56 protein-coding genes and 2 pseudogenes (2 of these 58 running past the window's edge) are annotated in these 56,224 nt (G+C 48.4%); 19 read left to right on the top strand and 39 right to left on the bottom strand.

Annotated features, from left to right (window positions below):
• Positions 1-350 carry the 5' portion of an NAD(P)H-dependent oxidoreductase gene (locus NSQ39_RS04885; RefSeq protein ID WP_341014338.1) on the bottom strand. It extends 238 nt beyond the left edge of the window, so the window shows 350 of its 588 coding nt (coding positions 1-350); its start codon is at positions 348-350; its stop codon lies beyond the left edge, outside the window.
• A 162-nt stretch (positions 351-512) separates the two neighbouring features.
• On the opposite strand from NSQ39_RS04885, the gene NSQ39_RS04880 reads away from it, so the two are divergent.
• Together NSQ39_RS04880 and NSQ39_RS04875 are read left to right on the top strand one after the other, a co-directional pair.
• Positions 513-1,781, top strand: a complete 1,269-nt coding sequence (locus NSQ39_RS04880; RefSeq protein ID WP_341014336.1) for an MFS transporter — start codon at positions 513-515, stop codon at positions 1,779-1,781.
• Positions 1,735-2,349 carry a TetR family transcriptional regulator gene (locus tag NSQ39_RS04875; RefSeq protein WP_341014335.1) on the top strand — a complete coding sequence of 205 codons (615 nt, stop codon included), beginning with the start codon at positions 1,735-1,737 and terminating at the stop codon, positions 2,347-2,349. The genes NSQ39_RS04880 and NSQ39_RS04875 overlap by 47 nt, the downstream gene beginning before the upstream one ends.
• A 25-nt stretch (positions 2,350-2,374) precedes the next feature.
• On the opposite strand, the gene NSQ39_RS04870 is transcribed toward NSQ39_RS04875, so the two are convergent.
• Positions 2,375-3,847, bottom strand: a complete 1,473-nt coding sequence (locus NSQ39_RS04870) for an extracellular solute-binding protein (protein ID WP_175076879.1) — start codon at positions 3,845-3,847, stop codon at positions 2,375-2,377.
• A 55-nt stretch (positions 3,848-3,902) separates the two neighbouring features.
• Between NSQ39_RS04870 and NSQ39_RS04865 the strand changes: the two genes are divergently transcribed.
• Entirely contained in the window at positions 3,903-4,748 is an 846-nt protein-coding gene (locus tag NSQ39_RS04865; RefSeq protein ID WP_175076880.1) for an AraC family transcriptional regulator, read from the top strand.
• On the opposite strand, the gene NSQ39_RS04860 is transcribed toward NSQ39_RS04865, so the two are convergent.
• The 4 genes and pseudogenes from NSQ39_RS04860 to NSQ39_RS04840 all read right to left on the bottom strand — a co-directional run bounded on the left by NSQ39_RS04860 (position 4,745) and on the right by NSQ39_RS04840 (position 9,384).
• On the bottom strand, positions 4,745-6,286 hold the full coding sequence (locus NSQ39_RS04860; protein WP_175076881.1) for a glycoside hydrolase family 43 protein: 1,542 nt from the start codon (positions 6,284-6,286) through the stop codon (positions 4,745-4,747). The genes NSQ39_RS04865 and NSQ39_RS04860 overlap by 4 nt on opposite strands.
• A pseudogene (locus NSQ39_RS04850) lies at positions 6,276-7,896 on the bottom strand (glycoside hydrolase family 43 protein). The gene NSQ39_RS04860 and the pseudogene NSQ39_RS04850 overlap by 11 nt, the downstream one beginning before the upstream one ends.
• A gap of 164 nt (positions 7,897-8,060) precedes the next feature.
• Positions 8,061-8,924 (bottom strand): VOC family protein, encoded by an 864-nt coding sequence (locus tag NSQ39_RS04845; protein ID WP_175076882.1) that lies wholly within the window; start codon positions 8,922-8,924, stop codon positions 8,061-8,063.
• Between the two features lie 31 nt (positions 8,925-8,955).
• Entirely contained in the window at positions 8,956-9,384 is a 429-nt protein-coding gene (locus tag NSQ39_RS04840) for a DoxX family protein (protein WP_175076883.1), read from the bottom strand.
• 233 nt (positions 9,385-9,617) lie between these two features.
• On the opposite strand from NSQ39_RS04840, the gene NSQ39_RS04835 reads away from it, so the two are divergent.
• Both NSQ39_RS04835 and NSQ39_RS04830 read left to right on the top strand, forming a co-directional pair.
• The gene (locus NSQ39_RS04835) at positions 9,618-9,953 is read left to right on the top strand and encodes a winged helix-turn-helix transcriptional regulator (protein ID WP_175076884.1); all 336 of its coding nucleotides are present in this window, start codon (positions 9,618-9,620) and stop codon (positions 9,951-9,953) included.
• A gap of 156 nt (positions 9,954-10,109) precedes the next feature.
• Positions 10,110-10,502: a hypothetical protein gene (locus NSQ39_RS04830; RefSeq protein ID WP_175076885.1), complete on the top strand. Its 393-nt coding sequence runs from the start codon at positions 10,110-10,112 to the stop codon at positions 10,500-10,502.
• 59 nt (positions 10,503-10,561) lie between these two features.
• On the opposite strand, the gene NSQ39_RS04825 is transcribed toward NSQ39_RS04830, so the two are convergent.
• The 3 genes from NSQ39_RS04825 to glvA form a co-directional block, all read right to left on the bottom strand.
• A complete protein-coding gene (locus NSQ39_RS04825) occupies positions 10,562-12,148 on the bottom strand; it encodes an alpha-glucoside-specific PTS transporter subunit IIBC (RefSeq protein ID WP_175076886.1) in 1,587 nt (528 codons plus the stop codon).
• Positions 12,149-12,168: 20 nt separating this feature from the next.
• Positions 12,169-12,951, bottom strand: coding sequence for a MurR/RpiR family transcriptional regulator (locus NSQ39_RS04820; RefSeq protein WP_046130995.1), 783 nt, complete (start codon positions 12,949-12,951; stop codon positions 12,169-12,171).
• A 110-nt stretch (positions 12,952-13,061) separates the two neighbouring features.
• On the bottom strand, positions 13,062-14,408 hold the full coding sequence (glvA, locus tag NSQ39_RS04815) for a maltose-6'-phosphate glucosidase (protein ID WP_046130996.1): 1,347 nt from the start codon (positions 14,406-14,408) through the stop codon (positions 13,062-13,064).
• A gap of 180 nt (positions 14,409-14,588) precedes the next feature.
• On the opposite strand from glvA, the gene NSQ39_RS04810 reads away from it, so the two are divergent.
• A complete protein-coding gene (locus tag NSQ39_RS04810; protein ID WP_046130997.1) occupies positions 14,589-14,915 on the top strand; it encodes a YnfA family protein in 327 nt (108 codons plus the stop codon).
• Here NSQ39_RS04810 and NSQ39_RS04805 read toward each other — a convergent pair whose 3' ends face one another.
• The 5 genes from NSQ39_RS04805 to NSQ39_RS04785 form a co-directional block, all read right to left on the bottom strand.
• Positions 14,916-16,766, bottom strand: a complete 1,851-nt coding sequence (locus tag NSQ39_RS04805) for a sigma-54-dependent Fis family transcriptional regulator (protein ID WP_175076887.1) — start codon at positions 16,764-16,766, stop codon at positions 14,916-14,918.
• A gap of 76 nt (positions 16,767-16,842) precedes the next feature.
• The gene (gene lpdA, locus NSQ39_RS04800) at positions 16,843-18,210 is read right to left on the bottom strand and encodes a dihydrolipoyl dehydrogenase (protein ID WP_216899069.1); all 1,368 of its coding nucleotides are present in this window, start codon (positions 18,208-18,210) and stop codon (positions 16,843-16,845) included.
• A gap of 15 nt (positions 18,211-18,225) precedes the next feature.
• Positions 18,226-19,344 carry a dihydrolipoamide acetyltransferase family protein gene (locus tag NSQ39_RS04795; RefSeq protein ID WP_175076888.1) on the bottom strand — a complete coding sequence of 373 codons (1,119 nt, stop codon included), beginning with the start codon at positions 19,342-19,344 and terminating at the stop codon, positions 18,226-18,228.
• A 23-nt stretch (positions 19,345-19,367) separates the two neighbouring features.
• A complete protein-coding gene (locus NSQ39_RS04790) occupies positions 19,368-20,402 on the bottom strand; it encodes an alpha-ketoacid dehydrogenase subunit beta (protein WP_046131001.1) in 1,035 nt (344 codons plus the stop codon).
• A 24-nt stretch (positions 20,403-20,426) separates the two neighbouring features.
• Entirely contained in the window at positions 20,427-21,401 is a 975-nt protein-coding gene (locus NSQ39_RS04785; protein ID WP_046131002.1) for a thiamine pyrophosphate-dependent dehydrogenase E1 component subunit alpha, read from the bottom strand.
• Positions 21,402-21,606: 205 nt separating this feature from the next.
• Here NSQ39_RS04785 and NSQ39_RS04780 point away from each other — a divergent pair, with 205 nt between their 5' ends.
• A complete protein-coding gene (locus tag NSQ39_RS04780; RefSeq protein ID WP_175076889.1) occupies positions 21,607-22,158 on the top strand; it encodes a DJ-1 family glyoxalase III in 552 nt (183 codons plus the stop codon).
• 38 nt (positions 22,159-22,196) lie between these two features.
• Here NSQ39_RS04780 and NSQ39_RS04775 read toward each other — a convergent pair whose 3' ends face one another.
• From NSQ39_RS04775 to NSQ39_RS04755, 5 genes are all read right to left on the bottom strand, one after another.
• A complete protein-coding gene (locus NSQ39_RS04775) occupies positions 22,197-23,033 on the bottom strand; it encodes a PRD domain-containing protein (protein WP_046131004.1) in 837 nt (278 codons plus the stop codon).
• A gap of 42 nt (positions 23,034-23,075) precedes the next feature.
• A complete protein-coding gene (locus tag NSQ39_RS04770) occupies positions 23,076-24,449 on the bottom strand; it encodes a sucrose-specific PTS transporter subunit IIBC (protein WP_216899066.1) in 1,374 nt (457 codons plus the stop codon).
• A gap of 370 nt (positions 24,450-24,819) precedes the next feature.
• Positions 24,820-26,025, bottom strand: coding sequence for an MFS transporter (locus NSQ39_RS04765; protein ID WP_175076890.1), 1,206 nt, complete (start codon positions 26,023-26,025; stop codon positions 24,820-24,822).
• Between the two features lie 102 nt (positions 26,026-26,127).
• Positions 26,128-26,442: a YckD family protein gene (locus tag NSQ39_RS04760; RefSeq protein ID WP_046131007.1), complete on the bottom strand. Its 315-nt coding sequence runs from the start codon at positions 26,440-26,442 to the stop codon at positions 26,128-26,130.
• Positions 26,443-26,533: 91 nt separating this feature from the next.
• Positions 26,534-27,727, bottom strand: a complete 1,194-nt coding sequence (locus tag NSQ39_RS04755; RefSeq protein WP_175076891.1) for a macrolide family glycosyltransferase — start codon at positions 27,725-27,727, stop codon at positions 26,534-26,536.
• A gap of 107 nt (positions 27,728-27,834) precedes the next feature.
• Here NSQ39_RS04755 and NSQ39_RS04750 point away from each other — a divergent pair, with 107 nt between their 5' ends.
• Positions 27,835-28,413 (top strand): TetR/AcrR family transcriptional regulator, encoded by a 579-nt coding sequence (locus NSQ39_RS04750; protein WP_175076892.1) that lies wholly within the window; start codon positions 27,835-27,837, stop codon positions 28,411-28,413.
• A 38-nt stretch (positions 28,414-28,451) separates the two neighbouring features.
• Here the strand turns inward: NSQ39_RS04750 and NSQ39_RS04745 are convergent, their stop codons facing one another.
• From NSQ39_RS04745 to NSQ39_RS04725, 5 genes are all read right to left on the bottom strand, one after another.
• Positions 28,452-29,168 (bottom strand): YfjL-like protein, encoded by a 717-nt coding sequence (locus tag NSQ39_RS04745; protein ID WP_046131010.1) that lies wholly within the window; start codon positions 29,166-29,168, stop codon positions 28,452-28,454.
• Entirely contained in the window at positions 29,146-29,700 is a 555-nt protein-coding gene (locus tag NSQ39_RS04740) for a hypothetical protein (protein ID WP_046131011.1), read from the bottom strand. The genes NSQ39_RS04745 and NSQ39_RS04740 overlap by 23 nt, the downstream gene beginning before the upstream one ends.
• 236 nt (positions 29,701-29,936) lie before the next feature.
• Complete coding sequence (locus tag NSQ39_RS04735; RefSeq protein ID WP_175076893.1) at positions 29,937-30,398, bottom strand: DUF6884 domain-containing protein; 462 nt, start codon at positions 30,396-30,398, stop codon at positions 29,937-29,939.
• Positions 30,399-30,448: 50 nt separating this feature from the next.
• Complete coding sequence (gene rlmD, locus NSQ39_RS04730; RefSeq protein WP_175076894.1) at positions 30,449-31,837, bottom strand: 23S rRNA (uracil(1939)-C(5))-methyltransferase RlmD; 1,389 nt, start codon at positions 31,835-31,837, stop codon at positions 30,449-30,451.
• 17 nt (positions 31,838-31,854) lie between these two features.
• Complete coding sequence (locus NSQ39_RS04725; RefSeq protein ID WP_175076895.1) at positions 31,855-32,718, bottom strand: DNA-3-methyladenine glycosylase family protein; 864 nt, start codon at positions 32,716-32,718, stop codon at positions 31,855-31,857.
• A 136-nt stretch (positions 32,719-32,854) separates the two neighbouring features.
• On the opposite strand from NSQ39_RS04725, the gene corA reads away from it, so the two are divergent.
• The 3 genes from corA to NSQ39_RS04710 all read left to right on the top strand — a co-directional run bounded on the left by corA (position 32,855) and on the right by NSQ39_RS04710 (position 34,730).
• Complete coding sequence (gene corA, locus NSQ39_RS04720; RefSeq protein ID WP_175076896.1) at positions 32,855-33,814, top strand: magnesium/cobalt transporter CorA; 960 nt, start codon at positions 32,855-32,857, stop codon at positions 33,812-33,814.
• 65 nt (positions 33,815-33,879) lie between these two features.
• On the top strand, positions 33,880-34,491 hold the full coding sequence (locus tag NSQ39_RS04715) for a hypothetical protein (RefSeq protein WP_175076897.1): 612 nt from the start codon (positions 33,880-33,882) through the stop codon (positions 34,489-34,491).
• A gap of 95 nt (positions 34,492-34,586) precedes the next feature.
• Positions 34,587-34,730, top strand: a complete 144-nt coding sequence (locus tag NSQ39_RS04710; RefSeq protein WP_236809826.1) for a hypothetical protein — start codon at positions 34,587-34,589, stop codon at positions 34,728-34,730.
• A 93-nt stretch (positions 34,731-34,823) separates the two neighbouring features.
• Here the strand turns inward: NSQ39_RS04710 and NSQ39_RS04705 are convergent, their stop codons facing one another.
• The 3 genes from NSQ39_RS04705 to NSQ39_RS04695 form a co-directional block, all read right to left on the bottom strand.
• Positions 34,824-35,927: a glycerol dehydrogenase gene (locus NSQ39_RS04705; RefSeq protein WP_175076898.1), complete on the bottom strand. Its 1,104-nt coding sequence runs from the start codon at positions 35,925-35,927 to the stop codon at positions 34,824-34,826.
• Positions 35,928-36,097: 170 nt separating this feature from the next.
• The gene (gene pdaA / locus NSQ39_RS04700; RefSeq protein WP_046131018.1) at positions 36,098-36,889 is read right to left on the bottom strand and encodes a delta-lactam-biosynthetic de-N-acetylase; all 792 of its coding nucleotides are present in this window, start codon (positions 36,887-36,889) and stop codon (positions 36,098-36,100) included.
• A gap of 113 nt (positions 36,890-37,002) precedes the next feature.
• Entirely contained in the window at positions 37,003-37,188 is a 186-nt protein-coding gene (locus NSQ39_RS04695; protein WP_046131019.1) for an SE1561 family protein, read from the bottom strand.
• A gap of 145 nt (positions 37,189-37,333) precedes the next feature.
• On the opposite strand from NSQ39_RS04695, the gene yfkAB reads away from it, so the two are divergent.
• A complete protein-coding gene (gene yfkAB, locus NSQ39_RS04690) occupies positions 37,334-38,455 on the top strand; it encodes a radical SAM/CxCxxxxC motif protein YfkAB (protein WP_046131020.1) in 1,122 nt (373 codons plus the stop codon).
• A gap of 28 nt (positions 38,456-38,483) precedes the next feature.
• Here the strand turns inward: yfkAB and NSQ39_RS04685 are convergent, their stop codons facing one another.
• From NSQ39_RS04685 to NSQ39_RS04675, 3 genes are all read right to left on the bottom strand, one after another.
• A complete protein-coding gene (locus tag NSQ39_RS04685) occupies positions 38,484-39,275 on the bottom strand; it encodes a YfkD famly protein (protein ID WP_046131021.1) in 792 nt (263 codons plus the stop codon).
• Between the two features lie 66 nt (positions 39,276-39,341).
• Positions 39,342-40,394 (bottom strand): calcium/proton exchanger, encoded by a 1,053-nt coding sequence (gene cax, locus NSQ39_RS04680; protein ID WP_175076899.1) that lies wholly within the window; start codon positions 40,392-40,394, stop codon positions 39,342-39,344.
• 108 nt (positions 40,395-40,502) lie between these two features.
• Entirely contained in the window at positions 40,503-40,886 is a 384-nt protein-coding gene (locus NSQ39_RS04675; RefSeq protein WP_175076900.1) for an OsmC family protein, read from the bottom strand.
• A gap of 88 nt (positions 40,887-40,974) precedes the next feature.
• On the opposite strand from NSQ39_RS04675, the gene NSQ39_RS04670 reads away from it, so the two are divergent.
• Entirely contained in the window at positions 40,975-42,156 is a 1,182-nt protein-coding gene (locus NSQ39_RS04670) for an MFS transporter (protein WP_175076901.1), read from the top strand.
• A gap of 196 nt (positions 42,157-42,352) precedes the next feature.
• Here NSQ39_RS04670 and NSQ39_RS04665 read toward each other — a convergent pair whose 3' ends face one another.
• Genes NSQ39_RS04665 through NSQ39_RS04655 form a run of 3 tightly spaced genes read right to left on the bottom strand, consistent with a single transcriptional unit; the run spans position 42,353 to position 44,014 of the window.
• Entirely contained in the window at positions 42,353-43,177 is an 825-nt protein-coding gene (locus NSQ39_RS04665; RefSeq protein WP_046131031.1) for a YihY/virulence factor BrkB family protein, read from the bottom strand.
• Positions 43,178-43,185: 8 nt separating this feature from the next.
• Positions 43,186-43,524, bottom strand: a complete 339-nt coding sequence (locus NSQ39_RS04660; RefSeq protein ID WP_175076902.1) for a hypothetical protein — start codon at positions 43,522-43,524, stop codon at positions 43,186-43,188.
• 19 nt (positions 43,525-43,543) lie between these two features.
• A complete protein-coding gene (locus NSQ39_RS04655; protein ID WP_175076903.1) occupies positions 43,544-44,014 on the bottom strand; it encodes a low molecular weight protein-tyrosine-phosphatase in 471 nt (156 codons plus the stop codon).
• Positions 44,015-44,499: 485 nt separating this feature from the next.
• On the opposite strand from NSQ39_RS04655, the pseudogene NSQ39_RS04650 reads away from it, so the two are divergent.
• Positions 44,500-44,683 (top strand): annotated as a pseudogene (locus NSQ39_RS04650) (DUF1128 domain-containing protein).
• Between the two features lie 45 nt (positions 44,684-44,728).
• Here NSQ39_RS04650 and NSQ39_RS04645 read toward each other — a convergent pair.
• Positions 44,729-45,244, bottom strand: coding sequence for a type 1 glutamine amidotransferase domain-containing protein (locus NSQ39_RS04645; RefSeq protein ID WP_046131029.1), 516 nt, complete (start codon positions 45,242-45,244; stop codon positions 44,729-44,731).
• A 228-nt stretch (positions 45,245-45,472) separates the two neighbouring features.
• On the opposite strand from NSQ39_RS04645, the gene NSQ39_RS04640 reads away from it, so the two are divergent.
• Positions 45,473-49,735: a bifunctional 2',3'-cyclic-nucleotide 2'-phosphodiesterase/3'-nucleotidase gene (locus NSQ39_RS04640; RefSeq protein WP_175076904.1), complete on the top strand. Its 4,263-nt coding sequence runs from the start codon at positions 45,473-45,475 to the stop codon at positions 49,733-49,735.
• Positions 49,736-49,773: 38 nt separating this feature from the next.
• Here the strand turns inward: NSQ39_RS04640 and NSQ39_RS04635 are convergent, their stop codons facing one another.
• Positions 49,774-50,457: an NAD(P)H-dependent oxidoreductase gene (locus NSQ39_RS04635; protein ID WP_046133037.1), complete on the bottom strand. Its 684-nt coding sequence runs from the start codon at positions 50,455-50,457 to the stop codon at positions 49,774-49,776.
• 129 nt (positions 50,458-50,586) lie between these two features.
• On the opposite strand from NSQ39_RS04635, the gene NSQ39_RS04630 reads away from it, so the two are divergent.
• Positions 50,587-50,946: a winged helix-turn-helix transcriptional regulator gene (locus NSQ39_RS04630; protein ID WP_373688017.1), complete on the top strand. Its 360-nt coding sequence runs from the start codon at positions 50,587-50,589 to the stop codon at positions 50,944-50,946.
• Here the strand turns inward: NSQ39_RS04630 and NSQ39_RS04625 are convergent, their stop codons facing one another.
• A complete protein-coding gene (locus NSQ39_RS04625) occupies positions 50,947-51,858 on the bottom strand; it encodes an alpha/beta hydrolase (RefSeq protein WP_175076906.1) in 912 nt (303 codons plus the stop codon). It lies immediately after the preceding gene.
• Positions 51,859-52,008: 150 nt separating this feature from the next.
• On the opposite strand from NSQ39_RS04625, the gene NSQ39_RS04620 reads away from it, so the two are divergent.
• The 3 genes from NSQ39_RS04620 to NSQ39_RS04610 are packed head-to-tail and all read left to right on the top strand — an operon-like array spanning position 52,009 to position 53,346.
• A complete protein-coding gene (locus tag NSQ39_RS04620; protein WP_046133040.1) occupies positions 52,009-52,569 on the top strand; it encodes a TetR/AcrR family transcriptional regulator in 561 nt (186 codons plus the stop codon).
• Between the two features lie 13 nt (positions 52,570-52,582).
• Entirely contained in the window at positions 52,583-52,912 is a 330-nt protein-coding gene (locus NSQ39_RS04615) for a DMT family transporter (RefSeq protein WP_175076907.1), read from the top strand.
• 14 nt (positions 52,913-52,926) lie between these two features.
• Positions 52,927-53,346 (top strand): YvaD family protein, encoded by a 420-nt coding sequence (locus tag NSQ39_RS04610; protein ID WP_175076908.1) that lies wholly within the window; start codon positions 52,927-52,929, stop codon positions 53,344-53,346.
• Here the strand turns inward: NSQ39_RS04610 and NSQ39_RS04605 are convergent.
• The 3 genes from NSQ39_RS04605 to NSQ39_RS04595 form a co-directional block, all read right to left on the bottom strand.
• The gene (locus NSQ39_RS04605; RefSeq protein WP_175076909.1) at positions 53,282-54,607 is read right to left on the bottom strand and encodes a nucleotide sugar dehydrogenase; all 1,326 of its coding nucleotides are present in this window, start codon (positions 54,605-54,607) and stop codon (positions 53,282-53,284) included. The two genes, NSQ39_RS04610 and NSQ39_RS04605, sit on opposite strands and share 65 nt — an antisense overlap.
• A gap of 86 nt (positions 54,608-54,693) precedes the next feature.
• Entirely contained in the window at positions 54,694-55,758 is a 1,065-nt protein-coding gene (locus tag NSQ39_RS04600) for a Gfo/Idh/MocA family protein (RefSeq protein WP_175076910.1), read from the bottom strand.
• Positions 55,755-56,224 carry the final stretch of a DegT/DnrJ/EryC1/StrS family aminotransferase gene (locus tag NSQ39_RS04595; RefSeq protein WP_175076911.1) on the bottom strand. 640 nt of this gene lie beyond the right edge of the window, so 470 of the gene's 1,110 nt are visible here — the last part of the coding sequence; its start codon lies off the right edge, out of view; its stop codon occupies positions 55,755-55,757. The genes NSQ39_RS04600 and NSQ39_RS04595 overlap by 4 nt, the downstream gene beginning before the upstream one ends.

The raw sequence follows: 56,224 nt of genomic DNA, 5'->3' as shown, positions 1-56,224 counted from the left end.
AGTCCTTTCGGCAGCTTTCCTTCATAGGTATAGGCTTCACCGGCGACAAATACCCGATCGATGAATCCCTTTAAAATCGCCGGCATTCCGCCCCACCACAGCGGGTAAATCAAGATGAGATGATCTGCGTTTTTCATGATCTTCCGGTATTCCGCCGTTTCAGGGTCGTCCTTCATGTCAGATCGCCGTTTCTTTTCATTGAATACAAGGACCGGGTCAAAGCGTTCTTTGTACAGATCGATGACCGTATAGGAATGGTTTCCATCCTCAAGCGCTTTTTTCACCTCTTTCAGAATCGCTCCGTTAAAACTGTTTGGGTTGGGATGTGCGTATATGACGGCAACCTCCATCTTTAGCTCCTCCTTTATGTTCTCCTCTATGGAATTATATTGTTTATTTGACAAGTTTTAAAGCAGCCGGGCTCTTATTTCCAAAAAACTAATGTTTCCCCACAAAATGTTTGGTAAAATAAAATAAAAACGACACGTGTGTCGTTTTTATAAGGAGGACATATGAACGCTGTAAACAGATTGGCTCTGAACAGACCTTTCTTCACACTGATCGGGTCTCAAATTCTTTCCAGCTTTGGCGATTGGATTCAGGTGTTGGCGGTTTTAAGTTTGGCCGGCTTTCAATTTCAGGCGTCTCCTTTGGAAATGTCGGCATTGATGATGTGTTTTGCCGTTCCTGCGATCGGCATCACGCCGATCGCGGGTGTGCTTGCTGATCGCTATAACCGGAAAACGATCATGATCACCTCTGAAATCGGACGGTCGTGCACGGCTTTTTTGATGTTATTTGCCGAATCAATCTGGAGCCTTTACGTTTTATTATTTCTTCTAAGCTCATTTTCTTCTTTTTTCGTCCCTGCTAAAAATGGTAAATTAAAAGAAATCGTTCCTGAACCGCACATGCAGAAAGCCGTTTCTGTCAGCGGAATGATCGACAACGGGAGCAAAATCATCGGGCCTGCGATAGCTGGGGGATTGATCGCGGCCTTTAGCATCCATGTCTCCTTTTACGTCAATGCGGCATTGTTTCTCCTGTCAGGCCTTCTCCTTTTCGCTTTGCCGAAAGATCCCTATCTTGAGCGAAGATCGGGCGGGCTGAAATCCCGCGGCCGGCTGTTTGCGGATTTTAAACAAGGGATTGTCTTCATTCAGAAAAACAGATTGCTTTTCACCGGCTTGGCTATATCCTTTTTTGTCATATTGGTGCTGCAAATAGCGGATTCACAAATCGTCGTGCTCATCCGGGAGCTCCCGGGGACCCCTCCCGAACTGCTCGGAACCTGCATGTCGGCAAGCGGGGCAGGAATGCTTTTAACGACCGCCTTCCTCGGCAAAATCGCGATCCGGTCGTTTTTACGCTTTTTTATCGGCGGCTCGATGACGCTCGGGATATCGATCGGAAGCGCGCCGTTTATTGCCGGTCTCGCCGGCGAATGGCTGCACGTGTTATTTTTAATCGTTTTTTTCTTTGCAGGGGCCGGATTTTCCCTCGTATACATTCCCTTTCATATCCTTGCCCAGCAAACCGTTCCGGCTTCATACAGCGGACGCATCTTTGGGACCATACAAAGCACGACCACTTTTGGGTCTGTGGCGGGAATGAGCTGCGGCGGCCTTCTTGCCGAATGGGCCGGCGTCAAAAACGCATTCATCTTCTCCGGAAGCCTGCTGGCGGTCCTGGGGGCGGCGGTTATCATGTTATCCAAAGGAAGGGGGACACCGATTGTCACCGAAAATCACACAGGAACAGAAAGACAGACGGAAGGCTGAGATTTTAAAAGCTGCGGAACGGGTGTTTAAGCGTAAAGGCTTTGAAATGACGACGATGAAAGATGTCGTTGAGGAATCAGGCTTCAGCCGCGGGGGCGTGTATCTTTATTTTTCAAGCACCGAGGACATGTTCAAACACATCATTGAAGAGCATCTTGACGTTTTTTTGAAAGAATTGCAGGAACGCTCACGGTCTGAAGAAAGCGTATGGAGCATCATTCTCTCGTATATCGATGATTTTAAAGAAGGGCTGGATGAGATTGCGGATTCGTTTGCCGCCGTCCAATTTGAATATTTCTTCGCAAGCTGGCGGAACAGTTCACGGAAAGCGTACCTCGTCAAAAGGTATGAAACGTTTGCCGCCCGTTTCACCGAGCTTTTGCAAAAAGGCGCAGACAATGGCGAATTTGAGCCGCTTCAGTCGGTCGAAACGATCACAAAATTTTTCATGAACATGAATGACGCCATCGTCATGCAGACGATTTATTTAGGAAAAGCTGAAGCCGATGCTTCAGGACAGATCGAAGCTTTGAAGCACTATTTAACATCCGTTCTTCAAGTCCGATGATGGAGAGCCCCTTTCCCAGGGGCTTTTATGATTTTTTGGCATCTTCATTTAACTCTTCGATGATCTTTTTTCCGCCTTGGCTTTCCCATTTCTTGACGGCTTCCTCAAAGCCTTTATCGTCAATTTCACCAAGAATAAATCGAAATGTCGCATCATCGATGATCTTTTTTAATTCCGTCCCTCTGTCCATTTGCGTTGCGGAGTACAATGGCTCAGCCGGATTGAGAACAGCAATCTCCCTGTTGTCTTTTTCCAGCTTCTCTTGTTTGGCGCGCAGCGGGTCTTCGGCGCTTTTCAAGGCCTGCTTGTTCACGCCGATCAGCTGCTGCAGCGGCTGAATGTCCGCCTCCCACCGATGATAGTTTTCGTGTTTTCGAACGTAGTGTTGATCTCCCTTTTTTTCATAGTGAACGCCTTCAATGCCGTATAGCATTAAATTGTTAAGATCCTCTTCAGCGATTCGGTCAAAAAACGCAAGGATCTGTTTAACCCCTTTTTCCGTTTTGACGCTTGACTTTGAAATGGCAAAGAGGCCGCCGTGGCCGCCGAGCGCCCATGTTTGCTCCTTGCCGTCCGGGCCTTTGATGCGGTTTGCGATATCAAGCTCAAAGTCAGAATTCAAGCTCAAGCCTTGATCGCGCAAATTCATCGCATCGCTCATCGTTCCGATATATATTCCCGCTTTTCCCTGGATCACCAAGTCCTGCTGCTGTGTTTTGCTTGTCACCGCAAAATCCCGATTCATCAGCCCTTCGTCGTAAATTCTTCTCATCCACTTCATCGCTTCCAAGTATGCGCCGCTTTGAAAATCGGGAAACAAGTTGCCGTCTTGGGTCTGTCCCCATTTATTCGGGGCCCCGAAATACGATGCCGCCGTTTTAAAAGCCCCGAATTCCAAATCATTGCGGTCCGCAAGGCCGATCGTATCGTCCTTGCCATTTTGGTCAGGATCCTGTTCTGTGAACGCTTTGGCAATGCTGTATAGATCCTCCGCCGTCTCCGGCGTGTCCAGCCCGAGATTGTCGAGCCAGTCTTTGCGGATGACGACGCCCTGTCTCGCCAGCGGCCGTTCTCTATAAATCCCGTAAACTTTGCCATCAATCGAGATATTTTTTAAAATGGTTTTATCCAATTTTTTTAAATTCGGATAGTCTTTCAAAAACGGACCGATTTCCCAAAACATTCCCGATCGCAAAGCATTTACGGCTGCGGAGTCGTCAAGGTCCGGCAGCGTGATGATTTTAGGCATGTTCCCGCCGGCAAGCACAGCACTGAGGCGTTCTTCCTTTGTCGAGTCCGGAACCCAAATGAGGTCAAGCTTCGTATTCGTCTTTTCTTCAATCACAGCAAGCGCTTCGCCTTTCGGCGGCTGCGGGGTATGAAGCGGAACCAGCCAGTCGATTGTAAGCGCAGCCCCCTCTACTGTCGCCGCTTTTTCATCATTTGCGCAGCCGGCTGTAAATGCGAACAACAACATTAAACAAAACAATCTGTACATGCTGTCCCTCCCGTTTCTAAAAAGATAACGCTTTCAAAAAGGAGAAATGTCCGCCATGCTTCACCCCAAATATTACATTGATGAGCGTTCTTTTTCGATTCAGTACATGCAAAGAAAAGGTTTTACCGAAATGAATAAACCGCATGGCCATGAAGGCTATGAATTGTATTATTTGCTGAACGGCGAACGAACCTATTTTATTAACCAAAAGGTATATACCGCCGAAAAAGGCAGTATGATCTTCATCAATCCCCATGACGTGCACAGAACGTCAAGTACGGAAGTTCAGGAATTCGAGCGGATTTTGGTCAATTTTTCGCACGATTTCATCAAGCCGCTTCTCGCATGCAGCAAACACCGGCTGCTTCCGTTTCCTGAGCATACAAACTGCATCTCGTTTCCGCTGAGAGAACAAACATCTGTCGAACAGCTTCTTTTGGACATGAAACGGGAGTGCAGGCTCAAGAAAGACGGGTATGAGGATGTCATCAGGGCTTTATTGTTTCAATTGCTGTTCAGCATTTACCGCTCCCTCAAAAGCGGCGGCCAAAAAGATGAGCCGAAGCTTCATCCGATGCACGAAAAAATATCGGAAATCGCATCATACATCAACGGGCGCTTTCATGAAACGATTACGCTGAACGGATTGGCCCAACGGTTTTACATCAGCCCTTCCTATTTAAGCAGGGCGTTTAAAAAAGTCACGGGCTTTCATCTTCATGAATATACCCGGCACATCAGAATCCGGGAGGCGAAAAAATACCTTCGCGATACGGATGAGAAGATGTTGAGCATAGCCGAAAAAACCGGTTTCAAGCATATCAGCCACTTCAACAAGGTATTTAAAGACATCGTCGGCATCCCGCCGCTGCAGTACCGGAAAAAGAGCAGAGATTATTAAAAAGCCGTATAGCGGAACCAGTCAAAGTCAGCGGGTATCCTCCTTTTGCTTCCGCCGTTATTCGCATACATCCCGACCATTGTCCCCGTATGGCCTTTTTCATCGCGGGCGCCTTCATCGCTTAAAAAGGTGGCGTCTTCCGTGCCGCCTGCATGGTGCCAATGCTTTTCTTCATAGCTGTAGTAAAAATTCCTCGTCTGTTTATTGATGACGGCTTTTACATATATCGGCCCTTCCTTGACGTTTTTTTCGCCCAGCGTTTTCTGAACGCCGTTTCGGTTTTCAATCACTTTGACCTTCAAACGGTCCTCGTAAATGAGGCAGCATTTCAAGTAGTTTTTCGTGCTGTAATAACAGGTGAGCCCCGCCTGTTCCCCGTTTTTCGACGGCGCAAAGCAGAGCTTCAGCACAGCGCTGTACTGGTGGTGTTTTTCCCTTCTGACGATCGTATTTTTCGCTTTTATTTCGCGTAGATCAGCATCACCTGTCCAGAGCCTGAGGAAACCCGGCTTTTCCGTTAAAGACCAGCCGGAATGGTCTGGATTCCTGACAAACTGCCACTGTAAATCAAGCGAATCATCAAGAAAATCATCGAAATCCTTTTCCTCCCATTTGACTTCCGGAAGGTTCGGGGCAGCCTGGATCGTGCTCGGACCGCGTAAATTGTTGATGACAAACCAATCGTCTTCTCCCCATTGCACGGGGTCCAAGGCGGTTTCTCTGCCGACGGTTGTGAAGTTACCTTCATTCGGTCGGCCGCACAGGTATACCGCCCACCATTCGCCGTTTTGCGTTTTGACGAGCTTGCCGTGGCCTGCCCGCTGCAAAAGGGCATCGGGATTTGCTTGCGTCAAAATCGGATTATGCGGACACGGCTCATATGGACCGTATAAATGCTTGGAGCGCGCGATCGTGATCGAATGGGAATAGCCTGTTCCTCCTTCTGCCAAAATGGCATAATAGTATCCATTTGTTTTGAGGAGATGGGGCCCTTCCGGCGCCCTTCTGCCCGTCCCTTCCCAAATCAGCGACGGCGCGCCTGTGATTTCTGTACATTCGTCATTTAGCGGAAAAAGCGTGCATGCCGGACTAAGCAGCATATAGTGTTTTCCGTCATCATCGACAAAATGGGAAGGATCGATACCGCTGCCTTCATCGATGAATACCGGCTTTGTATAAGGGCCTTCCGGACGGTCTGACTTGATCATGATCTGCCTGCGGATCAGCTTTTTTCTGTTGATCATAGTCGGCCCGTTCAGCCTGAAAGTCGCGAAAATGTAGAAGGTTCCGTCATGATACGATAAATCGGGCGCCCATATGCCGTGGGAATCTTTAATATCAGAAAGGTCCAAACCTTCGGTAATGCCGTGGCCGATGATGCGCCAATGCACCAAATCTTTAGAATGGGAAATCGCAATCGCCGGAAAATACTGAAAGGTGGAGTTCGCCATATAGTAGTCGTCGCCGACCCTGATAATCGACGGATCAGGATGAAAACCTGTCAGTACAGGATTTGTATACGTCTTGTTATCCTTCATTCCGGCAGGCTCCCTTCTGTTCAACGATAAACCAATCGATATCGCCATAACCCTCAGGCCCGGCTGTTCCGGCATCTGCGCAAAACATTCCCACCTTGGCGCCGATCCAGAATCCCTGGACGGCTTGAAATGCCTCGCCTATCGCCGTGAAATGCCTCGCCTATCGCCGTGAAATGCCTCTCGTCAAAGCTGTAGCTGAATCGGCATACCGCTTTTTCGTCGGCTGTCACCCTGAGATAAACCGTGCTTTCGGAACCCTCGTGCTCTTCCGTTTTGATATCCTCTGCTCCATCTGCAATGCTGCCTTTATAAAAAGCGATGACATGCCCGCTTTTTTCAGATTTGGAAAAAGCGAGATAGGCATACTCTTTTCCCATGACGGCGAGCCCGGCGCGGATTGTTTCTGATAAAGCGAATAACGACAGTTTGGCCGTCGCCGTAAATCTTGGCCCCGGAAATTTCTGCATGATGACGTTCGGCATGCTGCCGAGTTTCCATCGGTCAGGCAATCGGCGGCTGTACAGGCGCAGGTGTTCCGGCCTGGCATGGAGAGAGTACCACTCCCGTTTTGGATTGGCCTGCCATTGCCATTGAAGGGCAAGGCTTTTTGAAGAAAAGTCGTCGCTTGTTTGACAATGGGGCTCAAGTACATCTTCGCTTTCCGTGTTCGGCTTCTCCCACTCCAAAACGGGCTCGCCGATGCCGTCATTGTCGATATCTTCCCCGACCCGCGGCCAGCCGTCTTCCCAGCTGACAGGCTGAAGGTGGACGATCCTGCCGAATGCGGCGCGGTCTTGAAAATGGAGAAACCACGATTCGCCTGAATCAAGATCGACAAGACCGCCCTGATGCGGTCCGTTAATGTCCGTGCTCCCTTGATGAAGGACGATTCGGTCTTCGTACGGACCATAGATGCTCCTGCTGCGGAGAACCGTCTGCCACCCTTCCTTCACCCCGCCGGCCGGGGCGAAAATATAATAAAGTCCGGCCCGCTTATACAGCTTCGGCCCCTCGATTGTCGGATGGTTCAGCGCCCCGTCAAACACGATTTTTCCGTCGTCTATTAAAGCCGTTCCGTCGTTTTTCATTCTGCACAGGTTCATCTTGCTTTTAATGCCGATTCGGCTGTTTGCATAAGCGTGTATCAAATAGGCTTGGCCGTCATCATCCCAAAACGGGCACGGATCGATCCATCCCTTCGTTTTTTTCACATGAACCAAAGGCTCCCAACCGCGGAACGGATCCTTTGTTTTGCTCATAAAAATCCCTTCGTCAGGGGTGGCGAAGTATACCCAAAAAGCGCCGTTATGGTATCGAATGCTCGGCGCCCATGCCCCTTTTCCGTGCGCCGGCTCTTTATAGACTTCAAATGGAAGCTGATCAAACACATGGCCGATAATGTTCCAATTCACCAAATCACGGGAATGCAAAATCGGAATACCAGGAAAACAAGAAAAACTTGAAGCCGCCATAAAAAAATCGCTGCCTTTTCTCACGATGTCAGGATCTGAATAATCCATAAACAGAACAGGATTGCGAAAACGCCCATTCCCGATGTTGGGATTCCAGACAGCCCGCTGCTGCAAACTCCCGGTCAGATGCTTTGCCACCAATCCTCACCCCTTTTATTTTTCCAAATAAAAGCATTTGGTACATTTATGTTAGCACAGCTCCTGACCGCGAATCTTTGTTATTGATGTCTGTTTTGTCTCATTCTTTGCTGTATTTGTCATTGTTTACGGCATAAAAAAAGATGAAACGAATCGTTTCATCTTTACTTAACGGTTAATCTGATATCGACTCCTGAAGCCGGATCTTTCACAAACCATGCGCCCTCTTTTCGGCGGGGCGCATGCCCTGAGCTTTTCAGTTTTTCAAGGGTGTTTTCAAGCTCGGCCTGATTCGGCAGAAGGACCGTATAATAAGCCATGCCGGCGGCTTCAGCCGGAGCAAAAGGAGCACCCTGCCCGGCCCACACATTTAATCCGATATGGTGGTGATAGCCGCCCGCAGAGACAAAAAGCGCTGACATGAACCGATAATCCCCGGATATGCCGAATCCGAGCACAGAATGGTAGAACTCTCTTGCCTCTTTCAAGTCCCTCACGTGAAAATGAACATGGCCGATTTTTGTTTCAGGGGGAAGCCCCTTCCATTCCCGGTCACCGGCTTCTTCCAGAAGCCCCGCTATATCAACGGGCTCCGTTCCCATCACATAATTGCCCTCATCATCGCGCTTCCATCCTTCACGCGGCCGGTCCCTGTAGACTTCAATCCCGTTTTGATCCGGATCTGACAAATACAGCGCCTCGCTGACGAGGTGATCCCCCTGGCCGATTTCAAAGCCTGAGCTAAGCAAGTTTTTCAAAGCCAAGCCCAGCTCTTTGCGGTTTGGCAGCAAAATAGCAAAATGATAAAGACCCGCGGCAGACCTTTCAGGGAGCACCACCGCATTTGGGATCTCTTCGATCAAAAGCAGCGGATGCATTCCGTCGGCGGTGAACTCCGCCGTCTTGTCATTCCGTTTTAACACTTGTAAGCCGATCACGTCCCGGTAAAAGGAGATGGACCTTTCGAGATTGCTGACCTTTAGCTTGACATGGCCCAGTTCTGTATGCGGATGTATCTGCTTAGTCATTATCATTTCCTCCTTTTCCGGCGCTGTTTTCTTAAGACAATTTCTCAGACAAATCTTCTTGCCGTTTGGCGCGAAACAAGCTGTCCAAAGACAGCATGCTGCTTCCGCTCAATGCAAGGGAAACGGACATTGCAAGAAGCGCGACATCAAATTCATAGCCCGCGCCTCCGTCAGTTCCCATGAACCCGGCGGAAAGCTTTACTGTGAAAATAGCTCCAAGCATGACAACGGCAAATAAAACTCCGATAATCCGGGTACCAAGACCAAGGATCACCAAGGCTCCTCCCGCCAGCTCGATGATCGCTACGATATAAGCAAGAAAGCCCGGAATCCCGACACTGCTGAAAAATCCGACAGTGTTTTCAATTCCCCCTTGAAACTTTGACAATCCGTGAAGGAAAAACGTAAAACCTGTAATTAGACGTAATATTAATGCACCAATTTCGTATTTTTTATTCATCATAATCTCCTTTTTGGTTTTATTTTAAGTCCGCAATCTTGAACACCGGCAAACATCCATCCTATCAATCTATTAACATCTCATCAGATATGACAATAATATCCTCCTTTTTTTGTTCGTTACTTACTTTGTGTAAGTTAGTATATATAAATAACATACTTACGTCAAGACATTTCCTGATCTTTGCTCATTTATTCGAAAATCGCTATAATATACCTAGAGAGGTGAGGAACATGAGCCTATCATCTTTATGTCCCAAATTTGAAAAAGGAATGAAAATGATAAGTCAGCGCTGGAACGGATTGATCATTCACCAGCTCCTAAACGGCCCGCAGCGGTTTTGTCATATAGAATCATCCCTTCCCATCAGCGGAAGGCTGTTATCCGAAAGATTAAAAGAACTTGAACATGAAGGTATCATCCATCGCCACGTTTACCCCGAAACCCCCGTACGGATTGAGTACTCCCTGACCGAAAAAGGACAAGCGCTTGAACCCGTGCTAAGAGAAATCGAAGACTGGTCGCAGAAATGGATCGAAATCGAAGACCTTCAGGAAAAAAATCATTAAAAAAGGCATGCCGACAGGGCATTGCCTTTTTTGTTTGCTGCAGTTCAGTTTTTCCTATAGTCAATTATGCGTTTTCAAACGGCAAAACTTCCCTTTCCCCTCCTTTGCAGCACTTCAATCCATGGTATAGTGAAAGGGCGGAAAGGAGGCGAAAACATGAGCGCAGCACTCGAACAAACCATCAGGACCATATTCAGAGAAGAGCTTCACCCTTTTAAAAAGGAACTCATCTTAATTAAAGACGAAATGAGCACTCTCAAAAAAGACCTCACATCGTTTAAAAAAGGATTTACATCTTTTAAAGTGAAAACCCTGGCACATCAAAAACATTTTGATCACTTTAGAACCGAGGTCTTTACTATGCTCGGGGCGCTTAAAGAAGCGCAGGAGAAAACCCAGGCAGAACTGTCCGCTTTTAAGCTTGATACAGGAAAGAAGTTCGATAAATTATTTCAAAGAACCGCGTTTTTCGATCACAACCTGAATGAGATGACAAAGGAAATTGCGGCCAGTAAGCGCGATATAGAAAAACTGAAGTTTAATGCTTAAAACCGGGCATATAAAAAAGCTGCCTTGTCTCAAAATGTTTAAAGGCAGCATGCTCTTTTTTAGCTGTCCAGCAGCTTCTCCACCCTTTCCCTTACCTGAGGAACCGAAAGGCCGATGATGATCTGCAAAGCTTTGCCGTTCCTGACCACACCGTGGGCGCCCAGCGCTTTAAATTCGTTGTCCGGCTGCACTTTTGATTCGTCATAGACGCTGACCCTCAAACGTGTCGCACAATTCGTCACTTCCGCGATGTTATCTTTTCCGCCGAGGGCGCGAATACAAAGAACCGCTTGATCTTCTTCGTGTTCCCTGCCCGCTGAAACCTCTTTTTCTGAATGCTTCTTCGCCTTGAAATCTTGTTTTGTATAAAACTTCGTTTCCTGCTGTTCACCTTTTTCCCGCCCCGGTGTTGCGATGTCCATTCTTAAAATCAGGAATCTGAATACAAAGAAATAAATGACTGAGAAGGAAAGGCCGATCAATATTTGAAACAGATAAGTGCTGCCATGCGAATGAAAGAGCGGTATCCAGTTGAGCGTCAAGATTTCGATTAAACCTCCGCCCATATTCCCGACAACTCCGCAAGCATACATCAATGTCGCCATTGTAGCCGCTAAAAGGCTGTGGACCAAAAACAGCAAAGGCGAGATGAATAAAAAGGTAAACTCAATCGGTTCTGTGATCCCGGCTATCATGGCCGTCAAGGTAATCGGAATCAACAAGCCGGCTACGATTTTTTTCTTTTCCTTTTTGGCTGTCACATAAATGGCAAGCGCGATTCCAAGAATTCCGAAGATCTTGGAGTTTCCGTGAAGCGCAAACCCGCCCTGCGGAAACAGCTCCTTCAGCGGCTGCGCACTGGCTGAAAACTCCCCGAGGTGCTGGGCCCAATAGGTGACAATCCCGCCTTCAACAACGGCCGGTCCGAAAACAAACGGCGTGTATATGAAATGATGAAGCCCCGTCGGAATCAAGACCCTTTCAAGAAATGTGTAGACCCATACGCCAAATGCGCCCGACCCCACGAGAAACGTTTGCAATGATGCAATACCGCCTTGAACCATCGGCCAAATGTACGCTGTTGCCAAAGCGACCGGCAGCATGACGGCAAACGAGATGATCACGACAAATGAAGAACCTTGAAAAATCCCCAGAAAGTCGGGCAGCTTTTTATCAAAGTAGCGGTTGTGGATATACACGACAATAGAAGAAATCAAAATCGCGCCAATGATGTTTGTGTCAAGGGTTTTGATGCCTGCAATTTCTGCAAGTCCGCTGGTTCCCCCGGCTTCCTTGCTCATGTCTACGCCGAAAAAATCGCCCCAAACGGTGAGGATGGCGCTGATAAAGTAGTTAAAGGTCAAATAGGTAGTAAGCGTTTCCAAACATGCGCGCGCCTGAGCTTTTTTCGCGAGTGCGATCGGAATGCCGACCGCGAACAACAGCGGCATCTGCCTAAATACGGTCCAGCCCCCTTCCTCAATGATATACCAGCATTGATACCAAAAGGTGTCAGGCCGGGCGATCGCTCCCATCAGCTGCTCGTTTTTAAATAAAGTGCTCAGTCCCACGACGATTCCCGCAAACGCAAATAACAAGACCGGAACAAACATGGCGCTGCCGAATCGTTGCACTTTTTGCATCAATGTAAACCCCCCCTTGTTTGTTAAACATGATTTTTTTCGGTCCGGTTCTTTTCTTCAGTGTAATCGATATAACTGCGAAACAACGCTTCCCCGACGAGAAAAAAAGGAGCAAACGCCGTCAGTTCTGTATGAGAAGAAATCGTTACAGGCTGGCTCGTCGCATAGAGGTTGTACGGCGTCAATTGAGCGAGTAAATTATTTTTCAGGTTGGTCAGGGAAATAAACGGAATCCCTTTGGCAGAGAGCGTTTGGGCTTGCGGAATCAGAGACGGGGTTTCCCCGGACAGCGAAATGATGATGATAAGATCTTGATCGGTAAAATCAGACATCATCATTTCGAATTCGATTTGATCTTTGATGACCATCAAATACCTGTGCCGGGGTATAAACATGCGCTGCAGCTCACAAGCGCAGGAAGTTTGGGCCGTGCCGGAGCCGTACACAAAAATACGGTCTGCTTCGTCAATCAGTTTGCACATCTTCCGCATATCCGTATTTTTTAAATATTTCATGCTGGCTTCCATATCCCTCATCAGCCCTTCGAAAGAACGGCATTCATCCCGCTCTTCCGCCCGCTTCTCCGCCTCCCATTTCAAAAACACCCGAAATTCGCTGTATCCGCTGAAATCAAGCTTTTGAGAAAGCCTTAAAATAGAAGTGCGTGATACATTGCACTTTTTAGCCAGTTCATTTATGCCTAGCTTGTAGCAGGTATCCTGATGATTCAAAATATATTTCAAAATATGAAAATCATTTTCATTTAGTTTTTTATAATGCTTGTTCATCAATTCTTCCAATTGCATCATGTTCACCCCATTTTTTCTCTATTTTTATTATATAAAATACGAGAAAAAATGGGGGTTATGCCAAGCAATGAATCAACTGCCGGTTGGCATGTAAAACGCGACGTCCTTTATGACGGCTGAAGGTTTTTCTCTGCCAGCGGCGGCCAGTAATCTTTGTTTGCTTCAACCAGGTCGTCTAAAATGAGCTTTGCCGTTCGTGCGTTTGGAACCGTCTTAGACAACGTCAGCGCCTGCCACAGTTTTTGATACGACTTTTCAATCCACGCTTCGACAACCAGCTTTTCAACGGATACCTGCTGCTCCATCAGTCCTTTTTGGAACTGCGGAATCCGGCCGACCGTGATCGGCTCAGGCCCGTTTTTGCCGACGATGCACGGTACCTCAACCATCGCCGTTGGATCAAAGTTTTCGATCGTGCCGTTGTTTTCAACGATTAACAGCATCCGTTCCCCCGTATTATATGCGAGCGCACGGGCAAGGTCGACGATATATGAAGCATGGTCATCAATTTTGATTTGGCTGTCTGCAGACGATTGCGCCCTGACGATTTTTTCGCATTCGCCGAAAATGAATTTTTCCCTGCCCTCCATGACTTCGTTCGCCCGGGTAAAATCGGGATTCGATTTTTTCACCATATCATCCGGGTAGAAATAATATTGCAAATATGTGTTTGGCAGCGTATCCGGATCAAGCTGGTAGACTTCACGGGCCTTTTTGAAGGTATCATTCCAGCTTGCTTCTGCTTGTTCTTGTTCGTTTTTCGGAATGTAGCCGAACTTCCCGACGTGTTCCTTGATCGCCGGCATCAGATCGTTTCCGGCCTTGTCACAGATTGACGTCCACCAGCCAAAATGATTGAGGCCGTAATAACGGACGACCATTTCTTTCCGGGAAGATAATCCAAGGATTTGGGCCATTCTGTCTTCAATGCCGATCGGCATATCGCATATGTTCAGCACTTTTGAAGTCGGGCGCAGCCTTCTCGTCGCCTCGGCGACAATGGCAGCCGGATTGGAATAGTTGAGCATCCACGCATCAGGAGAATAGGTCTCCATATAATCGATCAGCTCGAGAACGCCGCCGATGGATCTCATTCCATAGGCGATTCCTCCCGGTCCGCACGTTTCCTGGCCGACAACTCCGTATTTCAGAGGGATTTTTTCGTCGAGCTCCCTCATCGCATATTTTCCGACCCTGATATGAGCCATCACAAAATCGACCTCAGAAAACGCTTCTTTCGGATCAGTCGTCGCCAAAAATTCAATATGAGGCGCCCTTTCTTTAATCAACACTTCACAGGCGCCTGCGATTTTGTTTTGGCGCTCCTCGTCATTATCGTAAAGCTTCAGGCGGGAGATCGGAAAGTCATCAAGATTGTCCAGCAGCATCAAAACGATTCCCGGGGTAAAAGTGCTTCCTCCTCCGGCTATGACGATCGAATACGATTTGTTCATTTTATTGCCCCCTTATAAGCGTTTACATGTTACTTATATCACGCTTTACATCGGCATCCAACAGGTTTGGGGCAGACAGTTCCTATAATCGTGTTCTGTTTATTTTCACGGAAAGCGGGAAATTTCCCATGGGATTATTGTACAATCAGTGTAAGACATCGTAATTGGAGTGTTTCGTTTATGCTGATTGCACTGCTATTATTTCTGCTCGCGGGTTTGGCTGAAATCGGCGGGGGCTATCTTGTTTGGCTGTGGCTGAGGGAGTCCAAGCCGGCTTGGTACGGAATTTGCGGAAGCCTGATTTTAATCGCCTACGGGATCATCCCAACGTTGCAGAAGTTCCCGTCATTCGGCCGCGTGTATGCCGCCTACGGAGGTGTGTTTATCATTCTTGCCGTTCTGTGGGGCTGGTGGGTCGACAAAAAAACCCCTGACCTCTATGACTGGGTCGGGGCTGTCATCTGTTTAGCGGGTGTATGCATCATGCTTTGGGCGCCGAGAGGATAGCTATAAATTATACTTTTGCAGGCGCTTGTAGAACGTGCTTCTCGGAATGCCTGCCAGCTTTGCGGCCTTTGTCACATTGCCTTTCGTTTTTTGCAAAGCCTCCATCATCATATGTTTTTGGATATGCTCCCTGAATGTAAGCGGGGCGCTTGAACAGCGATCTGCGGCAGGCGGTTCTGAGCTTTGCCAGTCAAGCGCGCTCAGGACCGGTTCATAATCGGCCTCGCAGATCATTCCTCCGGAAGGAAACAACACTCTCAGACGTTCAAAAACATTGAAAAGTTCACGAATGTTTCCAGGCCAATGGTATGCTTCAAGCCGCCGAAAAAAATGATCAGGACATTCGGCATTCCACTGATGCTTCTTTTTGTAATGGGTGAACAAATCGGGAATATCTTCTTTCCGTTCCCTCAGCGGCGGAATGTTGACGGGGTAGACATGAAGGCGGTAGTACAAATCTTTGCGAATCTTCCCTTTTCGTAAAAGCTCGGTTATATCGCGATGGGTTGCAGAAATGATTCTGATGTCCAAAGGAATTTCATGAGTGCCGCCGATCGGGGTGACCTTCCGCTCCTCGATGATCCTTAACAGCGCAACTTGCATCGCATGGGGGATTTCTCCGATTTCATCCAAGAAGATCGTTCCTTTGTCAGCCTGCTCAAATTTCCCTTTTGAGCCGCGGCGTTTCGCCCCGGTAAACGCGCCTTCCGCATAACCGAACAGTTCGCTTTCCATTAAGCTTTCGGGAATGGCGCCGCAATTTACGGCAATAAAAGGGCCGTTTCTTCTGGCGCTCCCCTCATGGATCGCCCTTGCCGCCAATTCTTTTCCAGAACCTGTTTCCCCCCATATGTATACGTTGGCATCCGTATTTGCTGCCATTTTCATTTCGTTGAGCGCCTTTTGAAATACCTCGCTTGTACCTGCGGCTCCTCTATAGCTGAAATAGGATATAAATGTTCCGGTATGTTCTTTTTGCGGGGCTTCTCTCAATGAGATTGAGGTTCCGAGCGGCTCTCCGTTTATGTCTGAGACAATTTTCTGTTCCGAGCGGGTGTAACACCCTCGGCTAAGCAATTCATTGACATTCATGCCGCGCCAGTCTGAAAAACGTTCGCGCACCGGCTTGCTTGCCGAAACGATCGCTTTTTTATCATTGCAGACGATAAACGGTTCATCAGCATCGATGATCTCAAGACAACGGTTGACGAGTTCCACTTCTTTTCGTTTTGAGCGGACATTGATTTCGCGTTCAATGGCATGGGCCGCGGTCGCTGCCATGCCGAGCATAAAAGGGTGCCGCCTGTCAGCGAGACAGGAAATGTCAATGATGCCTAAGGTCGTTCCGTCCTCATGCCGGATCGGGGCGGCTGAACAGCTCCATTGATGGGAGGCGACGGAGTAATGCTCTGTTCCGTTAATCGAGACGGCCTCGCCGATTTCAAGCGCCGTACCGATTGCGTTTGTACCGACTTCCGTTTCTGTCCAGCACACCCCTTCGACAAAATTGATTTTTCTTGCTTCTTCAAGCGTTCTTTTGCTTCCCGCCAAGCTTAGCACATAGCCGTCCGCATCGATGAGAAGAGCCATCATTTCCGATTCTTCCAATTCAAGGCTGATCTTTTTCAAATAAGGCAGGGCGGCCTCAAAAAATTCGGAATGCTTCTGTTTTTGAGCGTTGAACAAATCCTTTTGCAATATCGACCGTCCTTTATCTAAATACGGATTCACATTTGCATTTTTACAGCGGTACCATGATTCCATGACTCTTTTGTTCAGGCGGGACCTGTCAAGCAGCCCCTCCTGAATGAAGCGCTTCCACGTATTTAAATAGCAGGGCGTCGGATTCATTCCATCCTCTCCTAAAGGCTTTTTTCTCATTATAGAGAATTATAAAAGCGCTTTCAACATTGCTTTTTTAGATGCATCAGCAATGGACGGCCTGCCCCGTGGTTTGCAGTAATGCTTCGTGAATCGTTTCTGAAAGAGTCGGATGTGCGGCGATCAAATTCTCCATTGCGTCAGCCGTCATCTCGGCATGCATCATAATGGATGCCTGCCCGATCAGTTCGGTGGCATTCGGCCCGATGATGGATACGCCGACGATCTCGTTATATTCCGGCTCCGTGATGATTTTCACCTTGCCGACAGGTTCGTGTAAGATAAGCGCTTTCCCATTTGCGGAAAACGAAAACTCTCCCACCCGAATATCGCCATATCGTTCCCTTGCTTTCTTTTCATTCAGCCCGACGCCGGCGATTTCAGGTGAAGTATAGATGCAGCGCGGGATGATCTCGCCGCTTGCCTGCACGTCTTTGCCTGAAGCGTGGGAAGCGGCGATTTTCCCTTCGTGAAAGGCAGCGTGTGCAAGCTGTACGCCGCCCGTCACATCCCCGCAGGCATAGATATGCGGAAGGTTCGTTTGCATATGCTGATTAACGTAAATGCCCCTGCTGTCATATTGAATTCCGATATGATCAAGGTTTAAATCCGACACCCTCGGCTTCCGGCCAATCGCGATTAAACAAACGTCCGCACCGATTTCTACTCCATTGTTCAAAAAAGCTTTCTTCTGAATGTGATCAAGCCGTTCAACAGATACGGATGTCATGACGTCGACTCCGGATTGTTCAAGCTTGCTGCGCAAAAATGCGGCGATGTCAGGGTCCTCTTCAGGCAGAATCTGCCCGGCTTTCTCAGCGATGACGACTTTAGCGCCCATTCTGCTGAAAATGCTCGCAAATTCGCAGCCGATGATGCCTCCTCCGATGATGAAAATCGTGTCGGGAATGGACGGAAGCGCCATGGCATCGCTGCTATGGATGATCCACTTCCCGTCAAAAGGGGCGAACGGCAGCTCCGCCGATTCAGAACCCGAGGCGATGATCGCTTGATCAGCTTTGACGACCTCCCTCTGCCCTTCTCCTTCCACAAGGATGTCGCGTTCGGAGAGAAAAGACGCTTTTCCGTTCAGCACCTTGATCCTGTTTTTGTTCATTAAATAGGTGATGCCTCCTAAAAGCTTTTGGACGATCGCCGTTTTTCGCTTCTGAACGCCCTGCCATCGAATGACGGCTCCTTCTTGCGGCAGATCAATGCCGAACTCATTGGCCGCCTTGATTTTTTCATACACATCCGCGCTTTCAAGCAGCGCTTTTGTCGGGATGCAGCCTTCGTTCAGACACGTTCCTCCCAATGGCCCGCGGTCAATCAATATGACTTCCCTGCCGAGGCGGGCGGCCGTAATCGCCGCCACATATCCTCCCGGTCCTCCTCCGATTATGGCGAGTGTCATGTTTTCACCTTCTTTCTATAAAAGAATCGATGCAGGGTTTTCCAAATACGTTTTTACGGTTGTCAGAAACGCCGCGGCCGGCGCCCCGTCGAGCGCCCGATGATCAAACGTCAGGCTCAGCGGAAGGATATCGCTTTTGCACAATTCCCCTTCCTTGTAAACGGGCGCTTCGTACATCCGGCCGATTCCGAGGATCCCCGCCTCAGGCGGATTCAAGATCGGCGTGAAATGCTCGACTCCGTACGCGCCCAGGTTTGTGATCGTAAAAGTTGAACCTTCAATCTCATCGTGAAGAAGCCGGCCTTCGCGTGCTTTTTCAGCGTACCATTTTATTTTTTTTGCCAGTTCAATTAACGGCAGGCGCTCGGCATGGCGGATGACGGGAACCGCCAAACCGCCGTCCAATGCGGCCGCAATTCCTAAATGGACGTGTTCATAAACCGAAAGCCTTTCGTCTTGATATGAGCTGTTCATCTCAGGGTGCTCCAATAGCGAAAGCGTCGCCGCCCTTGCGGCAAAATCGGTCAGCGTCAGCTTTGTATCATATTTTGTTTTGGCCGTTTCATTAAGCTGATGCTGCAGGGCGGTCAGTTTGGTTACATCGGCTTTCATCGTGATGGTAAGCTGTGCGCTGTTTTGCAGGCTTTCTGTCATCCTTGCGGCGATCGTCTTCCTCATCGTGTTTACAGGCTGCTGATCCTTTTTGGCCGGCTGTGTTTTCGGCGCTTCAGGAAGCGCCTTTAAAACATCAGCCTTCGTAATCCTTCCGCCCGGTCCAGTGCCCTGTATCGAATGAATGTCCACGTTTGCGCCTTCAGAGATTTTACGGGCGGCTGGAGAAATTTTCAGGCGTTCTCCCGCCGGTTTCGGTTCCTTTTCTTTTGGGGCCTGTTCGCTTTCATCGCCGATACAGCAGATGACGGTTCCCGGCGGCACACCTTCTCCTTCAGGCACTTTAATTTCTAAAACGGTCCCTTTTGCCGGCGACTCGATGTCCATTTCGATCTTTTCAGAGTTGATGCTAGCGATGCTTTCTCCTTTTTCAACGGCTTCCCCGGCTTTTTTATTCCAGGCGGACACGATCCCTTCTTTCATTGACATTCCAAGCTTTGGCATGACAACTTCGACGGCCATGTTTTCTCTCTCCTTTCTTAATGTCACACGCCTTGAGACGATGTCTCTCCAACAAGCTCCAAAACGGTGTTCATTACCTTGTCAGGCGTCGGCAGATAGATGTCTTCAAGCGGCGGCGAAAACGGGACAGGTGTGTGCGGCGCCGTCACCTTTTTGATCGGGGCGTCCAGCAAATCAAATCCCTTATCTGCGACCAGGGAGGCGATATCCGCGGCGATGCCGCACCTCGGATTCGCTTCATCAACGATCACGAGCCGGTTTGTTTTTTCTACTGAAGCCAGAATCGCCTCTTCATCAAGCGGCGACAAGCTGCGCGGATCAAGGACTTCCGCCTCGATTCCCCGGGCCGCAAGCTGTTCTGCTGCTTCTAAAGCCGTGTTGACCTGTTTGCCGACGGCGAAGATCGTCACGTCAGAACCTTCCCGCTTCACGTCTGCCTTGCCGATCGGAAGCGTGTAATAACCTTCAGGGACATCACCGGTCATGTTGTATAATGTTTTGTCTTCAAAGAAGATGACGGGATCTTGATCTTCAATCGCCGCAAGCAGCAAGCCTTTGGCATCATAAGGAGCAGAAGGTACGACCACCTTCAGCCCCGGAATGCTTGTAAAAAGGGCATACAGGCTTTGCGAATGCTGGGCAGCCGCTCTGAAGCCAGCCCCGTGCGTTGTTCTGATCGTTATCGGCACCTCCGCTTTTCCGCCGAACATATAGCGGAACTTCGCACCTTGGTTCAGCACCTGGTCCAAACAGGTGCCGATAAAATCATTGAACATCAATTCGGCGATCGGCCTGAGACCCGTTGAAGCGGCAGCCATTGCAGCGCCGATATACCCAGCTTCACTGATCGGCGTATCGAGAACCCGTTCCCTTCCGAATTCCTGAACGAGCCCCTTTGTCACGCCAAGCACGCCGCCCCACGCTTCATCATCCTGCAGGTGGTCGACGTTCGCTCCGCCGGCGACGTCTTCCCCCATTAAAATAACATCGGCGTCTTTTCTCATCGCCAGTTTGATCGCTTCATTGAGCGCGCCTGACACGCTTAATACTCTCGCCATTTTTCAATTCCCCCTTTGAATCGATTAATAGGAAACATACACGTCTGTCAGCAGTTCGGCCTGATCAGGATACGGGCTTTTTTCGCTGAACTCGACCGCTTCCTCTACCGCTTTTGCGACAGATGTTTCAATCCGGTCAAGCTCCTCTTCAGTCAGCTTCTGACTTGCCAGCAATTCGCGTCTGAAAATGGAGATCGCATCTTTTTCTTCTTGATGCTCCAGTTTTTCTTCGCTCGTCTTGTAGCGCTGGGCATCCCCTTCAAAATGACCGTAATTGCGATATGTGATGCATTCGATTAACGTCGGGCCTTCGCCGTTCTTCGCCCGTTTTACCGCCTCTTCGGCCGCTTGATAGACGGCCATCACGTCTTTTCCATCCACTTGTACGCCTGGAATTCCGTAGCCCGCGGCACGGTCGGCGATCGCTTTGCAGCTCGACGCGTAGGAAAACGGCGTCGCTTCGCCGTAGCCGTTATTTTCGGCAACGAAGATAACGGGCAGCTTCCAGATGGCAGCGAGATTGATCCCTTCGTGGAAAGTGCCTTGATTGTTTGCGCCGTCACCAAAGAAGCAAACGCTTACATTTTTCTCGCCTTTATATTTGGCTGTAAGAGCAGCCCCGCAGGCCAACGGAAAACCGCCGCCGACAATCCCGTTTGCGCCGAGCATTCCTTTGTCAAAGTCTGCGATGTGCATCGATCCTCCCTTGCCCTTGCAAAGCCCTGTCGCTTTTCCGTAGATCTCAGCCATCATTCCTTTGATGTCGCACCCTTTTGCGATGCAATGCCCGTGACCGCGGTGCGTGCTCGTGATGCTGTCTTTGTCGTTTAAATGGGCGCAGACGCCGACCGCCACCGCTTCTTCCCCAGCATAAAGGTGGACAAATCCCGGCAATATTCCCTGGGCGAACAGCTCATGCACCTTGTCTTCAAATTTGCGGATTTCGAGCATTTTTTTGTACATCCATTCCGCTTTTTCCTTTGTCAATGCCGCTTCCATTATGCAAAACCTCCCTATCTTTTATCGCTCACTTTTTATTAAGCAAAAATCGTGCCAACATAAAAAAAGCCGCTCCGCCGCAGATGGCTCTCAAAGAGACGGGCGAAAAAAGAAACAAAATGAGACCCGCGTCTCGTTTTGTCTACGAATGATTTGCCAGAAAAACTTTTTGGCCGTTAGAATGGAGAGTAAGGAGGTCGATTCCATGACAAAAGCATATGTCTTTTTAATTGACGGATTTGAAGAAATCGAAGCGATTGCAACGATTGATATTTTACGGAGGGCGGAAGTGGAAACCGTCACCGTCTCCCTCGATCCAGAACGAAGCGTCCAAGGCGGACACGGCATCGTCGTTGAAGCCGACAAAATGTTTGACGACGCCGACTTTCGTGCAGCGGACATGCTGATTCTGCCGGGTGGAAACGTGGGAAGCAAAAAAATGCTTGAGCATGATGCCCTGCATGAGACTTTAAAAGAAGCCGCAGCATCCGGAACATACGTTGCCGCCATTTGCGCCGCGACGATGACGCTTGGAAAAACGGGGCTTGTCAGCGGCAAAAAAGCAACCTGCTACCCCGGCGTTGAGAAGGAGCTTACAGGAGCGGACATCGTCACAGATGAAAACGTCGTGATAGACGGGAATATCATTACCTCCCGCGGGCCTGCGACAACGATCCCGTTTGCCTTAAAGCTGGCTGAATTGTTAAAGGGCAAAGAGAAAGCCGATGCAGTCGCTAAAGGCATGCTCGTCCAATAAAAAACACCGGCTCAGACTGCCGGTGTTTTCTCATAAGGTTAAACCGACCGCTGGTAAAACCTTTGAATATGCATTGAAATATAGCATAATTCCTTTTCCGGAAATTCAAACCCGTACTCTTTTTTGACGAATTCCCCGATTTCGCGCGCGCACAAAAAGGCTTGTCTGAACCTCTTTTTAATCAGGTCCATCATGTCAGCATCAAGTTCATAAAAGGTCTCACCCGCTTCGACGTGCTGAATCGCAAAGCGGAGATGCGTGACAAGCCTTTCATATGAAATCGTTTCGTCTTTGATCGTGATGTTCAATCTGTTTTCGATGATTCTGATGATATCCCTGATCATTGTCGTAAGGTCGAGCGTTTTGGTCATATCCCCGGCGTTTGTTTTGGCGGTATGTATATGTAAAGCGATGTTTGCGACTTCATCCTCGGGAATGTCGATGTGAAGCTTCTCTTTAATGAGCGCTTTCGCCCAGCGTCCGATTTGGAATTCTTTCGTATATAGGACTTTGACTTCATGAAGAAGCGGATTTTTGATGACCATTCCTTTGCTGAGGCGTTCAATCGCAAACGACAGGTGGTCTGAGAAAGCAACATGGATCCGTTCGTGGATTTTAATCCCCAGCTCCTTTTCCGCATGAGAGATGATGTCCTCTGCAATCTGAATGTGATCCTCCGGAAGCGTTTTTAATATATTCTTAAACTGGCGGTACTCTGTTGAATCTTTCTTGACAAAGATTTTTTCGATTTTAGACCTGTCCACGACATCATTTTTCTTTTTCTGAAAGGCGATTCCGGACCCCAGCACGATTTTTTCTTCATCACGGTCTTTCACTACCAGCGCGTTGTTATTTAAGATTTTCTTGATTTTCATAGCTGCCTTCCTTTCATCCCTGTTTTGGTAATGAAAACGGAATTATTCTTTTTCCTCTTTCAAGCCAAGACACAGCGTCGCAACGAACGCAGAAACCGCGGCAATCGCAAAACCGATCAAGTAATGAACAAGATTGGCGGTTCCGAGCGGCAAAATGATCGAAATCATCGGAATGCCGGTCAGCCCGTATGAATTGGCGGCGACGTGGACGAAGGTCACATATGCACCGCCAAGCGCGCCGCCGATCGCTGCACCGATAAACGGCCTGAGATATTTTAAATTGACGCCGAACATCACGGGTTCGACGATTCCGAGAAAGGCGGTAAGTGAGGCGGGTATCGCAATCTTTTTGATATCGGCGTTTTTCGTTTTAATAAATGCGGCAAGCCCGGCTCCCCCTTGAGCGACGTTGGCCATCGACCAGATCGGAAGCAAAAAGTTGACGCCGTATTCGGGATCTGCAAGCAGCGAGGCTTCGATCACATAAAAGCTGTGATGCAGGCCGCTCAGGACGATCAATGAGTAAAGTCCGCCAAATAACAGGCCGGCAACCGGTCCCGCATATTGATAAACAAAGCCCAGGCTTTCACTCATCAAACGGCCGATGAATAAAGAAACAGGCCCCATGATAAACAGTGCGGCAAACCCTGTAATCATCACCGTTACAAATGGAATGACAAGCAAATCCAAAGAGCGGGGAACGATTTTTTTCAGCAGCTTTTCAATGCAGCTCATGATATAAACGGACAACAGAATCGGGATGACCGTCTCCTGATATCCGATCAATGGCACTTCAAGCCCGAAAACATCAACGGATGGCAGTGCTTTGCTGCCGAGCAATGAAGGATCGAGCAAATCCGGGTGGGTGAGAATACCGCCGATGACCGCCCCCAGATACGGATTCGCACCAAACTGCTTCGCCGCGCTGAATCCAAGCAGCACGGGGAGAATGATAAATGCGGAACTCGAAAAAATATCGAGCATTTTCATAGCCGGGACGTCCGCTGCGCTTAGTCCAAATTCCTTGAGGACCCCGATCAGCCCCTTGATCAGCCCGCTTGCGACCATTGCCGGAATGATCGGGACGAATATATCAGACAACGTTTTTGCAAATCTCGTAAAACGATTCATTCGAGATTGAGGTTTTATTTCCTTCTCTATAGGAGCCGGTTCACATAATTGAAGCATTTCTTTGTAGATTTTATTAACGGTGCCCGCTCCGAAAATGATTTGAAATAAGCCGTACCTAAAAAAAGTCCCCTGCACGTGCTCCAGCTTTTCGATAGAGGCAATATCTATTTTTGTATCATCTTTGACATTGAAACGCAGCCTTGTCGTACAGTGGCTGATATCGATGACGTTTTCGCTGCCGCCGATCCTGGACAACAGTTCTTTTGCGATTTCTTTATGCTCCATAACCGGTGTCTCCTCCTTCAATTTTTTTATCCTATCAAATGAGCAGCCAGCGATCAAAATGAAAAATGTGACATTCGGGAAAAACGCGCCGGCCAAAGAACGAAAAAAGACCTAAAACATGCGAAGGACGTCTGCCGATAGGCGCAAGAAAGCGCACTGAAAGGAGTGGGTCCTTCGTCATATTTTAGGTCTTGCCTGCTTTACCAGTAACAAACCCGCCGATATTTTGTTCTTATTACGATTCTATTCTGTTCAGGCTTTTGCATCAATAGTACTATTTTCACAAAAAGAGAAGGTGCGGCTCACCTTCTCTCAACGTCTTTAAGCGATGTTTATCCTTTTCCGATCCCTCTTTACGCCCTTCGCACAACTAAGCAAGCTCTTGCTGCTTCGTTTCCGTTCCCAAAAAGAGAACCGCGCCGACGGCTGCCAAAACCGCCAGGCAGAAGATCAGGAAAATGACGGAAAGCGATGTGCCTTGGCTGACGAGACTGCCCACAAGGAGCGGCCCCAAAATCCCGCCGATTCTGCCGAACGCAGCGGCCATTCCGGCGCCGGTCCCCCTGATCTGCGTCGGGTACTGCTCAGGCGTATACGCGTAAAGCGCTCCCCATGCGCCAAGGTTGAAGAATGATAAAAACATTCCTGCCGCCAACAGGAGGGCGAGCGACTCGGCCGTTCCGAAAAAGTAGGCGCTGGCGGCTGTTCCGAGTAGGTAAAGAATGAGGACCATTTTCCGGCCGGCTTTCTCGATCAGCCAGGCGGCCGAGAAATAGCCGGGCAGCTGGGCCAAAGTCATGACCAATACATATTCAAAGCTTTGAATCATGCTGAATCCTTTCATGACCATCACGCTCGGCAGCCATAAAAACATCCCGTAATAGGAAAAAACGACGCAAAACCAGACGATCCACAGCATCGCCGTCGGACGGACGAAGCGGGCGGACCAGACGCTTTTTATATTGTCAACGATGGACGGCTTCCGCTCTTTAGCAATCGTGCCGTATTTTGGCGAGTCGGGAAGCGCCAGGCGCAGATACAGCGCATAAAACGCCGGAAGCGCGGTAATGAGCAAGGCGATCTGCCAGCCGTAATGCGGAATAATAAAATACGAAATCAGTGCTGCGGCCAGCCAGCCGAATGCCCAAAAGCTTTCCAGCAGGACGACGACCCTTCCCCGCCACTCGGGGGCAACGGTCTCCGATACGAGCGTTGATGCGACCGGAAGCTCTCCTCCCAGCCCCATGCCGACAACAAAGCGCAAAACCAAAAATGCCGCAAGTGTCGTTGTAAAAGCAGATAAGCCGCTGCCCACCGAGAAAAACAGCAGGGTAATGATAAATACGTTTTTACGGCCGATGCGATCGGCCAATAGCCCGAATAAAAAAGCCCCGACAGCCATGCCGATTGAGTTGATGCTGCCGATCCAGCTCATCTCTTCAGGCGTCAATTTCCATTCCTTGTGTAAAGCAGCGATAATAAACGACAATATTCCGACGTCCATGGCATCAAAAAGCCAGCCGAGACCAGCAACGCCGAGCAGCTTCCGCTCGGAAGCCGGACGGTTGTTCTTCATACTCACTCACCTCTTAGCTGATTTTACATGAGTATTAGTTTACACCTGTCTTTACACTTTTGTCACGAAGAAATTGACGCTGTCATTCCGAGGCATGCGTTTTTATGGCATATGATGTTTATAGAACTTCTTTTCCTTGTCATGATGCCACTTCGGCATAAACCCGTTCTTTTTCTCTTTTTCATAGCGTTGCTCAATATGGGATTTGATCTCTTTCCCTCTCTCTTGATCGATAATTCCGTACTCGACATACTTGTTGATCAGCTGTTTTTTCTTCTCCATAATATCCCTTTGCATCGAAGCCAGTTCATTTTTTTGCTGCTCTGTAAGATCGCGCGTTTCCCCATGCGCCTCAGAAAGCGGGGCGAAGAAGGACAACGGCGCGATTACCAATAAAGACAGCCATAATTTGCGCATTGCACAACACCCTTTCTCAAAATTTATTCATTCTATTTTTTTCTTTTTCAGGCGAATTATGCATCGCAATTAGCAAAAAAAAGCAAACCGGTTAGCGGTTTGCTTTTTGGGCGGCATATTGATCAATAACTTTAAGCGCTTCGTTTATCTCCATGCTGCTCTGGAAGCTCTCTTCGATTTTTTGAATGTTTTCTTTATATAGGCTGTTGTTCAATACTTGATCTGCAGCGTGCCGCAATGTGTTCGCATCAAGCTTGTCTTTGAAAATCGTATAGCCTGCATTCAATTCAGCAAGCCGCGCGGCGATCATCGGCTGATCCTTATCATGGGGCACGACGACCATCGGAACCTGAAAATGGATGCTTTCATTTACGCTGTTCATTCCTCCATGGGTAATGAATACATCCGTTTCTTTCAACACTTCAAGCTGCGGAACATAAGGGGCTATGATGAAGTTTTCGGGAACATCCTTCAAATGCGAGAAGTCGGCTCTTTCTCCCGCCGCTATCACCACGATGCCTTCAAAACAAGAAAACGCATCAATGCACAAGTTGAAAAATTCCGCCGTTTTGTCCAAAACCGTGCCCATTGAAATATAAATGACCCTCTTCTCCTTTAGCTTCTCAAGCGGAAAGTCGTGCTTTTTGTCCAGCCGTTTCGGAAAGCTCGGGCCGATAAACAAATAGTCATCCCCGTACCGGCCGCTCTCAGGCTGGAAATAACGGCTAGTATACACGACGGTCAACTCAGCCCGGTTGCTCATAAATTGAGAGACATGGCGCGGGGACACTCCGTATGTTTCTTTGATCTCGGCAAGCAGGTCTTCACATTCTTTGTCCATTTTGAGCGGCACGCCCGAATCCGGGTGCAGCGGCAGAATATCCAGATGCTCCTCTCCGAATAGGAATGAAGCAGATGACGCGACTCCCGGGATATTTAAATAATCCCTGACCAGTTCCCCCGCACAGAATGTATCATAATAAACGAAATCAAACTGAATGCTTTTGGCCAGTTCCTTCACGACCTCCAATATATACAGCGATGTCCGCAGGTGAATCTTCAAAAACGAAAGAAGACCGGAAGGAGACCCCGGATCGATGCTCGCGGTTCTAAGCAAATCTTCATGCAGATGGACAGTCGCACCTACACCTTCCAACCTGTCTTTAAATATTTCCGTTGTAATGTAATGAACATTGTCTCCCCTGTCAACAAAGGCCTTTGTGATGCCTAAAGTTGGATTGACGTGACCTTCTGCCGGAAAGTTTACGATTAATACGTTTGCCATCTGTAAAACTCCTTTTCGTCCATTTTTAAACAGCTTGACATGCAAATGCCGCCTGTTTAGACTGATGTTAGTTACTACTAACTATCATAAAATGGAGGGATTCATGCATGCAAGAGACGAACGACCGGATTATTTCTGCTGCCTTGGACTTAATGCAAAATGACGGATTTACATCAGTGACGATCAAGGATATCGCCCTTTCTGCAGGCGTAAGCGAAATGACGGTTTACCGGCATTTCAAAACAAAAAAAGGACTTTTGGAAGCCGCCGTTCAAAAATTTTCATATATCCCCGCCTTTAAAACGATCTTTGAAAACAGCATTACATGGGATTTGGAAAAAGATTTAACGCTGATTGCCGAATCCTATCTGCAGCTCATGGAAAACAACAAACCGCTGTATCTTATCGCCGTCCAAGAGGGAGAAAGGCTTTCTGATCTGTTTGGTTTTATTTTGGAGCACACGGAAGAACTCCTTCGTTATGTGATAGATTATATTGTCGCAATGCAAAAGAAAGACCTGGTCAAAGCAGGTGATGCAGGTTCGCAGGCTTTCGTGTTTCTGACAACTTTATACGGATTTTTCTCCTCAAATGCGCTTGCTGCAGGCCGATTTCAAAAAATTGTAAAAGACGCATTTGTGAAACAGACGGTCGTCTCTTTTTGCAGCGGAATGAAAAAAGAATAAATCCCTATCTCCAATCGCAGGAAATAGGGGTGAATGGTTTATTGATTGAGTGTTTCAACATCGCTGAGCTTGATATCAGCGCCTTTTTCAAACGATACGGCATATTTGACATAACCGCTTTCCATATCTTTTGTGTCCTCTCCAGCAAAATCATTTGCGTTGATATTGACATATTCATAATCATATCCTTGATCTTTCAAAACATGCTGAACCGTTTTCGCGGCGCGATAAATGTCTTCCTGATTGCTGTCTGCCGCATCCAGTACAAGTTCGATTTGCATCGGTCCATCGAGCTTGATGTCTTTGCTCCATTTTGCGTTATCTGCGAGTTTGTCCTTTAAAACCTCCAGATAAACGTCGGCGTCCACGAGATGCCTCACTTTTCGCTCTAAAACTGCTTTCAGTTCTTTTGAAGCTTCGCCGCCCAGCCGCTTCATCAACTGCTCATCAAGATTCGCATCGTGAATGCCGTCAATGTTGACCTCCGGTTTGAAAAACCCCGTAAGCGTGAACTGATACGTTCTTGTTTGATCGCCAACTTCCGTGACATCAAACACATATTCCGCAAACTTAAAGTTGTATACGCCCTCTTCAATTTCCAGCTCCTTGTCAGGATAGCGCTCTGCCAAATAACGCTCCAGCGCTTTTTTCGACAACATCCCGCTTACCGGGTTGCCGTTAAATGAATTGTATGCGGCAAGTACGAAAGCTACGGTAATGAAAAGGAGCACACTATATACGATTTTCTTTTTCATGACATGACCCGCTTTCTGCCAGTTTGATGCACAGCCAGCCGATAAAGCTTCCGACAATGGCGAATAAACAGTGAATCACGGCGAGCCAGACCGCCCCGCAAATCGAGCTGATCACATATTCCCCAAGCGTCGTTCCCCCGATGGCCTCCCCGCCGGCGAGTTCTGCAAGCGAATCGGCAACTCCCCAAATGAAAATCGGAACAAATGAGAGCAGGAAAACAATTCTAACATTCCGGTAGAACAGATAGATGAAGAGGCCAAGGACCGCATACCATAATATGAAGCCAAAGCTTCCATTTAAAAGCGACGTTTTGATCGCGAGAAAAAAAGAAATGGCCGTAAACAAGATCTGATAAAGAGAAAGCCTGTGATCGATGATTTTCTTTGGAAGCGGGGTTTCTGTCGCCAGCTTTTTGTATTCCGGGTTGTTTTTGACCTGCTCCTCAAACCACTTCGCGGTCTCTTCGCTCAGCAGTCCTTCCCGGTACAGAGGAAGCAAATCGCGAATAATATAGCGCGTCTTATCCTCCATGGTATCCCTCCATTTCGTTTTTCCTGTGAAAAAGATGCTCCTGGACCGGCTCTATGCTGCTTGGAGCGAAAAGCCTTTTTCAACACATGTTTGGCAATGAAAAAAAGCGATCGTTTTGACCGCCGGCTGAATCCCCAAACCTGTGGGCACCTGACATTTTTCTTCCCAAGTATTTAGTGGCCGCAAATGGTTCATTTGTTACACTTTTCATAAAAAAAGAGACAAAATGAAAAAACTCATTTTGTCCCAAGTTCTAATCTTTCATCCGCGGCCTCTTTCAGCGCCTGAAGCATGTAGCCGATTCCCCGGTACCCGGCCAGCGGATAGGTGATTTGCTGCTCTTTTCCAAACACGCTCAGAAGGACGGGACGGTATTTTTTTCCGCCGAGCATCACGATTTCATCGTATTGCGTGAGGTGTTTCTGTTCGGCTTGCGCCTTCAGCTCATCAAGCGGCATGATCTCCGGGTGGCGAATGCCGAAGGTGACATCGTAGTTTTCCGGCACGATATCGTCCGGCCGCAGAAAACCGTGCTTGGCGGAGAGGATCGTCCAATCGGCAAAAAAGGTTTGCGCATATGTACGGCACGCCTGATGGAACGGGCTGAGATACACGTCCCGCGCGGCAGACGGCCCCTTAGACGGGTCGACATCCCAGATCTTTTTCTTGCCGCAGGGGATGATGCAGAGTCTTTTCATCGTTTGTACCTCCTTGTGATTCCGCTAAAAAACGCCTTGTGGAAGGCGTTTTATTTCAGCTTGAGCGATACGACACTCTCCACATGGGCGGTCTGCGGAAACATATCGACAGGCTGAATATATTCGACGCGGTAATCTTTCGCTACATACTGCAGGTCTTTGGCGAGCGTTGACGGGTTGCATGAGACGTAGACGAACCGCTTCGGCTTGACCTGTTTGATCGTGTCCAAAAACGTCCGGTCGCAGCCGGTTCTCGGCGGGTCGACGATGACGACGTCAGGGCGGAAGCCTTCTTTCGTCCATTTTGGCAGCCAGTGTTCGGCCGTGCCTGTGACATATCGGGCGTTTTCGATGCCGTGCTTTTTCATGTTTTTGTTGGCATCTTCGATCGATTCTTTTATGACGTCCATGCCGCGGATATCTCCGGCGCCGTCTGCGAGCCACATTCCGATCGTGCCGACCCCGCAGTAGGCGTCGACGACCTTTTCTGTGCCGGTCAGCTTGGCGGCTTTTTTCACTTCGTCGTAGAGCTTGACGGTCTGGATCGGGTTGAGCTGAAAAAAGGCGCGGGCGCTCAGCTCAAATGAGACGTCTCCGAGAAATTCCTGAATGACCATATTGCCGGCAAGCAGCCTTGTATCTTCGCCGAAGATCACCGATGTTTTCGCTTTGTTGACGTTTTGGATGACCGATGTCACCTCAGGCAGGCGTTTTTTGATTTCTTCAGCTATCAGCTCCTTGCGCGGGAGTTCGTCTTTTGCTGTGACGAGCACGACCTGCACCTCTCCCGTTTCAAAGCCCACTCTTGTGACGATCGTCCGGACATCGCCGGTCCGCTTCCGTTCATCATAGACAGAGATGCCGAAGTCCTCGAGAATCTGCTTGACGGTCTGCGTCGTTTTGTTTGTCCCCGGATGCTGGACGATGCATTCAGTAATCGGAACGAGGCGATGCGAATCAAGCCCGTACAGGCCGGCAACCATTTTTCCGTTTTTCGTGCCGAGCTGGAATTGGCTTTTATTCCGGTAATGCCACGGATTGTCCATCCCGATCGTCGGCCTGATCTCCATCTTGCCGATGTCAAAGCGGGTGTGGCGTTCAAGCGACTGAATGACGATGTCCCGCTTTTCTTTCAGCTGCTGATCGTATGCCAGGTGCTGAAGCTGACAGCCCCCGCACTGTTCATAGATGATGCAGGGCGGTTTGACACGGTGCTCCGAGCGTTTGCGCACCTTTTTGACACGGCCTTTGGAAAATTTCGGATGAACCTTTGTCGCCTCGACGACGACTTCCTCGCCGGGCAGGGCGCCCGGAACGAAGACGACTTTTTTCTTAAAATAGCCCACGCCTTCGCCGTTGATGCCGAGGCGTTTGATCGTCAGCGGAAATTGCTGTCCGACTTTTATTTCTGCTGATGATCTTTTGCTTTCACGTTTCACTCATGTTCTCTCCATTTCTATTCAATGCTCCTCCATAAATACAGGGAAGCATAGCTTAAATAAGGCTGCCATTCCCTGCTCATTTCAAGCATTTCGTCTTTTGTCGGTTTATCTGTTAAGCCAAAATGGCGCTTGATCGCTTTTTGCAGGCCGATATCAGCCATCGGAAACAGGTTTGGGCGCCCGAGCCCGAAGAGCAGGACGTTTTGCACGGTCCACGGGCCGATCCCTCTGATTTTCACCAGCTTTTCCATGATGTCTTCATCTGTCAGCGATGACAGCTCATCAAGGTTTAACTCCCCTTCAGCGATCATTCTTGATGTATCGATCACATATTCGGACTTCCTCATGCTGAACTGGAGGTCGCGGAGATCGCCGTAATCGAGCTTTGCAATCGTTTCGGGAAGCGGATAAAACCAGACGCCGTCTTTCAGTTCGCCGAATGTATGAACGAACCGCTCCGTCAGCGTAAAAGCGAACGACAGGTTCAGCTGCTGGTGGATGATGCATTTCATCAGGCAATGATACAGCTGAAAATCGAGGACTAGCGGCGTTCCCGCATGATCTTCAAACAGCTTGGACAAGCTCGTTTTTGAAAAATGATCCAAAACGGGCTGAAGGCTTTCTTTCCACCCGAAAATCCGCTTCACTTCTTCCATCATGAACTCCTGATCGTCTGTTCCGCTGACGATAAATTGAGGAGCGTCAGCCGTCCCTGCCCCTTTGACCGTAACGACGGACGGCTTTTTCTTCAGATTGCGAAGCGGGAGCCTGACTTCCCGTTGTTCAAGGCTGACCGCATTGAGCGGATCAAGAGACAGTCTCTCAAGAACGCGGTCGAATTGATAAGGGGGTGATACGCTTACGATTTCCTTCCACATGGCTTCCCATCCCTTTTCTTCTTTGTCCACAGTATACCATGTTTGCTTTTCACTTATAAAACGGCGGAAATTTAATTTTTTAACTGAATGATACCAGGTGCCGGGAGCATGCTATGATGAAGGTGGAGGGTTGCCAATGTTTACACATACCGCGATTACAAAAGATGGACGGCTTTTATCCGGCATTTCTACGGAAAGGCTGGCAGATCAAGAGATAGAATGGTATTGGACCGATTTCGATCAGCCTACTGAAGAGGAAGCTTCTTTGCTGAAAGACCATTTTGACTTTCACCCATTGTCGATTGAGGACTGCTTTCATTATTTGCAGCGCCCGAAGCTTGATCAATATGAAGAATATCTTTTTTTCGTTATTCATGCTTTAAATCAAAAAACTTTAGCTTCTGAAGAAGTCGACCTATTCGTCGGAAAAAATTACGTTGTTTCATTCCACTTTCATCAATCAACGGGTATTGAAAAGGTGAGAAAGCGGTTTTCAGAAGACAAATCCCTTTGGAAGAAAGGTCCGAACCATATTGCCTATATGATTATGGATCAGCTTGTCGATGAGTATTTTCCAATCTTGTATCAAATCGAAGACCGGCTCAATGAAATTGCCGAAAGCGACAACCGGAAAACGTTTGGAACGCTGATGAACGAAGTGTTTGACATCAGAAGCGATCTTTTGAAGCTCAGGAGAACAATCATTCCGATGCGCGATTTGCTCTATCGGATCTTAAATATAGAGCATTTAAAAGATCACCGCGAACGAAAAGCCTATTACAATGACATCTACGACCATCTTCTCAAGCTGACTGAAATCGTCGAAAACAACCGCGACATGACCGCTGATTTAAGAGACAGCTACCAGACGCTGAACTCCAACCGGATGAACGCGATCATGATGACGCTGACGATTGTATCGACGATTTTCATTCCGCTGACGTTTATCGTCGGCGTATACGGCATGAATTTTGACAACATGCCCGAACTTCATTGGCGCTACGGGTATTTTTTCATACTCGGCGTCATGGCCGCCGTCGTCGCCGGCATGATCATCTGGTTTCGCCACAAAGGATGGTTTGACATTTTCAAGTAAAAAAGGAAACCTTTTGAGCTCCGCTTCGACTACTATATGAGACGATATAAATAAGGAGGGGCAACATGAAGCTTCACAAAGGATCGGTCGGAATCGGCCTGATTGTGTTCGGTTTGCTGTTTGGCGCCAACACCCACCAGGAGTTTCCGGCAGGCGAAGCGATCATCCGCATGTTTGGCGGACCCGCCCGGAGCCATGGCGGCCTTTATTACGCCGCTGTTGCCGGTATTTTTCTCATTATTGCCGGATTCGTGCTTGCTTCGCTCCATTACAGAAAAACGCCGTGGATCCGCTTTAAGCTGTTCCTGTTTATAATGGGATTGACCGCGCTTTACCCGCTTGTCACCGAGCAATTGATGGTTTTTTTGAAATGGAACGCAACGGGCTCTGATGCGGTCGAGTACATAAGCAGAGAAAGTTCATGCAGCTATGACGGAAATGAAGAAGGCGGCGAGATGAACTGTACGGTCAAAGTGAACAATTATGGAACAAACACCGAACGGGTCTCGCTTTCGCCTGTCGATGTCTATGAATTTCAATTCAAGCCGGAAACGCTGGAAGCGCCGCCACATTCGCAAAAAACGTACGACATCACGTTCACGGCCCCCGGGAATGAAGATGTGGGAATATCTGGTGATCTTGAAGCACCGGAGTTTGAAATTAAGGTGAAAAAATAAAAAGCCGGGCGGGTATCCAACTTTTAATACAGCCCGAACTTATTCAAACCAATCGGGGAAACCGCTTCATTCACATCGCCTTTAACAAAAGTAGTATGGGATATTCAAAAGACGTTGCAGACCGCTTCACCGACTGGAGCGAATATACGAAAAAAGAAATGGAAGAGTACATAAAAACAGCCTATCCGGATAAAAAAGAACGCGAACAATACCTAAAAGACATCGGAGAAAAAGAATAAGCAGGCGCCCTGCCTGCTTTTTTAGATTCTCATAATCCCCATTTCGTCGCACATAAAAAACTGCTCCCCTCCCCGGGAAGCAGCTTGTCCGCCTTAATCGTGATAAGACTCTGCGATCGCGTTGGCGGCGATGATGGCGTTGTAGACGTCGTCAGGTGTGACAGGGAACGGCATGTTGCCCATTGTGTCGCCTTCCGCACAAGCGCTTTGAGCGACTTGGCGCCATTCTTCTTCGACGAATTCCTCGACTCCAAGGTCTTTTAATGTCAGCGGGAGGCCGACGCCTTTGATGAAGTTGATGACCGTTTCCAATTCTTCTGTCGGCACGTTTTCAAGGACGAGCTGAGCGAGAAGGCCGAAGGTGACTTTTTCGCCGTGCTGAGCATGATGAAGGGCCGGTACGGCCGTCATTCCGTTGTGGATGGCGTGGGCTGCGGCAAGACCGCCTGATTCCGCGCCGACTCCGCTCAAATAAATCGTCGCTTCAATGGTATCTTCCACGGCGCGCGTCGAAATTCCGTTTTTGACAGCCTGCATCGCTTTTACGCCGTTTTCCAATAGCGTATCATAGCAAAGGCGGGCAAGGCCGAGGCCCGTTGTTGAAGGCTTCATCAGCACAAGGTTATCCCCGTTGGCGCGATAGCATGCGCGCGCTTCAAAGTATGTCGCCAGCGCGTCACCGATTCCGGCGGCGAAAAAGCGCGGCGGCGCTGCAGATAAAATATCTGAGTCAGCGAGAACGACGTCAGGGTTTGTCGGCAAAAATAAATAGCGGTCAAATGCTCCGCTATGTTTATAGATGACGGCCAGCGCCGTACAAGGAGCATCTGTTGAAGCGATGGTTGGGAAAATCACGACCGGCAGATTTTCATAATATGCTGTCGCTTTTGCCGTATCAAGCGTTTTTCCGCCCCCGATCCCAACGATGATGTTCGCGCCCGCTTCGCGTGCAAGCTCCCTGTTTCGATCGATTTCTTCCTGTGTACACTCATAATTAAATTTTTCAAAAACGGCTTGATTGCCTGCTTTTTTAATAGATTCTCCGGCTTCTTTTTGGGCCCGTTCCAAAATAAATGCGTCGCAAATGATGTAAGCCTTGTCGCCAAAATCTTTAATATAATCGTTCAAATTCTCAAGCAATCGTTTTCCCGTGATAAATTTTTTAGGTGATGTGACTGACTTCACTGAATTTGACATGGTAATTCCCCCTTCGAATATAATAATAAACCTATTTCGTTTTTAAATCTAGTAATATATGTATATAAAATGGTTTTTTATTCTATGGGATTGCCTGGAGGAATTGAAAGAGCCGGAAGCATTATTTTTAAGCCTAAAGAAAAATCCTCCGGATTTCCGGAGGATTTTCATTATAGGGGCTTTAGCATCATATATTTTTCAAACATCAGGTCGTCGAGGCTTTTGAATGTATACCCTTCTCTTTTCAAATCGGTAATCGCCTTGTCAAGTGCCTCGGCATTGTCTTTTGACACTGTGTGCAGCAGGTAGACGGCGCCTGGATGCGCCTGTTTCAGCATGTTGTCATAGGCGTATTTCCAGCCTCTTTGGGCGTCGATTTTCCAGTCGACAAAGGCGACTGACCAGAAAACGGTCTGATAGCCGAGCTTTTTCGCTTCGGCCAGCACCCGTTCGCTGAATACGCCCCGCGGCGGGCGCAAATAGAGATTGTTCTTTTTGCCTGTGATTTTAAACACTTCCTCATCGACGGATTCCAATTCCTCTTGAATGACGCGGCTCGTTTTCGTCGTGAGGTCTGGATGGTGGAATGAGTGGTTGCCGATGATGTGGCCTTCATCTGCCATCCTTTTGATGAGCTCGGGCTTGTCTTTGACAAAATGGCCTGTCACAAAGAAAGCCGCCTTGACGTTTTGTTTTTTCAAGACATCGAGCACCTTCGGGGTATATCCATTCTCATAGCCGTTATCAAACGTTAAGTAGATCGTCTTTTCCTTTGTATTGCCCAAATAAAAGGCGTCGTACTTTTTTAACATTTCGTTGAACTCTTTTCCCGCGTCTACCGGCTGATGGTTTTTGCTTTTGGCGAATCCCCAATGAAACGGCTTGTTGGATATCGCTTGCGCATTGCCCGAAAAAGCCAGCATCATCAGAAATCCGCAGCATATGGCACAGATTCGTTTCATGATCTTCGCTCCCAGCTTCATTTTTCCTTATTGTGCAAAAGAGCTCTGTTTTTCATACCAAGCAACACTTGGAAAACACGAAAAAAACCGCGGCTTTGGGGTGGCTCGCGGTTTTACTTCCAGTCTTTTTTAAATCGTTCATACTTGGCTTCAAGGTCGTCAAGCATGCCGATCAGCCTGTCAATATCTTCAATGTCCGTCGATTCAGGGTCTAAAGAATCGATGACAGACATAAACATATCCAATCTGTTTTTCAAATAATTCACTTGCTGTGCTTTATCAGTTACTGCGTTGCCCATGCTTCTCCTCCTTTTTGTTCCTTTATGGTAGCCTATTCCACGCTTTTTTTCAATGATCCTTCACTTGCAGAGCTCAGGGATGAGGTCTAAAATGAATAGTTGGGCTATATTAGTATGTCCTATCGATAAAGGAGTTAGATATGCCATGACACAAAAAATGACGGTCCGTCCGATCACGCCGGAATATGATCCGTGGGAAGCGTATATGGACGTTGACCAATACGGCGATATGCAGCTGACGAATGTTGAATTTACGACAACAACACTTTGCAATATGCGCTGCGAGCACTGTGCCGTCGGGTATACCCTTCAGCCGAAGGATCCGAACGCGCTTCCGCTCAGCCTGCTGTTAAAACGGCTTGATGAAATTCCGCGGCTCCGCTCTTTAAGCATTACCGGCGGAGAGCCGATGCTTTCGTTAAAATCGGTAAAGGAATATGTCGTTCCTTTATTAAAATATGCGCACGAGCGCGGCGTCAGGACGCAGATTAATTCAAACCTGACGCTCGATATCGGCCGCTATGAGCTGATCATCCCTTATTTGGACGTTCTTCACATCTCGCACAACTGGGGAACGGTCGAGGACTTTGCCGAAATCGGCTTTGCGATGATGGATAAGAAGCCGACATTTGCGCAGCGCGCCCGCTATTTCGAGAAAATGATCGAAAACAGCAGGACGCTTGTCAATGAAGGGGTGATGGTATCAGCTGAGACAATGCTGAACAAGCGGACGCTTCCTCATATCGAACATATTCACCGCCAGATCGTTGAGGAAATGAAATGCCAGCGCCATGAAGTGCATCCGATGTATCCGAGCGATTTTGCAAGCGCGCTCGAATCATTGAGCTTGAAGGAGATGAGGGAAGCGATTCATCGCCTTCTCGACATCCGCGATGAGAATACGTGGATGCTGTTCGGCACCCTGCCTTTTTATGCGTGCAGCTCCGATCCCGAAGACCACGCTCTCCTCGAGCGCCTTCGCGCAGCCAAAAATGTCACGGTCAGAAATGATCCTGACGGGCGTTCCCGTCTGAACGTGAATATTTTCGACGGCAATATTATTGTGACGGATTTCGGCGATACTCCGCCGCTCGGCAATATTCAAACAGACAGCCTGACAGATGCCTACAGCAGATGGAGAAAAACAGACCTTGCCCGGGAGCTGAGCTGCCATTGTCCAAACGTGAGGTGCCTCGGCCCGAATGTATTGGTGAAAAACAGCTATTACGAGAATGTCGATTTTTCTTCCCGAAAAGCAAGAATCTAAAAAAGCAAGCCTTTTTCGGCTTGCTTTTTTATTTTGGCTGATTGCTCAGCTGAAAGCTGAAAGTCAGGTGATCCTGTACAGGAATCCAAGCTCCGATTCCTTGTGAGGTAATATTTTTGACGACAAGCTTTCTTTTATTGCCTCTTAGGACGAGGTAGACTTCTCCGTAAGTGACTTTCCCCTTTTCATTTACGGCCGGGGCGTATGCATTCAGGTAGCCGAGCTTTTTCGGCGAAATCTTATACACCTGATCCCGCTTTGTGCCGGCTCCTACGACAGTTTCAAATGCAAGCGGCAGCTTCGTTTTTTCCATGGCTTTGAGCATCATCATATTTTTTACATCGTCTGATTTCGGCACTTTTGCGGTTAAGCCGCCCTTGATTTTACTCGTCTGCTCCTGCGAATAAGTCAGCTCGGCAGGCGCTTTTCCGCCCCTGTTGTCAAAGCGGTTTGTGTTGATTTTGCGGTATTCCCAGTTTGCGACGGTTTCGTTGGACGTGTATCCCAGCGCCCATCTTCCCAAATAAATCGTCGCTCTGTATCCAATGGCGGTCGGTGTTCCCGAAATGCTTGTTTCATTCAGCATTTTAATCAAATGCGGGTTTTCGATCGCCGTATCTGATGTTTTCAGAAGTTCTTGGGCCAATTCGCTCGGCTGCAGCCGCGGCTGGTCCTGCGAGGCGTTCGGATACGTGTTTTCTTTGGAAATGTTAGTGACAGAGCTTGGAATCTTGATCGGTTTAGCTGCATCTGCTTCCTGTACAGCGAAAAAACTAAAGGATAAAAACGCGGTCAGCGTAAAACACAAAAGCTTTTTCATACTATCACTCTTTCTGTTCCTTTTTCTTTAGTGTTTTCCGTAACAGACGCCTTTATCCATCTTTTTTTAAAGAAGAAAGAAACCGATTCCCATAATGATATACGCCGCCAATAATGTCGCTCCTTCGAACCAGTTCGTATCCCCGTCGTTGGAAATCACGATCATCAAAAGAACGCTGGAGGCCATCGCGACAAGCTCAGGCAAAGTAAAGACGAGCGGCATCCCGGTTGGGAAAAACAGAGAACAGATCACAAGCACCGGCGCGACGAACATCGCGATCTGCAGGGTTGAACCGATGGCGATTTCAACCGCGATATCCATCTTGTTTTTAAAAGCCATCAAGACAGCTGACGCATGTTCTGCAGCGTTTCCAACGATCGCGACAATGATGACGCCGATAAAAAGCTCTGACCAGCCGAATTGTCTGGCAACCGAATGAAAAGTATGAACGAGGTTTTCCGAAATGTAAGCCACGGCAAGCGTCGCCAAAAACAAAATCAGCGTAGCTCGCATTCCCGACCATTCCGGCTCTTCTTTTTCTTCCTCGGCTTCGAGATTTGACTGATAGACCCCTCGATGGCTGACAAGCTTAAAATAAAGCGCGGCCAAGTACAGCAAAATCATGATGATGCTGATCCCGACGCTCATCGTCAGTTTCTTGGGCTCGATCATGTTGATCGTGAACACTTCCGGAATGACGAACGCCACGATGACCGCAAACATGAGCAGGCCTGAATTATGCCTGGCATCATAAACATTAAACTCCTGCCTCTTGTATTTAAGGCCGCCGATGAAAAACGACAGGCCCGCTACAAGCAGAAGATTGCCGAGTACAGAACCTGTCAGGGAAGCGAGCACGATTCCGATCAGCCCTTCTCTCAATGCGAAAATGGAAATGATCAGCTCCACAGCATTGCCGAATGTGGCATTTAATAGACCGCCGACCCTCGGGCCGGCGATAATCGCGAGGCTCTCTGTCGCTCTCCCCATATAGCTGGCAAGCGCGATAATCGTAAGGCAGTAAATGATGAACATCAGCGTAGACGGCCAATGCAAAACGCTTCCGGCAATCGACAGCGGAACGCCTGCAGCCATCATTATAAAGAAAATACGGCCCATGGAAGATTCCTCATTTCATACGTATCGTTGTAGGTTATTTTTGCACGAACCCGTCCGATTATATACGGACATACTGTTCTATTCCGCATCGGCGAATGATTGAAACGCCTACAAGAGAATTTCAAACGATTCGGTAATGTCTATGCTGCCCTGAAGAGACTTGACCATCGCGCAGTTTTTCATCGCCCCCTTCAGCGATTTTTCGATGATGTCGGGTCTTAGGCGTTCTCCTTTCAAAATAAAATGCAGATGAATGCTTTTCAGACGGTTCGCTTCTTCCGGTACGCGTTCTTCTTTGGCCTTGATGGTCATACCTTTTAGTTGCAGCCGCTTTTTTTCAAGGATTTTGCGAAAGACCTCCCCGCTGCAAGCCGCGATTGAAGCGACCATGAGCTGATATGGCCTGAACCCTGCTTCCTCTTGGCCGGAGACCGTAAGACGGCCATATTCGAAATCGGCATAAAAACCGTTTTCATTCGATTTCATTTCCATCGTTTTCACCTCTTGCTGAAAATCGTCTTGCCTAAAAACTTCCTCTAGTTGTACGATCAAAGAAGGACCACGATAAGGAGAATTGGCGATGTCACGATTTCACTTTTTCATACTCGTTTTAATTGTCAGTATATCAGGATTTTCCCAAGGGATGCTGCTCCCGGTCATTTCGGTTATTTTTGAACAGGAAGGACATTCCGCGGCTTTGAACGGACTTCACGCCACAGGCCTCTACATCGGCGTGTTGATCGCTTCCCCGTTCATGGAAGCGCCGCTGAGAAGGCTCGGCTTTAAGCCGCTGATCGTGATCGGCGGGATGATGGTGGTCGCAAGCCTGTTCAGTTTTTTGTTGATTCAGTCGTATATCGTCTGGTTCTTTTTGCGGCTGTTGATCGGGATCGGCGATCATATGCTCCATTTCTCAACACAGACATGGGTGACGACCCTGTCGTCTGAAAAAAAGCGAGGGCGGAATATTTCGTTATACGGGCTTTCTTTCGGGCTCGGATTTGCCGCTGGACCTTTTTTAACGCCGCTTGTTGAGGTTGCACCTTCCTTGCCGTTTATCATCTCGGGTGCGTTCAGTCTAATGGCCTGGCTGTTTATTTTCTTCCTGAAAAATGACTTCCCTGAAAAAAGCGCGGGAGACACCAGGGCCGATAACAGCCTGAAGCGCTTTTTCCAGGCGTTTTTGCTTGGATGGGTCGCCTTTTTGCCTACGTTTGGCTACGGGTTTTTAGAGACCGCGCTCAACGGGAACTTCCCGGTGTATGCGCTCAGATCGGGGATCTCTGTTGAAGGCGTATCGATCATTTTGCCTGCTTTTGCCATCGGCAGCATCGTGTTTCAATACCCGCTCGGCATCATGAGCGACAAATTCGGGAGAAAAAAGGTGCTGCTTGTGATTTTGGCCGTCGGTGCGGGGTGTTTTTTTACAGCAGGGTTCTCCGATTCTTCGCCGTTTTTAGCGGGATGTTTTTTTGCGGCGGGAATGGCCGTCGGTTCGACTTTTTCTCTCGGCATCAGCTTTATGGCCGATTTGCTCCCAAAGCACCTTCTTCCGGCCGGAAACTTGATGTGCGGGATTACCTTCAGCTTCGGAAGCATTTTCGGACCCGTCGCCGGGGGCTGGTATATGCAAACATTTGAGAACGGGAATCTGTTTTATTTCATTACGCTTGTGATGGCTTTGATCTGGTTTGGCGTGCTTTTTGGAAGATCTAAAGGTATGAAAGGCATCCGGCATCCGTCAGAGGCAAAACCGCTTTAAAAAGCCGCCTGCATGAATGCAGACGGCCTTTTTGAATGCCGGGGAACCTTTAATGATATCCGTTTTGTCCGTTGGCGCTTCCGCTCGTTTTATGTTTTGAGCTTTGCTTTGAGTTTTGCTTGTTATGGCTTCCGCCTTTTTTCGTATGCTTTGTCAAGATGATCCCTCCGCTTTGAACTTTTTAAAAGGTTCCTTTTTAGGTTGCTCGTTTTGCCGGATTTTTTTCAGGAATGATTTTACGTTTATGCAAAAGGGCATTGATTTCGCCTCCTAAAATAATCATCATTCCGCTTAAATAAAACCAGACCATCAAAGCGATGATTCCGCCGAGGCTTCCGTAGGTGGCGCTGTAGTTTGCGAATTCGCTGACATAATAAGAAAATGCGACACTGACGATGATCCAGCCTGCGGTTGCCGCAATCGCGCCGGGAAGCACGAATGTAAATGACAGCCGTTTGTTCGGCGCAAAAAGGTACAAAGCCGTAAATACGATCAAAAGGACGAGCGGGCTGATTCCCCAGCGAATCGCTGACCAAGCCGCTAGAAACATGTGCGGCGTACCGTCGAGACCTGCGATAAAATGGCCGATGACTCTGCCGAATACCGGAAGCAGCAGGGCGATTAGGATCGTAAATACAAGCGCCGCAGTCAGGAAAAGCGAGGTCAGGCGAACCATAATAAAAGAGCGGGTTTCCTTTACTTCATAGGCATGGTTAAACGCCCTGACAATCGCGTTTACTCCGTTTGAAGCCGACCATACCGCCGCGATGATACCGAAGGAAAGGAGCCCCCTGTTTCCCGTTTTGAGGGTTTCTTCGATAATCGAAAGCGTATTCTCAGGGGCGTACTGCGCGATCAGGCCGATGACATCCGCGGTCTTGACGGGTACATACCTGATCAGCGTGAGCAAAAAGATCATGAACGGAAACAAGGACAAAAGGAAAAAATACGCAAGTTCTGCTGATTTGCTCGGCCCTTCATGCAGCAGAAAGCGCCATACCAGCTCTTTTACAAAGCTCACCACTTTTCTCACTCCAGACGATTGTCAGATTTTTTGGAGAAATGCTCCCTCGTTTCCTCGATTAATTCGATCACCTTAGGGGTGGTTTCCTTCAATTCCCTGATCTGTTGATTTAAAAAACTCAGGTCGTCTGTAACAGATGCCGACAGTTTTTTCGTTTCTTCAATCTTCTCTTTGATGCAGTCGGTTAACAGATTCGGATTGTTCCGGTAAAGTTTGACTTTGCTTTTGCAGGCCGACAATTTCGCACCGCAGGCTTCCCTTGTCGGTTTGTGCAAGAGTGACATGACCGCCCCGACCGAGGCGCCGAGGAGGATGTTTCTAAGAACGACGCGTTCACCTTTCATCAAAGATCTCTCCCTTTTTTTATAAATTGTGTTCTTTTTTGATTTCGTTGAGCAGTTGACGGCAGCCTTCCGCTACAAGCCCGTACACCTCATCAAAATTCCCCGTGTAGTAAGGATCTGGGACATCTTTCGTTTTGCTGTCATCGACAAAGTCAAGAAGCCGCCTGATCACGGGCTTTTCGGCGAAGCCCGCCATCCTTCTGATATTCCCTTCGTTTTCAGCATCCATCGCAATGATGTAATCAAACACTTCCAAGTCATTTGCCGTGAGCTGTCTCGCGTACAGCCCCTCACAGCTGATCCGCTTTTCCGCCAGCAACGCGCGCGTTCCTTCATGCGGCGGCTTGCCGACATGCCAGTTTCCGGTGCCGGCCGAATCGGCTTCTATATGTCGGCAAAGCCCGCTTTTGTTGAGCATGTCGTTGAATACCGCTTCCGCCATCGGCGACCGGCAAATGTTGCCGAGGCAGACGAATAACACCTTTATCATTTCTTTCCCCTCTTTTCTAAAAGAAAAACGTATTTGATTTTATACTAAAGTTTTTTCTTATTTTTTCAACTTTGGTCAGAATATCTGCCTCTGATCGAGGAGAAGTTTCGGCAGCCCGAAGATAAAATGTTTGGTTTTTATCGGAGCGGTTTTGGTCATAAAAGGGGAATATGTAACGGCGAGGCTCCTTCCGAATTCAAGCCTATCGGCAGCTATACTTTTGTGAATCTCCCGGCCATTGCCGGCTGGCACCGGCCACAGCCTTATTTTATGTCTTTTCCGGCCTTATCATTCTCGTCCAGGCCGTAGAAGACGGAGCGGCCGGGACCGATTGCGAATCTGATCAATCTCCCTGGCTTGCCGAAATCGCTTTACCTGACAATGGTCCTTTTCTTCTCAGGCATTTCTGTTACAATAAAGACTACGAAATCCGAGGGAAAGGAAGTGCCCGATTGTCTGATCAAAAAACAGCCGTGCTGAACAAAATGGTCGAAGAGATCTCGCAAAAATTAAACATGCTGAACATCAGCGTCATCAAAGCGGAGGACTTCAGCGATGAAAAGCTTGATGATCTTGAATATTTGCACAAAATGGTAATGAAAAAGAAATCCTTCAGCCCAAGCTGAAATGCAGGCGATCGCCGAAGAGCTCGCTGCACTGCGCAAATAGGCTCTCAGCAAAAAAAAGACCGGAATCACATCCGGTCTTTTTTGCTTAGCCGAGCAATTTCAATGCTTCACGCGTAAATGCCGGAATGTCGTCCGGCGTCCGGCTCGTGACAAGCTGGTCTTGGCACACGACAACTTCTTTGTCCTGAAATTTGGCTCCGGCGTTTTCCAAATCAACGCGAATCGATGTGTAGCCTGTCGCGCTTCTGCCGTCAAGCGCCTTGGCCGTGATCAAAAGCTGCGGTCCGTGGCAGATCGCAAATACCGGCTTTTTCTCATCCATAAAGGCTTTTGCAAATGATACAAACCGTCCATCCGCTCTTAAAATATCAGGAGAAAATCCGCCCGGAATCAATAAGGCGTCAAAATCGGCGGGACTGACTTCGTCTATCGATGCGTCTGTCTCAACTTCTGCCTGTCCCTGCTTTCCTTTCACCGTTTTGCCTTTTTCTTTTTCGATGACCGTCAGCTCATGTCCGGCATCTTTGAACGATTTGGCAGGTTCGGCATACTCGGAATCCTCAAAGTAGTCTGTCAGCAGGACTGCAATTTTTTTGCCCATTTACGTTCACTCCCAACATCTTTTGTCTACATAAATCCTTTTACCCCTGCCACACTAAATAAAACATCCGGCGGCCGGATCCTCCGAAATACCCAAAAGGATTGTCAGACAGACGAAGACTTTAGAATCAATTTCAGACTGTTTACAATATTCGAAACGAAATATCTACAAAACTTTACAAAAAGTTCTTACAATAGAGGGTGTTACTTTAATCTGAAAGGTGGAGAAATGGTGGGAATACAGAATAGACGGTTTTCAGTTCTCCGTATTCTGCTTACCTCAGCGATGATACTTAGCTTACTCTTTCCAAACACCCAGACCCATGCGGAAGAACATCCCCTTGTCAATCTCAGCATATTGGGCACGACGGATATTCACGCACATATGATGAATTATGATTACTATGCCGACAAAGAGACGGCGGAATTCGGGCTGTCCCGGACGGCGCAGCTCATCGAAAAATACCGCAGCCGAAATCCTAACACGCTTCTCGTCGACAACGGCGACCTGATTCAAGGAAACCCTCTTGGAGAATATGTCTTCAAACATGAACGCGAACCGATCATCTCCGGCTCGAAAACACACCCGATCATTGATGTCATGAACAAGCTGAAATATGACGCAGGTACGCTCGGAAACCACGAATTCAACTACGGGCTTGAATTTTTGGACGGAACCCTCAAAGGTGCACAATTTCCCATCGTCAACGCCAATATCAAAACGATGGACGGGCAAAACAAATACAAGCCGTTTCACATAGAAGAGCGGACATTCACCGATGAAAGCGGGCAAAAGCAGCAGCTGAAAGTAGGCTACACAGGATTTGTCCCGCCTCAGATTTTAACATGGGATAAAAAGCACCTGGACGGCAAAATCAAGGTGCAGGACATTGCCGAATCAGCAAAAGAAACGATTCCGAAAATGAAAGCGGAAGGCGCCGACGTGATCATCGCGATCGCTCACACCGGCATCGAAACTGAAGAACAGCCGGCAGGAGCGGAAAATGCCGTGCTTGACCTTGCTTTGAAAGCTGACGGAATCGACGCGATCATCTCAGGCCACCAGCACGGCCTGTTCCCCGGCCCCGATTATGCCGGAAATGCGAAAATTGATATTCAAAAAGGCACAATTAACGGGATTCCTGTCGTAATGCCGAAAAACTGGGGGAGCCATTTAGGCATTATCGATATGCAGCTTGAAAAAATCGGCGGAAAATGGATGGTCAAGGATGCAAGCGCGAAAACGGAAGCCGTTTCCGGAAACGTAGCCTCGCAAAACGAAACGGTGGTGTCAGCCATTCAGGATACCCATGAGAAAACGCTGGACTACGTCCGCAAACCCGTCGGCAAAACGGAAACGGATATTAACAGCTTTTTCTCCCAAGTAAAGGACGATCCGTCCATCCAGATCGTCACTGACGCGCAAAAGTGGTATGCCGAGGACGTCATGAAAGATACGGAATACAAGGACCTGCCGATCTTGTCGGCCGGCGCTCCGTTTAAAGCGGGAGGCCGCAACGGCGCTGATTACTATACGAACATAAAAGCCGGCGATCTCGCCATTAAAAACATCGGCGACCTGTACTTGTACGACAATACGCTGTATATCGTCAAACTGACCGGAAAAGAGGTCAAAGACTGGATCGAGATGTCCGCGGGGCAGTTCAACCAAATCGATCCATCTAAAACGGGGGAACAGTCGCTCCTTAATCCGGACTTCAGATCATACAATTTCGATGTGATTGACGGTGTGACGTATCAGATCGATGTCACACAGCCGGCGAAATACAGCACTACAGGCGGGCTGAAACATCCGGAGGCCAGCCGCGTCAAAAACCTCGCCTATAACGGAAAGCCCGTCAAGGACGATCAGGAATTTCTCGTTGTCACCAACAACTACCGCGCTTCCGGCGGAGGCGGATTCCCTCACTTGACACAGGACAAAGTCGTGTACGCCGCTGCTGACGAAAACCGGCAGGTGCTGATGAATTACATTATAGAAAAAGGAACGATCAATCCGGCCGCGGACAACAACTGGTCGATAGCGCCGATTAAAGGAGCAAACGTGACGTTTGAATCTTCCCTTCTTGCGAAGCCTTTTGCCGAGAAAGCAAAAGACATCGGTTTCGTCAGAGAATCCGAAAACAGCGGATACGGCGTATACAAGCTGAATTTTGACGGAGATGGATCAGAGCCGCCGAAAGATGATCAAAACTGGACGTTAACGGTGATGCATACGAATGATACGCACGCACACCTCGACAATGCGGCAAGGCGCGCAGCAAAGGTAAAAGAAGTCCGCTCGCAAACACAAAACAATATTCTGCTTGATGCCGGCGATGTGTTTTCCGGAGATCTTTATTTTACAAAATGGAACGGCCTCGCCGATCTGAAGCTGATGAACATGATGGGCTATGACGCGATGACGTTCGGCAACCATGAATTTGACAAAGGACCGGGCGTGCTGGCCGATTTTCTCGGCGGAAACGGCGCCGCAGTTGATCCGGGGAACAAACATAAATTCGAGGCGCCTGCATTTCCGATCGTCAGTTCTAATGTCGATGTCTCAAAAGAGCCGAAGCTGAACCGATTCGCGCAAAAACCGGCGGTCTTAAAGGCCGGCGAACCTAAAGAAACGGGAATCTATCCGTACATTCTCCTTGATGTGAACGGCGAAAAGGTAGCCGTTTTCGGACTGACGACTGAGGATACGTCATATACGTCAAGTCCCGGGGCAAACATCGCCTTCAATGACGCGTATCAAACCGCAGAAAAAACCGTCAAGGACATCAAGGAGAAAGAAAAGGTCAACAAAATCATCGCCCTCACCCATATCGGCTATAGCCGCGACTTGGAGCTGGCGAAAAAAGTGCAGGGAATCGATTTGATCATCGGCGGACACACGCATACGCTCGTCGACCGGTTGGAAGTCGTTCCGAATCAGGAGCCGACAATCGTCGCCCAGGCAAAAGACTACGGACAGTTTTTAGGGAGAGTCGATGTCGCCTTTGATGAGGACGGAATCGTTCAAACGGGCAAATCGGGCTCCAGGTTGATCGCAATCGATGAAAATACGGCCGAGGATAAAGATGCCAAAGGTATACTTGACGGTTTTAAAAATGAAATTGAAGACTTAAAAACCGAAGTCGTCGGCATTGCCGATGTTCCCCTGGACGGAACCCGCGAGCATGTCAGGTCAAAGGAAACCAACCTCGGGAACTTCATTGCAGACGGTATGCTTAGAAAGGCCAAACAAGCCGGCGGCGCTGACATTGCGATTACAAACGGCGGCGGAATCAGAAGCGGAATCGACAAAGGCCCCGTCACTCTCGGCGAGGTTCTTACCGTGATGCCGTTCGGAAATACGCTTTATGCCGCCGATTTGACCGGAGCACAGATCAAAGAAGCGCTTGAGCACGGCGTCAGCCAGGTGGAAGAAGGCGGCGGCGCGTTTCCTCATGTGGCCGGTTTAACGTATACTTTTACATTGAATAAACCGAAAGGGGAACGAATTTTAGACGTGAACCTTGCCGATGAAAAAGGCAAGTCCAGGCCGCTTAACCTAAAGAAAACATACCGTGTCGCCACAAACAACTTTATGGGCGGAGGCGGTGACGGTTACTCTGTCTTTAAACAGGCGAAAAATGGAGTGGATCTCGGATTTACCGACTATGAGACCTTTACGGAACAGCTTAAATTATCCGCTTCGGTCTCACCGAGCATCGAAGACAGAATCACGGAGGTTTTCCTGCCGGATAAGCAGGCAACCGGCATATGGACGCTGAAGGAAAAGCCGTTTCAAACATACGCGCAAAACGCCAACAAGGCGATCGTCTATTTCCCTGATACAGAGCGGGAAGACATTAAGCTGAACATGTCAAAAGCGCAAACCAATCTCATCAAAGAAAGAACAAACGATCCAAACATTACGCTGAAAAACAATAAAATCGCCATGGCGCTTCCGGCCGCAAATCTGAAAAAGGAAGAGACGGAGATCGGCATCAAAATCGGGAAGGACATCAAACAGGCGGTTACGAAAGTGTACGATTTCAGCATCCGCCAAAAAGGAAAAGCCGTCAGCTCATTCAAAAAGCCGGTCGGACTGTTTTTCCAAGTCGATAAGCCTGACAAACAAGCAGGCGTCTATCACGTCGACCGGAAGCATAACCGCTTCACAAAAGTGAAAAACGGCTACACGAAAGACCAAACAGTCGCCGGATATGTGAATCATTTCAGCGAATATACCGTCTTAAACGCACGCAATGCCGGGACGCCTTCAGCTCCGCCCGCAAGCGGAGACGCTCCCGCCGGCGGGAGCTCCGGAAACGGCACAGACGGTGTAAACGGCGGACAAGACCCGGCTGATCAGGCAAACGGATCATTGCCTGATACGGCCTCTACTATCTACAATTGGCTCATGTTCGGCCTTTTGCTGCTCGCATCCGGAAGCGGTCTCTACCTTTACCACCGGAAAAAAATCAATCAAATGTAAATATAAAAAAGCCGATTCTGCGGAGAATCGGCTTTTTTTTAGTTGACCCATTTCACGACTTGATCAAGCTCCTGCCTTGTTTTCGGACGAGGCTCTTTAACGCGGTATCCGAACGCGGCCATTACCGAAATGTCAAACCGCCCTTCCTCAAGCAGGCCTTCTTTTTCAAGGATGTCATGAACCTTGTCATAATTGAAGCCTTCAATCGGGCAGGAATCGATGCCGATCAAAGCGGCTGCCGTCATCATATTGGCAAGCGCGATGTACGTTTGTTTGGAGACCCAGTCAAACATCGCCCTGTCGCTTTCGAACAAGTGAAAATCGCCGTCCTGGAAGCTCTTGATCACGCCGTCTTCTTTTACCATGTTTTCGATGATGTCATCCGGCATTTTCTTCACATGCTTTAATTGATGTGCGATATAGTCGGAGTCATATCTCATTTCCTTAGCCGTGCGGCCGAGCAGCAGCACGAAATGGCTGGCGGTCGGGAGCTGTCCCTGTGCCCCCCATGAGACTTGACGGAGCTTTTCGCGCAGCTCTTTGTTTTGAACGACGACAAATTTCCACGGCTCCAGTCCTACTGAGCTTGGCGACAGTCGGCCGGCCTCCAGAATAAGCTGAAAATCTTCATCTGAAATCTTTTTGTCCGGGTCGAATTCTTTTGTGGCATGTCTGAATCGAAATGCTTCAAGAATCTCCTGTTTCTTTGATTGATCTGCCATGATTTGCTTCTCTCCTTTACTAAAAAGTGTATTCCTTTCTCAATTACATTCTAATTATTATAATAAAAGTTAAAAAGTACGCACATTTTTGTTGGATAGTATCATTTTTTATACTAAGGAGAGATGAAGATGGCAGACTGTAAAGGACCGGCCGGATATTCATGCCCGGTTGAAGCGACGATTGACATTATCGGCGGCAAATGGAAAAGCGTGATCCTGTTTCATTTAATAGACGGGAAAAAGCGGTTTAACGAGCTGCGCCGCTTAATCCCGAAAGTGACGCAAAGAATGCTGACCCTGCAGCTTCGCGAGCTGGAGCGCGACGGCATCGTTCACCGCGAAATTTATAAGCAGGTTCCTCCAAAAGTCGAATACCGTTTAACCGAATTCGGCCAGACGTTAATTCCGATCATCAACCAAATGATGAGCTGGGGAGTGTCGCATGCCGATAAAATAGAAGAAGCCCGCAAATCGGCGGCTGCCGAGTAACTAGTTGACCGTTTCAACCTGCAGTAAAAAGTCTTGAACCTTCCGGATATACTCTTCGGGGTTTTGGCGAAATCCTCCGACGTGTCCCGCTCCTTCGATCAAATACAGCTTCTTGATTCCCGTTTTCCGCTCGTACAGGCTTTCGGCCATTTGCGGCGGGACGAGCTGATCATTTTTGCCGTGGATAATGAACAGCGGCGTATCCGTCTCTTCAAGATCACGGACCGGGGAAATGTCGGCAAGGCTCCAGCCGTGACGCCGTTTAATCAGCCTGCTCGTCAGCGGAATGAGAAACGGTACAACCAGCTTGACGGCACCTTTCAGCTGGTAGCGGCAAAGCTCTGTTAAATCGCTGAAACACGAATCCGCGATGCAAAATCGAATCCTCTCATCCTGTTTCATCAATTCAACGGCGGCCGCCGCTCCGAGCGATTCGCCGAGCATACCGACAAAGACGCTTTTGCCGAGCTTGTTTTCAAGCTCATCTGCCCACATCGCCAAATCGTTCTTTTCATAATATCCGTAGGAAACATGCGAACCGCCGCTTAATCCGTGGCATCTGCTGTCGCAAAGCAGCACATGATAGCCGAGCGACTGGAACAGCTCAACATATTTATAGCCCCCAAACAGCGACCATTTAATGCCATGGGCGATGATCACGGCTTTCCGGCTGTCCGGAGCCGGGAAATACATCGCATGAAGCCGGCAGCCGTCCTCAGCAGTCAAAAAAAGCTCCTCTTTGTCGTGCGACCGATACACATCGTCAATAATCTCCCCATTCCTGACCCCGCTGAAAAATGTTTCTTCATAGCTGCTCCTGTTTGGCATCACAAACAAATAGCTGACAATGAGACTGACGGCAAAAATGCTGATCCCCAGCCCCAAGACGATCAACGATACTCCGATCCACACGGCCCTCACCCTTTAAGCACTGTTTTACCACATTGTATTCTGAATTGACCTGGGCGTGAGTGAGAAGAATTTTACATTTGTCCAATTCCGGATTACAATACCTTTGGTACTAAAATGTTTTTATCGGTACCAGAAAGGGGACAAACAGGAATGAAAGAACGAATGCTGAAAGAAACAATTCATCTCATTAGGCAAAAAGGATTTACCTTTACGATGAACGATTTAGCAAAACAGCTGGCCGTCAGCAAACGCACGATTTATGAATGCTTCGCATCAAAAGACGACCTTGTAGCCGAAGTCATCGATCATGTCGTCTCACAGATTAAAGAAAAAGAGCAAGCCATCGCAGCTAATGAACAGCTTGGCACGATAGAAAAAATTGAACAAATTTTGATTGCCGTTCCAGCCGATTTTGAATTCATGGATATTCGCCTATTGGCGGAATTGAAAAAATATCACTATGACCAATGGCTGAAGCTCGATTCGTTCTTAAAAGACGATTGGGCCGTTGTAGAAGATCTGTTCAACCAGGGAATGGCGCAAGGAATCATCAAAGAGATCGATTTGCCGTTATTCATTCACATGTATACAGGGAGCCTGAATCAGATTTATGATCCCGCTTCTTCTTTGAAAAACCGCTTTACGATGGGAGAGATGCTGAAGTCCGCCGTCGATATTTTGATACACGGGATCAGCACAAAACAAGATTAGAGGAGGAATCGATGTGCACTGGCTTTATTTATGTTTAGCGGTATTGTTTGAAACGGCGGGAACGGTCAGCATGAAGCTGTCGAACGGCTTTTCAAAGGTTGTTCCGAGCGTTCTACTGCTTGCGTTTTACGGTGCGAGCCTGGCGTTTTTGACGCTCACCCTGAAAACGATGGACGTTTCCGTTGCTTATGCCGTTTGGTCCGGGGTCGGAATCGTCTTGATTTCGCTGATCGGTTTTCTTTTTTTGGGTGAAAGCGTCAGTATCGTGAAAGCCGTTTCTATCATTCTGATTATCACCGGAGTCGTCGCATTGAATATAACAGAGCACCGGTCAATCAATTGAACCAGGAGGAAACCGTGAAATATTTGAAACCGTTTTTGCTTGTTACAGATATCGGCTTTATTTTATATTGGTTCGTTACGTTTTTTCACCTCATTCCGGAAAGCGCGGCATTTAAGAATTATGACGATCCGGTCGTCATCGCTTGGAACTGGTCGTTTTTGCCGCTGGATCTTTTAATTTCGATCAGCGGACTCTCCAGCTTATATTTGCATAAAAAAAAGCGGCCGTTATGGAAAAGCGCCGCCCTGGTATCCCTTGTTCTAACGTTCTGTTCCGGCCTGCAAGCGATCGCCTTTTGGCTGTTCAGCGGGGATTTCGATCCGTTCTGGTGGTCGTTCAACCTGTTTCTCATGATATATCCGTTATATTTCATCCGCTTTCTGCTGACTGATGATACGGCTGTGAAAGACCGTTTCCGAGCTGAACGACTTTAGCGTTTCCTGAGCTGTCTGTTAAAATTCCCCTCGTATCAAAGATGACTTTTGCGTGTTGTAAGAGGAGTTCTTTCGGCAGTTCGGCGTGGTCCGTCAAAATGACGATACAGTCGTACTCCTTCAGCGTTTCGGAATTAATTGGTTGACTGAAAAACGCCTTTCCGCCGATTCGAAGCTCTGGAAAATGCGGATCGTGATAGGAAACCTCCGCCCCCATCCCGACGAGCTTCTCGATGATGTCGAGCGATTTTGATTCGCGCACGTCCGCGACATTTCGTTTATAGGTGACGCCGTAGATGAGAATGTTCGCTTCTGTTGTGTTTTCTTTTTGCGCCAATTGCAGCGAGCGTTCGGCAATATAGCGGACGATCCTTTCGTTCATCTCTTCCGAAAGCCGAATGAAGTCGCTTGAGATGCCTTTTTTTCCGATGATAAATTGCAAATATAAAGGGTCGACCGGAATGCAGTGGCCGCCGATTCCCGGACCCGGATAAAACGCAGCAAATCCGTACGGCTTCGTGCTCGCCGCCCTTATGACTTCCCATACGTCAACACCTAGCTTGTCGCAGATCATCGCAAATTCGTTAATAAATGAAATATTGATGAACCGGTACGTGTTTTCGAGCAGCTTTGTCAGCTCGGCCGTTTCAGGAGATGTGACCGGAACGACTTCCTGATAGATGCTGCTGTATAACTGATAGACTTGATCCCGGCAGGCGTCCGACGCTCCCCCGACAACTTTCGGAACGACTTCGATCGGAAACTTGTTGCCGGGATCGACGCGTTCCGGGGAATAGGCAAGATAAAAATCTTTCCCGCACGCCAGGCCGCTTTTTTCCAAAATCGGTTTGACGAGATCTTTCGTCGTGCCCGGGTATGTCGAGCTTTCCAAGACAACAAGCTGGCCTTTTTGCAGGTGCTCCCTGATCGATTCCGCCGCTTTTGTCACGTAGTCCAGGTTCGGAGCCGATTCATCGTCCAAAGGCGTCGGCACGCATATAATCACCGCCTCGGCTTTTTTGATCAGCCCGTAGTCAGCGGCAGGCCGAAAAAAGCCGCTCGTAATGGCGCTCTTGATCGTTTCTCCTTTTATATCAGAAATATAGCTGTTCCCGGCTTTCAAAGATTTGATTTTCGTTTCGTCCAAATCGATGCCAATGACAGAAAACCCTTTTGATATCAGCAGCATAGACAAGGGCAGACCGACAAACCCCAGGCCTATGACAGCTATCGTCCGGTGTTGCTGTTCTTGATTATTCATGTATTTAATCGCCCCTTCATACATTCCTTTAATAAAATATGTTTTATCTCTTTTTTTGAAAGGGACGGTTTACCGATTTGCGACACCTATTTCTTTCTCATGTCAGCCGTTTGAAATGATGGAAGGGGGAGATGCACCACTTCCTTTGTCAGTGCGGATTGATAGATTCCGAATATCGTGTCCAGCGCTTTTTTTCCTTCGCTGCCGTCAATCAAGAGCGGTTCGTCCGCTCGGATGGAACGGATGAAGTTGTCGTACATCGCCTCCTGTTCACCCCGGAGATCAATCAGCTTTTCCGCTTCTTCCCTGTCCGTCTCTTTCCCTGCAATATACCAGCGGCTGATCCGGTTTAATGACGGGCCTTCCAACGAAATCGAACCCTTTTCCCCGAAAATGGACAGCGAGCTTCCCAGATTGTTCGGCTGTGTGATGATGTTGGCTTCTATGACGCCTTTTGCCTGATTGGCAAACGTCAGGATGCCGAGTGCTACGTCTTCCGTTTCTTTCCCTGGCGAAGCAGTCAGGATATCGCCGTATGCGCTTGTCACGTCTCCTAAAAACCATTGCAGAAGGTCGACCAGATGGATCCCCTGATTGATGAGCATCCCCCCGTCTTTTTCCCAATTCCCGCGCCATGAAGCCGCTGCGTAGTAGGCCGGAGACCGGTTGAGCCGAAGCGCCGCAGTACCTAAGTACAGCTCCCCTAATTTTCCCTCTTCGATCGTTTCTTTAATTTTTTTCATGATCGGCCGATGACGCATTTGATGGCAGACCATGAGCTTACGTTTTTTCTCTTTCGCCAGCCGGATGAGCTCATCGGCCTTCTCGAGCGACAGTGTCATCGGTTTTTCGAGAATGACATGTTTTTCGGCTAGCAGGGACCGTTTCGCCATTTCTGCATGAAGACCCGAAACAGCCGCAACGATTACCGCATCGATCGACGGATCTGCCAGCATGTCGGGATATTCCCGATAGCGGGCGACCTCAGGCTTTAAGCTTCTCAATGACTGGTAGTAGTCAGCTGCTTCGTCCATACGCTCTTCGGTTACATCGCTGACCGCTGCAAGCTCTGCTTCAGGGCGCCTGCTTAAGGTGAACAGGTGTTTTTTTGATATATAGCCGCAGCCGATCAGTCCAAATCGAACCGTCACGTCTTCCCTCCTCCTTTTGCAAGCAGCACGGAGATGACCTGATCCTGTTCATCGCTTGTAAGGAAAGGGTCCATCGGAATCGCAAAAAGCGTGTCAGACAATGATTCGGCCACCGGGAAATCTCCTTTTTTGTATTGCAATGAAGAGTAGACGTCCTGAAGATGAAGACAGCACGGATAGTATATGCCTGAGTGGATTTGCCGGTTTTCAAGCGCCTGCATGATCTCTTCACGGTTTTCTGCTCCGATGCAGAAGAGGTGGTAGATGTGGGAGCGGTCTTCTTTTTCTGTCGGCAGCGTCACGTGTGATGCCTCTTTCAATGCCTCACGGTACTTGCCGGCGACCTTTCTTCTTTGTTCATTCCAGCCGTCGATTTTTTCAAGCAGAATGAGCAAGGCGGCCGCGTGCAGTTCATCAAGCCGGCTGTTAAAACCGATTTTGTCGTGAAAGTATTTTTTGCTTGTAC

Source organism: Bacillus sp. FSL W8-0848 (genome assembly GCF_038007805.1).
Classification (GTDB): Bacteria; Bacillota; Bacilli; order Bacillales; family Bacillaceae; genus Bacillus; species Bacillus glycinifermentans.
The sequence above is the reverse complement of the archived record's forward strand: the minus strand, read 5'-3'. Positions and strand labels throughout refer to the sequence as shown.

Excerpts from the sequence above, each read along its gene's own strand:
- NSQ39_RS04750 (WP_175076892.1), top strand. The coding sequence starts at position 27,835 with ATGCAAGAGACGAACGACCGGATTATTTCTGCTGCCTTGGACTTAATG.
- NSQ39_RS04685 (WP_046131021.1), bottom strand. The coding sequence starts at position 39,275 with ATGAAAAAGCTTTTGTGTTTTACGCTGACCGCGTTTTTATCCTTTAGT.
- NSQ39_RS04740 (WP_046131011.1), bottom strand. The coding sequence starts at position 29,700 with ATGGAGGATAAGACGCGCTATATTATTCGCGATTTGCTTCCTCTGTAC.
- corA (WP_175076896.1), top strand. The coding sequence starts at position 32,855 with ATGTTTACACATACCGCGATTACAAAAGATGGACGGCTTTTATCCGGC.
- NSQ39_RS04845 (WP_175076882.1), bottom strand. The coding sequence starts at position 8,924 with ATGACTAAGCAGATACATCCGCATACAGAACTGGGCCATGTCAAGCTA.
- NSQ39_RS04710 (WP_236809826.1), top strand. The coding sequence starts at position 34,587 with ATGGGATATTCAAAAGACGTTGCAGACCGCTTCACCGACTGGAGCGAA.
- pdaA (WP_046131018.1), bottom strand. The coding sequence starts at position 36,889 with ATGAAACGAATCTGTGCCATATGCTGCGGATTTCTGATGATGCTGGCT.
- NSQ39_RS04635 (WP_046133037.1), bottom strand. The coding sequence starts at position 50,457 with ATGGCAGATCAATCAAAGAAACAGGAGATTCTTGAAGCATTTCGATTC.
- NSQ39_RS04645 (WP_046131029.1), bottom strand. The coding sequence starts at position 45,244 with ATGGGCAAAAAAATTGCAGTCCTGCTGACAGACTACTTTGAGGATTCC.
- NSQ39_RS04795 (WP_175076888.1), bottom strand. The coding sequence starts at position 19,344 with ATGGCCGTCGAAGTTGTCATGCCAAAGCTTGGAATGTCAATGAAAGAA.
- NSQ39_RS04675 (WP_175076900.1), bottom strand. The coding sequence starts at position 40,886 with ATGGAAATGAAATCGAATGAAAACGGTTTTTATGCCGATTTCGAATAT.
- NSQ39_RS04835 (WP_175076884.1), top strand. The coding sequence starts at position 9,618 with ATGAGCCTATCATCTTTATGTCCCAAATTTGAAAAAGGAATGAAAATG.
- NSQ39_RS04735 (WP_175076893.1), bottom strand. The coding sequence starts at position 30,398 with ATGAAAAGACTCTGCATCATCCCCTGCGGCAAGAAAAAGATCTGGGAT.
- NSQ39_RS04770 (WP_216899066.1), bottom strand. The coding sequence starts at position 24,449 with ATGGAGCATAAAGAAATCGCAAAAGAACTGTTGTCCAGGATCGGCGGC.
- NSQ39_RS04830 (WP_175076885.1), top strand. The coding sequence starts at position 10,110 with ATGAGCGCAGCACTCGAACAAACCATCAGGACCATATTCAGAGAAGAG.
- NSQ39_RS04765 (WP_175076890.1), bottom strand. The coding sequence starts at position 26,025 with ATGAAGAACAACCGTCCGGCTTCCGAGCGGAAGCTGCTCGGCGTTGCT.
- NSQ39_RS04820 (WP_046130995.1), bottom strand. The coding sequence starts at position 12,951 with ATGCAATTGGAAGAATTGATGAACAAGCATTATAAAAAACTAAATGAA.
- NSQ39_RS04785 (WP_046131002.1), bottom strand. The coding sequence starts at position 21,401 with ATGGAAGCGGCATTGACAAAGGAAAAAGCGGAATGGATGTACAAAAAA.
- NSQ39_RS04880 (WP_341014336.1), top strand. The coding sequence starts at position 513 with ATGAACGCTGTAAACAGATTGGCTCTGAACAGACCTTTCTTCACACTG.
- NSQ39_RS04620 (WP_046133040.1), top strand. The coding sequence starts at position 52,009 with ATGAAAGAACGAATGCTGAAAGAAACAATTCATCTCATTAGGCAAAAA.
- NSQ39_RS04670 (WP_175076901.1), top strand. The coding sequence starts at position 40,975 with ATGTCACGATTTCACTTTTTCATACTCGTTTTAATTGTCAGTATATCA.
- NSQ39_RS04860 (WP_175076881.1), bottom strand. The coding sequence starts at position 6,286 with ATGAAGGATAACAAGACGTATACAAATCCTGTACTGACAGGTTTTCAT.
- NSQ39_RS04695 (WP_046131019.1), bottom strand. The coding sequence starts at position 37,188 with ATGGGCAACGCAGTAACTGATAAAGCACAGCAAGTGAATTATTTGAAA.
- NSQ39_RS04705 (WP_175076898.1), bottom strand. The coding sequence starts at position 35,927 with ATGTCAAATTCAGTGAAGTCAGTCACATCACCTAAAAAATTTATCACG.
- NSQ39_RS04660 (WP_175076902.1), bottom strand. The coding sequence starts at position 43,524 with ATGAAAGGTGAACGCGTCGTTCTTAGAAACATCCTCCTCGGCGCCTCG.
- NSQ39_RS04790 (WP_046131001.1), bottom strand. The coding sequence starts at position 20,402 with ATGGCGAGAGTATTAAGCGTGTCAGGCGCGCTCAATGAAGCGATCAAA.
- NSQ39_RS04870 (WP_175076879.1), bottom strand. The coding sequence starts at position 3,847 with ATGTACAGATTGTTTTGTTTAATGTTGTTGTTCGCATTTACAGCCGGC.
- glvA (WP_046130996.1), bottom strand. The coding sequence starts at position 14,408 with ATGAACAAATCGTATTCGATCGTCATAGCCGGAGGAGGAAGCACTTTT.
- NSQ39_RS04715 (WP_175076897.1), top strand. The coding sequence starts at position 33,880 with ATGAAGCTTCACAAAGGATCGGTCGGAATCGGCCTGATTGTGTTCGGT.
- NSQ39_RS04630 (WP_373688017.1), top strand. The coding sequence starts at position 50,587 with ATGGCAGACTGTAAAGGACCGGCCGGATATTCATGCCCGGTTGAAGCG.
- NSQ39_RS04605 (WP_175076909.1), bottom strand. The coding sequence starts at position 54,607 with ATGAATAATCAAGAACAGCAACACCGGACGATAGCTGTCATAGGCCTG.
- NSQ39_RS04865 (WP_175076880.1), top strand. The coding sequence starts at position 3,903 with ATGCTTCACCCCAAATATTACATTGATGAGCGTTCTTTTTCGATTCAG.
- NSQ39_RS04775 (WP_046131004.1), bottom strand. The coding sequence starts at position 23,033 with ATGAAAATCAAGAAAATCTTAAATAACAACGCGCTGGTAGTGAAAGAC.
- NSQ39_RS04810 (WP_046130997.1), top strand. The coding sequence starts at position 14,589 with ATGCTGATTGCACTGCTATTATTTCTGCTCGCGGGTTTGGCTGAAATC.
- lpdA (WP_216899069.1), bottom strand. The coding sequence starts at position 18,210 with ATGACACTCGCCATAATCGGAGGAGGACCGGGAGGATATGTGGCGGCG.
- NSQ39_RS04745 (WP_046131010.1), bottom strand. The coding sequence starts at position 29,168 with ATGAAAAAGAAAATCGTATATAGTGTGCTCCTTTTCATTACCGTAGCT.
- NSQ39_RS04655 (WP_175076903.1), bottom strand. The coding sequence starts at position 44,014 with ATGATAAAGGTGTTATTCGTCTGCCTCGGCAACATTTGCCGGTCGCCG.
- NSQ39_RS04725 (WP_175076895.1), bottom strand. The coding sequence starts at position 32,718 with ATGTGGAAGGAAATCGTAAGCGTATCACCCCCTTATCAATTCGACCGC.
- NSQ39_RS04805 (WP_175076887.1), bottom strand. The coding sequence starts at position 16,766 with ATGAATCCGACGCCCTGCTATTTAAATACGTGGAAGCGCTTCATTCAG.
- NSQ39_RS04755 (WP_175076891.1), bottom strand. The coding sequence starts at position 27,727 with ATGGCAAACGTATTAATCGTAAACTTTCCGGCAGAAGGTCACGTCAAT.
- yfkAB (WP_046131020.1), top strand. The coding sequence starts at position 37,334 with ATGACACAAAAAATGACGGTCCGTCCGATCACGCCGGAATATGATCCG.
- NSQ39_RS04640 (WP_175076904.1), top strand. The coding sequence starts at position 45,473 with ATGGTGGGAATACAGAATAGACGGTTTTCAGTTCTCCGTATTCTGCTT.
- cax (WP_175076899.1), bottom strand. The coding sequence starts at position 40,394 with ATGGGCCGTATTTTCTTTATAATGATGGCTGCAGGCGTTCCGCTGTCG.
- NSQ39_RS04840 (WP_175076883.1), bottom strand. The coding sequence starts at position 9,384 with ATGAATAAAAAATACGAAATTGGTGCATTAATATTACGTCTAATTACA.
- NSQ39_RS04780 (WP_175076889.1), top strand. The coding sequence starts at position 21,607 with ATGACAAAAGCATATGTCTTTTTAATTGACGGATTTGAAGAAATCGAA.
- NSQ39_RS04760 (WP_046131007.1), bottom strand. The coding sequence starts at position 26,442 with ATGCGCAAATTATGGCTGTCTTTATTGGTAATCGCGCCGTTGTCCTTC.